Annotated in this window: 53 protein-coding genes, 3 pseudogenes and 1 other annotated feature (2 of these 57 running past the window's edge); of the genes and pseudogenes, 28 read left to right on the top strand and 28 right to left on the bottom strand. The window is 64.5% G+C overall.

Annotated features, from left to right (window positions below; all coding sequences use genetic code 11):
• From BMW75_RS23260 to BMW75_RS23230, 8 genes are all read right to left on the bottom strand, one after another.
• Positions 1–1152, bottom strand: partial view of an ATPase, T2SS/T4P/T4SS family gene (locus tag BMW75_RS23260; RefSeq protein WP_092582040.1) — the 5' portion only. It extends 642 nt beyond the left edge of the window; 1152 of the gene's 1794 nt are visible here — the first part of the coding sequence; it begins with the start codon at positions 1150–1152; its stop codon lies beyond the left edge, outside the window.
• A complete protein-coding gene (locus tag BMW75_RS23255) occupies positions 1149–1679 on the bottom strand; it encodes a hypothetical protein (RefSeq protein WP_139208583.1) in 531 nt (176 codons plus the stop codon). Before BMW75_RS23255 ends, BMW75_RS23260 begins: the two co-directional genes overlap by 4 nt.
• Entirely contained in the window at positions 1663–3024 is a 1362-nt protein-coding gene (locus tag BMW75_RS23250) for a hypothetical protein (RefSeq protein ID WP_092582038.1), read from the bottom strand. Before BMW75_RS23250 ends, BMW75_RS23255 begins: the two co-directional genes overlap by 17 nt.
• A 1-nt stretch (position 3025) precedes the next feature.
• The gene (locus BMW75_RS23245; protein ID WP_092582037.1) at positions 3026–4714 is read right to left on the bottom strand and encodes a type II secretion system protein GspD; all 1689 of its coding nucleotides are present in this window, start codon (positions 4712–4714) and stop codon (positions 3026–3028) included.
• A 24-nt stretch (positions 4715–4738) separates the two neighbouring features.
• The gene (locus tag BMW75_RS23240) at positions 4739–5476 is read right to left on the bottom strand and encodes a toxin co-regulated pilus biosynthesis Q family protein (protein WP_092582036.1); all 738 of its coding nucleotides are present in this window, start codon (positions 5474–5476) and stop codon (positions 4739–4741) included.
• A 15-nt stretch (positions 5477–5491) separates the two neighbouring features.
• Positions 5492–5818 carry a hypothetical protein gene (locus BMW75_RS23235; RefSeq protein WP_092582035.1) on the bottom strand — a complete coding sequence of 109 codons (327 nt, stop codon included), beginning with the start codon at positions 5816–5818 and terminating at the stop codon, positions 5492–5494.
• A complete protein-coding gene (locus BMW75_RS29260) occupies positions 5802–6077 on the bottom strand; it encodes a hypothetical protein (protein WP_139208582.1) in 276 nt (91 codons plus the stop codon). The genes BMW75_RS23235 and BMW75_RS29260 overlap by 17 nt, the downstream gene beginning before the upstream one ends.
• A 910-nt stretch (positions 6078–6987) precedes the next feature.
• On the bottom strand, positions 6988–7398 hold the full coding sequence (locus BMW75_RS23230) for a hypothetical protein (protein WP_092582034.1): 411 nt from the start codon (positions 7396–7398) through the stop codon (positions 6988–6990).
• A gap of 334 nt (positions 7399–7732) precedes the next feature.
• On the opposite strand from BMW75_RS23230, the pseudogene BMW75_RS23225 reads away from it, so the two are divergent.
• Both BMW75_RS23225 and BMW75_RS23220 read left to right on the top strand, forming a co-directional pair.
• Positions 7733–8520: pseudogene (locus BMW75_RS23225) on the top strand (IS3 family transposase); the annotation flags it as partial.
• Positions 8016–8131, top strand: a sequence feature (AL1L pseudoknot). (Overlaps the previous pseudogene by 116 nt.)
• 95 nt (positions 8521–8615) lie before the next feature.
• A pseudogene (locus BMW75_RS23220) lies at positions 8616–9280 on the top strand (transposase); the annotation flags it as partial.
• Positions 9281–9341: 61 nt separating this feature from the next.
• On the opposite strand, the gene BMW75_RS23215 reads toward BMW75_RS23220, so the two are convergent.
• Together BMW75_RS23215 and BMW75_RS23210 are read right to left on the bottom strand one after the other, a co-directional pair.
• Positions 9342–10487, bottom strand: coding sequence for an acyltransferase family protein (locus BMW75_RS23215; RefSeq protein WP_092582033.1), 1146 nt, complete (start codon positions 10485–10487; stop codon positions 9342–9344).
• A 305-nt stretch (positions 10488–10792) separates the two neighbouring features.
• Positions 10793–13318: an arylsulfatase gene (locus tag BMW75_RS23210; RefSeq protein ID WP_217646961.1), complete on the bottom strand. Its 2526-nt coding sequence runs from the start codon at positions 13316–13318 to the stop codon at positions 10793–10795.
• A gap of 271 nt (positions 13319–13589) precedes the next feature.
• Between BMW75_RS23210 and BMW75_RS23205 the strand changes: the two genes are divergently transcribed.
• Both BMW75_RS23205 and BMW75_RS23200 read left to right on the top strand, forming a co-directional pair.
• On the top strand, positions 13590–13982 hold the full coding sequence (locus BMW75_RS23205) for a phage holin family protein (protein ID WP_092582031.1): 393 nt from the start codon (positions 13590–13592) through the stop codon (positions 13980–13982).
• Positions 13957–14397, top strand: a complete 441-nt coding sequence (locus BMW75_RS23200; protein ID WP_092582030.1) for a hypothetical protein — start codon at positions 13957–13959, stop codon at positions 14395–14397. Before BMW75_RS23205 ends, BMW75_RS23200 begins: the two co-directional genes overlap by 26 nt.
• Before the next feature lie 24 nt (positions 14398–14421).
• Here the strand turns inward: BMW75_RS23200 and hdeA are convergent, their stop codons facing one another.
• From hdeA to BMW75_RS23185, 3 genes are all read right to left on the bottom strand, one after another.
• Positions 14422–14721: an acid-activated periplasmic chaperone HdeA gene (hdeA, locus tag BMW75_RS23195; protein WP_076519970.1), complete on the bottom strand. Its 300-nt coding sequence runs from the start codon at positions 14719–14721 to the stop codon at positions 14422–14424.
• A 296-nt stretch (positions 14722–15017) separates the two neighbouring features.
• Entirely contained in the window at positions 15018–15272 is a 255-nt protein-coding gene (locus BMW75_RS23190; RefSeq protein ID WP_092582029.1) for a hypothetical protein, read from the bottom strand.
• Between the two features lie 172 nt (positions 15273–15444).
• The gene (locus tag BMW75_RS23185) at positions 15445–15672 is read right to left on the bottom strand and encodes a CrpP-related protein (protein WP_076519972.1); all 228 of its coding nucleotides are present in this window, start codon (positions 15670–15672) and stop codon (positions 15445–15447) included.
• Positions 15673–15972: 300 nt separating this feature from the next.
• Between BMW75_RS23185 and BMW75_RS23180 the strand changes: the two genes are divergently transcribed.
• Together BMW75_RS23180 and BMW75_RS29550 are read left to right on the top strand one after the other, a co-directional pair.
• Positions 15973–16488 (top strand): DUF4142 domain-containing protein, encoded by a 516-nt coding sequence (locus BMW75_RS23180; protein WP_254792111.1) that lies wholly within the window; start codon positions 15973–15975, stop codon positions 16486–16488.
• A 33-nt stretch (positions 16489–16521) separates the two neighbouring features.
• Positions 16522–16668, top strand: coding sequence for a hypothetical protein (locus BMW75_RS29550; RefSeq protein WP_156902834.1), 147 nt, complete (start codon positions 16522–16524; stop codon positions 16666–16668).
• 62 nt (positions 16669–16730) lie between these two features.
• Here BMW75_RS29550 and BMW75_RS23175 read toward each other — a convergent pair whose 3' ends face one another.
• Positions 16731–16958 carry a hypothetical protein gene (locus BMW75_RS23175; protein WP_092582028.1) on the bottom strand — a complete coding sequence of 76 codons (228 nt, stop codon included), beginning with the start codon at positions 16956–16958 and terminating at the stop codon, positions 16731–16733.
• Positions 16959–17094: 136 nt separating this feature from the next.
• Positions 17095–17928 (bottom strand): UTP--glucose-1-phosphate uridylyltransferase GalU, encoded by an 834-nt coding sequence (gene galU, locus BMW75_RS23170; protein WP_092582027.1) that lies wholly within the window; start codon positions 17926–17928, stop codon positions 17095–17097.
• Between the two features lie 168 nt (positions 17929–18096).
• On the opposite strand from galU, the gene BMW75_RS23165 reads away from it, so the two are divergent.
• From BMW75_RS23165 to BMW75_RS23115, 11 genes are all read left to right on the top strand, one after another.
• Positions 18097–19647 carry a PAS domain-containing sensor histidine kinase gene (locus BMW75_RS23165; RefSeq protein WP_092582026.1) on the top strand — a complete coding sequence of 517 codons (1551 nt, stop codon included), beginning with the start codon at positions 18097–18099 and terminating at the stop codon, positions 19645–19647.
• A gap of 645 nt (positions 19648–20292) precedes the next feature.
• Positions 20293–21450, top strand: a complete 1158-nt coding sequence (locus tag BMW75_RS23160; protein WP_076519978.1) for an efflux RND transporter periplasmic adaptor subunit — start codon at positions 20293–20295, stop codon at positions 21448–21450.
• An 11-nt stretch (positions 21451–21461) separates the two neighbouring features.
• The gene (locus tag BMW75_RS23155; RefSeq protein ID WP_092582025.1) at positions 21462–24638 is read left to right on the top strand and encodes a multidrug efflux RND transporter permease subunit; all 3177 of its coding nucleotides are present in this window, start codon (positions 21462–21464) and stop codon (positions 24636–24638) included.
• Positions 24635–26176 carry an efflux transporter outer membrane subunit gene (locus tag BMW75_RS23150; protein ID WP_092582024.1) on the top strand — a complete coding sequence of 514 codons (1542 nt, stop codon included), beginning with the start codon at positions 24635–24637 and terminating at the stop codon, positions 26174–26176. Before BMW75_RS23155 ends, BMW75_RS23150 begins: the two co-directional genes overlap by 4 nt.
• Positions 26173–27657 carry an alpha/beta hydrolase gene (locus BMW75_RS23145; RefSeq protein WP_217646960.1) on the top strand — a complete coding sequence of 495 codons (1485 nt, stop codon included), beginning with the start codon at positions 26173–26175 and terminating at the stop codon, positions 27655–27657. The genes BMW75_RS23150 and BMW75_RS23145 overlap by 4 nt, the downstream gene beginning before the upstream one ends.
• Complete coding sequence (locus tag BMW75_RS23140) at positions 27654–28646, top strand: AI-2E family transporter (protein ID WP_092582023.1); 993 nt, start codon at positions 27654–27656, stop codon at positions 28644–28646. Before BMW75_RS23145 ends, BMW75_RS23140 begins: the two co-directional genes overlap by 4 nt.
• Before the next feature lie 96 nt (positions 28647–28742).
• Positions 28743–30164 carry a basic amino acid/polyamine antiporter gene (locus tag BMW75_RS23135; RefSeq protein WP_092582022.1) on the top strand — a complete coding sequence of 474 codons (1422 nt, stop codon included), beginning with the start codon at positions 28743–28745 and terminating at the stop codon, positions 30162–30164.
• 16 nt (positions 30165–30180) lie between these two features.
• Positions 30181–31422 carry an arginine deiminase gene (arcA, locus tag BMW75_RS23130; protein WP_076519983.1) on the top strand — a complete coding sequence of 414 codons (1242 nt, stop codon included), beginning with the start codon at positions 30181–30183 and terminating at the stop codon, positions 31420–31422.
• Between the two features lie 96 nt (positions 31423–31518).
• Positions 31519–32949: a basic amino acid/polyamine antiporter gene (locus tag BMW75_RS23125; RefSeq protein WP_254792107.1), complete on the top strand. Its 1431-nt coding sequence runs from the start codon at positions 31519–31521 to the stop codon at positions 32947–32949.
• A gap of 30 nt (positions 32950–32979) precedes the next feature.
• A complete protein-coding gene (locus BMW75_RS23120; protein ID WP_092582020.1) occupies positions 32980–34800 on the top strand; it encodes an SLC13 family permease in 1821 nt (606 codons plus the stop codon).
• 29 nt (positions 34801–34829) lie between these two features.
• The gene (locus tag BMW75_RS23115) at positions 34830–36224 is read left to right on the top strand and encodes a metal-dependent hydrolase family protein (protein ID WP_175493249.1); all 1395 of its coding nucleotides are present in this window, start codon (positions 34830–34832) and stop codon (positions 36222–36224) included.
• Positions 36225–36258: 34 nt separating this feature from the next.
• Here BMW75_RS23115 and BMW75_RS29545 read toward each other — a convergent pair whose 3' ends face one another.
• Positions 36259–36426 (bottom strand): hypothetical protein, encoded by a 168-nt coding sequence (locus tag BMW75_RS29545; protein WP_172805878.1) that lies wholly within the window; start codon positions 36424–36426, stop codon positions 36259–36261.
• Between the two features lie 199 nt (positions 36427–36625).
• On the opposite strand from BMW75_RS29545, the gene BMW75_RS23110 reads away from it, so the two are divergent.
• Both BMW75_RS23110 and BMW75_RS23105 read left to right on the top strand, forming a co-directional pair.
• Positions 36626–36820 carry a hypothetical protein gene (locus BMW75_RS23110; RefSeq protein ID WP_076519986.1) on the top strand — a complete coding sequence of 65 codons (195 nt, stop codon included), beginning with the start codon at positions 36626–36628 and terminating at the stop codon, positions 36818–36820.
• A gap of 125 nt (positions 36821–36945) precedes the next feature.
• Complete coding sequence (locus BMW75_RS23105; RefSeq protein WP_092582019.1) at positions 36946–37578, top strand: FMN-binding negative transcriptional regulator; 633 nt, start codon at positions 36946–36948, stop codon at positions 37576–37578.
• An 11-nt stretch (positions 37579–37589) separates the two neighbouring features.
• On the opposite strand, the gene BMW75_RS23100 is transcribed toward BMW75_RS23105, so the two are convergent.
• Positions 37590–38852 (bottom strand): MFS transporter, encoded by a 1263-nt coding sequence (locus BMW75_RS23100; protein WP_092582018.1) that lies wholly within the window; start codon positions 38850–38852, stop codon positions 37590–37592.
• A 76-nt stretch (positions 38853–38928) separates the two neighbouring features.
• On the opposite strand from BMW75_RS23100, the gene BMW75_RS23095 reads away from it, so the two are divergent.
• From BMW75_RS23095 to BMW75_RS23085, 3 genes are all read left to right on the top strand, one after another.
• Positions 38929–39657 carry an ArsR/SmtB family transcription factor gene (locus BMW75_RS23095; protein WP_092582017.1) on the top strand — a complete coding sequence of 243 codons (729 nt, stop codon included), beginning with the start codon at positions 38929–38931 and terminating at the stop codon, positions 39655–39657.
• A gap of 175 nt (positions 39658–39832) precedes the next feature.
• On the top strand, positions 39833–40489 hold the full coding sequence (locus BMW75_RS23090; protein WP_092582016.1) for an N-acetyltransferase: 657 nt from the start codon (positions 39833–39835) through the stop codon (positions 40487–40489).
• 231 nt (positions 40490–40720) lie between these two features.
• On the top strand, positions 40721–40996 hold the full coding sequence (locus BMW75_RS23085) for a hypothetical protein (RefSeq protein ID WP_076519991.1): 276 nt from the start codon (positions 40721–40723) through the stop codon (positions 40994–40996).
• Positions 40997–41079: 83 nt separating this feature from the next.
• On the opposite strand, the gene BMW75_RS23080 is transcribed toward BMW75_RS23085, so the two are convergent.
• From BMW75_RS23080 to BMW75_RS23070, 3 genes are all read right to left on the bottom strand, one after another.
• Complete coding sequence (locus BMW75_RS23080; protein WP_076519992.1) at positions 41080–41844, bottom strand: DUF1828 domain-containing protein; 765 nt, start codon at positions 41842–41844, stop codon at positions 41080–41082.
• Positions 41841–42377 carry a hypothetical protein gene (locus BMW75_RS23075; protein WP_254792110.1) on the bottom strand — a complete coding sequence of 179 codons (537 nt, stop codon included), beginning with the start codon at positions 42375–42377 and terminating at the stop codon, positions 41841–41843. Before BMW75_RS23075 ends, BMW75_RS23080 begins: the two co-directional genes overlap by 4 nt.
• A gap of 245 nt (positions 42378–42622) precedes the next feature.
• A complete protein-coding gene (locus tag BMW75_RS23070; protein ID WP_092582014.1) occupies positions 42623–43474 on the bottom strand; it encodes a KPN_02809 family neutral zinc metallopeptidase in 852 nt (283 codons plus the stop codon).
• 86 nt (positions 43475–43560) lie between these two features.
• On the opposite strand from BMW75_RS23070, the gene BMW75_RS23065 reads away from it, so the two are divergent.
• From BMW75_RS23065 to bamC, 4 genes are all read left to right on the top strand, one after another.
• Positions 43561–44187 carry an L-threonylcarbamoyladenylate synthase gene (locus BMW75_RS23065; protein WP_076519995.1) on the top strand — a complete coding sequence of 209 codons (627 nt, stop codon included), beginning with the start codon at positions 43561–43563 and terminating at the stop codon, positions 44185–44187.
• Between the two features lie 69 nt (positions 44188–44256).
• Positions 44257–44904, top strand: coding sequence for a site-2 protease family protein (locus BMW75_RS23060; protein WP_076519996.1), 648 nt, complete (start codon positions 44257–44259; stop codon positions 44902–44904).
• Positions 44905–44992: 88 nt separating this feature from the next.
• Positions 44993–45898 (top strand): 4-hydroxy-tetrahydrodipicolinate synthase, encoded by a 906-nt coding sequence (gene dapA / locus BMW75_RS23055; RefSeq protein WP_076519997.1) that lies wholly within the window; start codon positions 44993–44995, stop codon positions 45896–45898.
• A 16-nt stretch (positions 45899–45914) separates the two neighbouring features.
• Positions 45915–47039 carry an outer membrane protein assembly factor BamC gene (gene bamC / locus BMW75_RS23050; protein WP_092582013.1) on the top strand — a complete coding sequence of 375 codons (1125 nt, stop codon included), beginning with the start codon at positions 45915–45917 and terminating at the stop codon, positions 47037–47039.
• Between the two features lie 93 nt (positions 47040–47132).
• Here the strand turns inward: bamC and BMW75_RS23045 are convergent, their stop codons facing one another.
• The 5 genes from BMW75_RS23045 to BMW75_RS23025 all read right to left on the bottom strand — a co-directional run bounded on the left by BMW75_RS23045 (position 47133) and on the right by BMW75_RS23025 (position 52697).
• Complete coding sequence (locus BMW75_RS23045) at positions 47133–47351, bottom strand: endopeptidase (protein WP_076519999.1); 219 nt, start codon at positions 47349–47351, stop codon at positions 47133–47135.
• A 218-nt stretch (positions 47352–47569) separates the two neighbouring features.
• Entirely contained in the window at positions 47570–48763 is a 1194-nt protein-coding gene (locus BMW75_RS23040; RefSeq protein ID WP_092582012.1) for a ribosomal protein uL16 3-hydroxylase, read from the bottom strand.
• Positions 48760–51414, bottom strand: coding sequence for a DNA mismatch repair protein MutS (gene mutS, locus BMW75_RS23035; protein ID WP_254792106.1), 2655 nt, complete (start codon positions 51412–51414; stop codon positions 48760–48762). Before mutS ends, BMW75_RS23040 begins: the two co-directional genes overlap by 4 nt.
• A 151-nt stretch (positions 51415–51565) precedes the next feature.
• A complete protein-coding gene (locus BMW75_RS23030; protein WP_254792105.1) occupies positions 51566–52213 on the bottom strand; it encodes an immunity 52 family protein in 648 nt (215 codons plus the stop codon).
• 79 nt (positions 52214–52292) lie between these two features.
• Positions 52293–52697, bottom strand: coding sequence for a restriction endonuclease fold toxin 5 domain-containing protein (locus BMW75_RS23025; RefSeq protein ID WP_092582011.1), 405 nt, complete (start codon positions 52695–52697; stop codon positions 52293–52295).
• A 523-nt stretch (positions 52698–53220) separates the two neighbouring features.
• Here BMW75_RS23025 and BMW75_RS29255 point away from each other — a divergent pair.
• Positions 53221–53835 carry a hypothetical protein gene (locus tag BMW75_RS29255; protein WP_139208581.1) on the top strand — a complete coding sequence of 205 codons (615 nt, stop codon included), beginning with the start codon at positions 53221–53223 and terminating at the stop codon, positions 53833–53835.
• A 191-nt stretch (positions 53836–54026) separates the two neighbouring features.
• Here BMW75_RS29255 and BMW75_RS29995 read toward each other — a convergent pair.
• The 3 genes and pseudogenes from BMW75_RS29995 to BMW75_RS29990 all read right to left on the bottom strand — a co-directional run.
• A pseudogene (locus tag BMW75_RS29995) lies at positions 54027–54236 on the bottom strand (IS3 family transposase); the annotation flags it as partial.
• Between the two features lie 180 nt (positions 54237–54416).
• Positions 54417–54710: a contact-dependent growth inhibition system immunity protein gene (locus BMW75_RS23020; RefSeq protein ID WP_092582010.1), complete on the bottom strand. Its 294-nt coding sequence runs from the start codon at positions 54708–54710 to the stop codon at positions 54417–54419.
• Between the two features lie 11 nt (positions 54711–54721).
• On the bottom strand, positions 54722–54940 hold the full coding sequence (locus tag BMW75_RS29990) for an RNase A-like domain-containing protein (protein ID WP_371467530.1): 219 nt from the start codon (positions 54938–54940) through the stop codon (positions 54722–54724).
• Between the two features lie 419 nt (positions 54941–55359).
• On the opposite strand from BMW75_RS29990, the gene BMW75_RS23015 reads away from it, so the two are divergent.
• Positions 55360–55986, top strand: partial view of an aldose epimerase family protein gene (locus tag BMW75_RS23015; RefSeq protein ID WP_175493246.1) — the 5' portion only. 276 nt of this gene lie beyond the right edge of the window; only the first 627 of its 903 coding nucleotides appear in the window; it begins with the start codon at positions 55360–55362; its stop codon lies off the right edge, out of view.

Here is a 55986-nt window from a genome sequence, read left to right as displayed (position 1 = left end):
GCCCGTCAGCACGTCGCGGATCTCACCCAGAAAGATGTCGCTGGCCGCGGCCCGCTTGAGGGCCATAAGCTTCGATTTCATGGTGTCGCGGTCGGAGCCATCCAGAGACCGAGAAACGCTCGCCTGAAGCACGCCCTCCATGATGAGTTCGACCGGATCCTCGATAGACATAATTTTGCGCGTGCTCGGCAAACGCACTATAAGTTGGGCGATGCTCACAGTCTTTCCGGAGCCAGGTATGCCGCCCATAGCGATAGCGCCACCCATGCTGCACATCGCACGCTCGAACTGCGCGATTTGAGAGGGGAGGTGGCCAAGGTCGGTCATGTCAACCTTTTGCACCTTGGAGTCCACGTCGAGCAGACGCAGCGTGATGGAAGGGCCCTTGTCCGCGATGAACGAGCCCCAGCGAAGCATGTAGCTGCGATCGTCCACGACCTCATAAAGACGCCCTTGTTGTTCGTTGGCCATGTCAAGGAATAGGCCGTTCCCACCACTGACATCCAGCCAGGTGACGCTGGCCATGTCGACGAGCTGCTGCGTGGGCATAGCCAGGTGCTTCGGCGTGGTGTACTGACCGTCGATGCTGGCGCTGATGTGCGATGTCGCCGCCGTCGTGTCGATATTTAGATGCAGGTCGCTTACGTCGTTGCGGACCGCCCAGGACGCGATGTCGTGGAACCCTTGACGCACGGCAGACCTTTCGTTCTGACCGCGGATGCGAGAGCTTCGCTGAATCACGTCTTGGCCCTGCATCCGCTCTCTGACGAGGGTAAGCAGAATGACGGGTTCGATCGTATAGGTCTGAACCGGCCCTTTTGCCGCTTCGACGGCGCGCTGCTCAACGGCGCGGTAAATATCCGAGTCGATTTCTCGCGGCTTGACGAACACCACATATCGAGGTCCCTCGAGCTCGGCCACGCACGCGGTGACCGCCGATGTCGAGCCACACCAATCTACCTTGAGCGTCCTGAACGCGGGATTCATTTGGGCAATGTCCGCGAACGAATCGATGTGCTGGTGAGCGTCACTGATGGCCATCGCAGGCGTCGCCGCGTGCATGTCCAGGACCGGCATCTCCTCTTGCTCGCGCAGGCTGACATGAACCGTGCGCTTGAGCCGCCGCAGCAACTGAATGAGGCTTGAGATCATGGTGTTCCCCGATTTAGGCAGTAGGTGACCACATCCTGTGACTGGTCAACGAAGCTTGCGCAAGGCTGCGAAACGGCCTGCAGGCGGAGGCCGAGATCGGCCCCGGCCATTGGCTCGGCGCGGCCTGCGCGGTAATGCGCCCGGCGGCCGGCCTGGTCGACCGTCACGGTCAACTGTTTGCCCACGCCCATGATGGCGACAAGCCGGGGCGGGGCAACGACGGGTGCGGCTTCGGAGTTGTGGCCGACGTCCTGGGCGGCAGACGGGCTGGGAGCGGCAAGCTGAGTGCTTCCGCCATTTGCGGATTGCGATTTGCGCTTTTCCTCATCGAGGGCGCGCTGGGCGTCCAGCTGCAGCAGTTCTTGAACCGTTTGGGGAACAGGCTGGCTCAGGCTGGCGACGTCGACTCCGGCGCCGACCACCCCGTTTTGTGCCAATGCCGAGAGAGGGACTGCGAGCGCGACGGTTGCGCCGGCGGCGGCAAACACGAGCCAGCTTCGCCGCTTGCGTTCAGGGCGATTCAACATAGATGGTTCCTTTGAGCGTTGTGACGAAGGCGCTCGTCGTGAGCCCTGGTGTAGTGTCCGGCGTAAAGCGCATCTGCAACTGCGTGACTTCTGTGGTACGCGGAAGCGCCAAGCCGTACAGGGAGCGCAGTGGCGCATTGATGACGAGCGCTCGCGTAGCCGGAAGCTTGATTTCCTTGGGCCGGACCACGGGTTGCTCCAACCCGTTCGCCAGCTTGATGTTTGGCACCGTGATCGGCACCTGTCCCGGGGGGGAGAGCGTCAAGTCCTGCAACGCCGGGCGCAGCGCCTGCCAAGATGGCTCCCAAAGCTGCCGCATTGCCCTAGCGTCGGGCAGGTCCGCAAGCATCAAGGGCTGATCCGCCATTGCCCCTGGGATAGTCCATGAGGCGTTCGCGGTTTCGAGATCGAGGTGGTCGATCTTCCAGGTCGAAGGCAAGGCCGCGTGCAGGGTGCGATTGTCCGCAAGCCGCGTGCGTTGGTACTTCGCTACGCAGTTGCGTGCCTGCGGTCGGCAGTCGACCTCGATGAGCTTCCAGCGGCCGGGTGCGGTGGGCACGGCTTCCACTTGCTGCAGCAATGGCGCCAGCCCTGGCTCGCCAAGGGTTCGCGCGGTCTTTGCCCATGCGGAAACTGCCTTTTTCCACAACGTTGCTGGGTCAACTTCGGGCTGCGCGGCCAGCATCTCCTGTGCAATTTGTGCTTGCCGCTCCTCCCAGTAACTCATGCCGATGTCCCAGGCCTCGTAGACCAGGAATAGGCCCAGGATGGTCCACCAGAAGGGCGAGACCATCGCGAGACTGAAGCCGGCGCGGCGTAGGGACGACTGCTGGTTGGTGTGAGCGGCGAGCTGTTGCAGGGAGAACGGTCGTAACTGCGGGCGGTGGTCCCCGTGCACCTGCGCCTCGCCGTAGCGCGCCAGTGCCTCATCAAGGGCGCGTTCTGCCGCCTGGAGATCTGCGAACACCGCGTCTCCGCCCGCCTGGACCACACCGGCAACTATGACGGCAATCCATACTGATTTGTCGGGTAGATTGAGCGCGACTATGTGGGTGCCGTGACGGTGTAGCTGTGCAAACGCGGACGCCGCCGAGAATAGGCTGGCGCGCGTCTTTGCGCGACGCTCCTTGCCTTTGGCGATGAGAAGCCCCACGGAAGGGCTGCGAGCATCGCTGTGAACGAAGTGCGTGGCCTTCACCTTGCGTGCCAGGCGCAGCGCTTCCTTTTGCAGATCCTCACCGAGGATCGTCTGCCACCGAATGCCGAAGACAAGCTGATTCGAGGTGCCAGGGATGGCGACGAGCCGATAACTCAGCCGCCGCGGGGTCTTCTCACGTCGTGCCACGTCAGAATCCTTCTTCAGGAATGGCCGTTACCAGCACGACCGTGAGCATCTGCTTCTCTTGCGAGGCGTCAGACCCGCCAGCAAGCATCGGCGCCTTGTCATCCAGGCGCCGCCTGGTGGAGGTGTCTGCAGACTGCTGGTAGCCGCCGATCACCACCTGCTCACCCGGCCGGACCATCACTTGCTGCACCCGGCCCTGGCCGCCGATGTCGGTCTGCTGGACGAACGATTGATCATCGCGGGAGCCGACCGGCTCCTTTTTCATTTCAATGAGCCGGGTGTCGTCGTAGGCGATCGTCAAGAGCACCTGGCCGTCGTCCTGCGCATCGGGCACAACGGTGAGGAAAGTGCCGACAGTCTTGTTGTCTTGCGTGACGGTGACGGTAGGGGCCGAGTTGTCCGACGTACTCTGCGTCTGCTGCAGGTCCTTGATGTAGTCGAAGGAGCGGCGTGTGTCGTACTTGCCCGGGCGGCGGTTTTGCATCAAGAGCGGGATGCTCTTGTGGTCGATGATCGAGCCCAACTGCGAGAGCGCTGACAGTGCAAGGTTGGTACCTGCGAACGGGCCGCTTCCCACGGTGGCGCCAATGCTACCGGCGGCCTTGGCCGCGTCCAGCATCGGTGCGACACCGATTGCGGAGGCCGTGTTTTGGCGGCCCAGGCTGTTGAACAGGATGCTCCAATCGACGCTTCCCTGATTGATGCGGTCGCTCTGCACCGTGATTTCTTCAAAGACCAGGCGAACGCGGCGGGTCATCTGGCGATTCTCGGCGTCGAGGAATTCCCCAATCCGGTCCTGGGCTTCCTTGGTGTCCGTCACCACGATCGTGTTCGACGCGCCGTCCGCCGCCTTGATCACGCCGGCACGGCTGAGGAACTGGCTGACCTTGCTGACGACTGCGGCCAGCTCGCGCGCTTCGTCCTTCGCGCCGGCGGTAGTTCTGTCCGCCAGCATCGAATTGGTCGACTTGATGTCCCGCTGCAGGTTCTCTTCAGCCGCTTGGGTGGGCGTGCGTACGACGTAGCTTTTGGTTTCCGTTCGGTAGAAGCGGAGCGCGCCAATCTTGTCGTCGTAACGCCAGTAGACGCCCAAGCGGAGTGCGATGGCATCCAGGACGGACGCGAGTGGGGCTTGCCCGGCCGGAAGGGGCGCCATCTTTGTGCGGGCCACACCATTGGGCAGCGCCGGGCCCGCGATGCGATCTACGGCTGCGCCAGGGATGAGTGCGGGGACGAGCGTGTCAGCGGTGCTTGCACCCAGGTTGACTGGATTGACCGAGCCAAGGTCGCCGGCCAGGCGAGGCAAGAAGTATTCGGCGGGCAGCAGGGCGTCCGCCGTGACCTGCGTCAGGATGCCTGTGGCGATCTGGATCCGGTCGGCCAGCGTCTTGAGGTCTGCGGAATTGTTCTCAAACAGCAGCGTCGTATTGACGTTTGCCCGGAGTGCCGGCGGTAGAGTCACCTCGCGTGCCAGTGGCTGCGGTCGCCCTGCGATCCACGGCAGTTCAACGACCTGGCCCTTCGCACGGTCGATGTCGCCGGCTTTGAGCTTGAAGTGGTCCAACGCGATGGTGCCGTCGGCTTGGCGCAGCGCTGCGCGGGATTCGACGCGGTCGGTGGCCTGCAGGGCCGAGCAGCCGGCGAGCACAGCCAGCACGACCGCCGTCAGTACGGTGCGGTAAGCATTCATTGGTTTTCCTGGTCAGCGCCACGGCTAGGATTGCGGGGCGGGGGAGCGATTGCAGCTGCGTGTGAACGGCACCATGCGCAGAACGCGGTTGCCGTAGAAGCAGGGGCGGATAGGCGATTCGCTCATCGCGACCGCCTGGGACAGCGCCTGGGTGGCCTCTTGGAAGGAGGCTTCCTCGAACTCAGCCGGAGCCTGAATCGGTATGTCGAAATTCAGTTCCCACTGATCAGGCCCGAAAGTCCAGTTGGCATCGGCTGCCCAGCGCACGAGCGCTTGCCGGACTGTCCCGTCTTGTGGACTGACCCGCCAAATTTGCTTAGGCGGTTCCACGACTTGCGGTTCTGCTACGGGCTCGGTCGGAGCAACTTCAACCGTGACCACGGCGCCAGCGGTCGGAGCGACTTGCGGACTTGCGCTCACATCGGTGGGAGGCGCGGTGGCTTCACTTGCCGCTCCCGGCGTCGGCGCCGACGCAGAGGTGATGGCGCCAGGCGTGGCTTCAGCAGCAGCGGCCGGAAGCGGCGCGCTGGCTGCGGGCGCAGTGCTTTCGACCCTGGGCGGCGCTTCGGGCACGGGAATCGGGGGAATGTCTGCCGAAGCCAGGGCGGTCGGCGATTTACCCGGTAGAACGGTGCGCGGATCCGCATGGTTGATGAGGATGCGTCCGGAGTCCGGAGGAGTTGGGGGGGAGGGCGGTACGAATCCGCAGGCCGAAAGAAGGCAGGCCGCCGAGACGACGGCCGCCAAAGGGGATGCTTGCATGGGGGATCCTAAGAGTTACTTGAAGGTCCGGGGCATCACGCCCTGCCGCTCAAGTTCGTGGTGGACGGCGCGCAGCTCTGCCGGAGGACTTTGTCGTCTGGTGAGCAGCAGCAATTCCAGGAGGATGGGCAACAGCGAGCCATCGGACTGCTCGGTCGGCGCGCTGTCGAGGAGCGTCAGGCGCAGTTGCGCGACGTGCTCTGCGACCTGGTCGTCGATTTCAAGTCGATCACGGAGGTACGCCGACAGTGTCATTCCCCGATCTGCCGCTGCCTGTTCATATCGTCGTCGGGCGGAATCCGACAATCGGAACGAAATGGGGCGTTCAAGCAGGGAGCGCATGAAAGCGCGCCTCCTCCACAACGATGTGGCCGATGGCCTCGGCGTATGCCTGCCTGAAGGCATGTCTCCGGATCTTGCGCTCGAGGGCCGAGTCCCGTTTGCCTTCGCAATGCGCCATGAATTGTTGATCGCGATACTGGGCGGGGGCTACACCAGGAGCGGCTTCGAACCAGGTGCGAGCGGCATGTCGGGCAGCGCGTGCTGTGGATGGGTACTCAAAAATTGCGGCCGACGTGAAGGTGGCAGAGTGGGCTTCCATACAAGTGTCCTGTGTACGGTGACGAGCGCAGGCTCGCCTGCCTTTGTATGGGCGGCCGCCATGCGCCTTGTTTGGGGGAGAACGCCCCGATGCTTGGGTAGTAGCGAGCGCTCGGGAGGGAAGTGCCATGCGCGATTGCGGGCACGCTGGTGAGGCTAGGCGCCAAGCCGCGGTTGAACGGGACTGCACTGCACTTTCGTGTGCGGTGCCCTCGCGCCGTCTCGGCGGAGAAGCGCCTTGATCGAGAGGATCTTTCAACCGACCACCGCAAACGCCCGCGAATTGGTGCGCCACCGACGAAGTTTCTTTAAACTCTTTCGGCTGTAAGTTATTAAAAAATAAAGAGAATCGACGCTTGGGCTATGGGATTGTGATTCCGGTTGTCGTGGGTTCGAGTCCCATCAGCCACCCCAAAGAATACGAATAGAATCAGGCGCTTAGGTTAACTCCGAAGCGCCTTTTTCTTTGCATCGATGGTGGCAAGAACGCCAATTGGTGGCATCAGGCGCTTTTGATCATAACGACCCCGCGCCGGTCGTACGTACACCCCGCGCGTACTGGCTGGGTTGGCATGAGTCTCTGGGTTCTCGCCCCTAGCCGTCGAGCGTATGCCCTGTACACCCGGTCAGCGTGCGGCGAATTCCTTGTTCGGCATGCCGTGCGGCGCGGTGAGTGCGATGGCGCCGCCGGTCACGTCGCTGAAGTACTTGATGTTGGCCATGACCTATCTCCTTGTTCATTCGTCAGCTCGCTCATAGAACGGGCTGACAGATAGAACTTCCGGTCTGCATCGCCCCTGACGGTTCCAGGACGCAATACAGACACGCGGCCAAAGAAAAGGGCCGACGGTTGGTCGGCCCTGCTTCCTTCGTGACTCGCGCTGCCTGGTGGAGCGCGAGCCGAGTGTTATCTAGCTGCTAAGAGGCATGCCTAGCAGTTGAGAGCGTCCCATCAAGATAGTTTTGTGCTTAAGGCAATCAAGAGCATCTTCAAGCTTCGTCAGCGCAATCCCGTAGGTAGGGGAGGCGCCAAGCCCAGCCTGGATGCAGCGCAGGCGGTCAACCACAATGGCCAGCAGCGCTTCATTCGTTACACCGTTCTCCCCCACCTCGCGAACCTGACCATTCTGGAACAGAATGGTCGTCTGCTCGGCGGTCGAATCCTTCCCATCTTCGACCGCGCAAGCCGGGTTGGTATCCGGGTTAAAGCCACTGATTACATAAAGATGGTTAAGGCCGGCAGCGCAAGGCTCGTCGGCTGCGACGATCGTCAGCTTGTCTTTTGCCTTATTGGCGATGTGGTCGTTGATAAGCCGGGTCATCGATTGCTCCAATGCAATAGTAGGTTGTATGGCTTTACTCAATCGTCAGCTCGCTCTAAGAGCGTGGATTACTTTACCAATTTATGACAGGCCTGCAACTCGTAATAGCGTTTAGATCAAGATTCATGAAAATGTAGGGCCACAGTGGCGTGACATTCAGATGAATCTCGGGCAACGCATTGCCTGACGACACCTCGTAATTCCCTGGAATTCGAGGAATTAGTCATCAGCTACAGGCCCTGCGTTGCCCTGGCTGCCGTAGCAGGCAGCGCTTAACGCAGTGTGAACCGCCCCGGGTGTCGCGGAGGCTCCAAGTCTGGAGACAATTTGAGCCATGAGCAAGAACAACGCGAACAAGTTTTCCCCGGAAGTGCGCGAGCGCGCAGTGCGCCTGGTGCAGGATCATCGCAACGAGTATCCATCGCTGTGGGTGGCGTCGAGTCGATCGCGCCCAAGATTGGTTGCTCGGCGCAGACGCTGCTGACCTGGGTCAAGCGCCATGAAGTCGACAGCGGGCAGCGCGAAGGCGTCACGACCAGCGAGCGCGAACGGATCAAGGTGCTGGAGCGGGAGAACCGCGAACTTCGCCGAGCCAACGACATCCTGCGCACGGCCAGCGCTTTTTTGCGCAGGCGGAGCTCGACCGCAAGCTGAAGTCGTAAACACCTACATCGACCGACACCGGGAGGTCTACGGGGTCGAGCCGATCTGCAAGGTGTTGCAGGTTGCCCCGTCGGCCTATCGGCGCCACGCCGCGCGGCTGCGCGAATCGTCGCGGCGCAGCGACCGTGCTCTGCGTGACGAACATCTGACGCCGCCTGTTCACCGGATCTGGCAGGAGAACCGTCTCGTGTACGGTGCGGACAAGGTCTGGCGGCAACTGAACCGCGAAGGCGTGACGGTGGCCCGTTGCACTGTCGAGCGTTTGATGCGTGCCCAGGACCTGCAAGGCGTGCGGCGTACGTGGCCTTCGTCATAGATGTTCACGCCCGGCGCATCGTCGGCTGGCGCAGCAAGTCCATGACGACAGACTTCGTGCTCGATGCGTTGGAGCAGGCGTTATACGCCCGCCATCCCGGCAAGGGCGGTTCTCTGACCCATCACTCCGATAGGGAATCGCAAGGCGGATTGAACCGGTCGTCGCAATACCCTTAACCGAAGAGGTGTTGCATGAGTTGAACTACAGCACGCTTTATCGGTTGACAGGGCGAGACGCGATGCACTCGCCAGGTGCGCCGTCGCTTGGACATGAAACTGAGCATCGATTTTGGGAGCAAATCGCCACCGGCATCACGAGCGAGAGAGCCGGAGAGTTGGTTGGCGTATACCCAGCGGTGGGCGCGCGTTGGTTCCACTATCGTGGCGGCATGCCACTTTTCATGTCGAAGCCCACACTCTGTAGGTATTTGTCATTTGCAGAGCGAGAAGAGATAGCATTGCTTTCGATCCACGGCGTTGGTGTGCGCGAGATCGCCCGCCGCATCGGACGCAGCCCATCAACCGTTTCGCGCGACTCGTTGTGGGCGCCTAGAGTATCGAGCCTGCGGTCGCGCAGTGGAAGGCAACGTGTACGACGCCGATGGCCGTGTGATCGGCGGGCGTAGGCAGGCCCCCGTTCAAGGGGCGCAATAAGCCACGTCGAGGTGACCGAAAATGGGTAAACGGTTGGTCACCGGAACAGATTGCCAATCGGTTGCCGATCGACTTCCCGAATGACAAGTCGATGCGCATCTCTCACGACGCCAATTACACAGCTCTCTACATTCAAGGACGTGGCGCGTTGCGAGTTCCCAGACCCAGGGCTCAAGCCAGGGCATGGGCGCACGTCAACGAGGACGTAATGATCTCCACCCAACTCAGCAGAACCGCCGACGAGGTCGTTTTAATTTAACCAAACAGCCTCCGCGATAGCCGGGGCGGTTTAGTCTTCGACATGGTGTCCACTACCGGGGACAACTGCTGCGCTCAATATTGGATGGCCGGGGGCTTAAGGTGAGCGAGCCTGCTGCGAGCTTTCTCTTTGCCCACTCTTGAAAAGGCAATTCGATATAGCGGTATGACAAGTCGGCGCACAGCGCTACCAAGCAGGCAACGGACAGCAGCGCAATGGCTTGATTGGTCGGCGTGTTAGCTAGCCCAAGTGTCCTCTGCATCGTCTCGCGCACGAAGAGGATTATCGGAAGATGGCATAGGTATATGGAATAGGATCTCTCGCCAATCCAGATCAGCGGAGAAAAAGCGCGGGATTGCGAGAAGGGTCTTTCGCCAAGAGATCCGAGCAGGCAGAGCAATGCTCCAAGTGCAATTGTCGGAATGACTAGTGGCTCATGGAGTTTGACCGGAGCAATGACGCATATAAGAATCCCTATGGCCACCAGGATTAGAGATACCATGGTATTTATTGGCAGCTTTGGTAGTTCGCCGGGGTGCCGACTCAGCACGCAATAAGTCACCGCGCCGAGAGAGAATGCCTGAATTCTGAATGCCCATGGGTACGAGAAGCTGGGAGCGGGCAGGAAAGACATTAACACCGCTGCGATAATCAACAGCCCGATTGCCCTTCGCTTTCCTGCAAAGAAGATCAGCGCAGTCAGGATGGCATATAGTTGCCATTCCAGCGAAAGGGACCAAGTCACACCGTTGAAGTCAGCGCTTCCGCATACATCCCGACCCGCCTTGACGCACTCTACCCACCACAGGTTGGATAGCCCCAATATGGACATAGCTCCGCCGGCGGCTACTTTTATTGGATCCGCTCCGCTATAGGAAACGGTATACGCAGCGACAGCGACTGATATGGCGACCCAAAAGATGACAGCGGGCAGAAGCCGGGCAACTCTTCGAATCCAGAACTCTTTGAACGCATCGCGTCGCGAACTACTGGCATTCAGGTCCCGCAGAAAAGTTTGGCAGATCAAGAAGCCGGAGATGGCAAAGAATATGTCCACGCCAGGCCAAAACGCAGCATGCTCGAATAGTCTAGCGTGGATGTCTGGGGTAGGGATGCGAGCACGCGTATGCTGGACGAGCACCAACAAAATAGCGAATGCTCGAAGACACTGAATGTCATTGTTCTTGGCGGATGCCATGGCGTGCGGTCGTTTACGGGGTCGAGGAATTTTAACAGTCCCTCTAAGGCTGGGAGACAGGCGATTCTCCCGGCATCAGCCACGGCACGAAGGCAATGGGGATTGTTTTCTTGGGGGGCTTCTCAAGAGCACCGTCAGGCCGATTGGTATCGATTTGGAGCGGATCAGCCAGATCGAGCGCGAATTGTGCCTGCAACTGTGCGAGGACGAACGCAGCCAGCGGCTGTCGCACCCCGTACTGCGTCGCCCAGTGACGGTGGTCCTTTTCGTTGCCTATCACCCCATATCACCATCCGTCTCACCGACTAGTCCGAGGCCTTCTTCATGGCATCTTCAAGCCTGGCCTTGTCGGCGTCGCTCAGAACTGGCCGGTTGACGATCAGGTTCAAGCTGTCGATGGATCCCGTGAACGGGAAAGGCACCGCATACGCCGCGTCATCCACGGGCGTGCCAGTGTCGGAGCCGATATCCATGTTCTCGTCCCAGGCCAGGATGAGCGGGACCGTGTACTCCATCTTCTGCTTCGCCACGACCGCGCCGTCGACCTTCAATTCACCCATGCCGCCTTTGCCGATGCCGCTGAAGTCGTTGAAGGCGAGCGTCGCCGCGCCGAGTCCGTCATAGTTGAAGTCGAAAACAAGCGTATGTTTGCCGGGCGCCAGCGCGTCGGGCGCCTCCCAGGCTACTTTCTGGAGACCGAACAGGTTCCAGACGAAGGTGGGCTTGCCTTTGCGGAGAAACAAGCCGTAGCCGGTGAAGCGGCCGCCCTGCGTGATGATCATGCCTTCGCCGCCGCCCTCGGGCACCGTCACCTCGGCGGTGATGGTGTAGGAGGCGTTCAGGATGGAGGGGGCGACGCCATTCGAGATGCCGGTCATCCTGCCGGGAAATGTGAAATCCGAGCGCCCGGCGGTGCTGGACGGACGTGGCGTGACCAGACGACTTACCACCGAGGCGTCGAGCGGCATCACGTTGTACTTCTTGGCTTCCCGCCACCAAATCGCTTCCAGCTCCTTGACCTTCTCGGGATGGCGCGCGGCCACGTCGTGGTTCTGGGTCCAGTCGGTATTGATGTTGTAAAGCGCCCAATCCGCCTTGGCCGGGTTGACGTCCTGCGGACCTGCCGTTACCCATGACGGACGGGTGACCTTGTCCACCAGCATCCAGCCCTCGTGGTAGATGGCGTAATTGCCAAACATCTCGAAGTATTGAGTCAGGTGCCGACCAGGGACCTTGGCGTTGGCCGCGTCGAAGGTGTACATCAGGCTTGAACCTTCCATTGGGCTTTGCGCGATGCCGTCCACCACCGAGGGTTCGCGAATGGACGCGGCCTCCAGTATCGTCGGGGCGATGTCGATGACATGGGCGAACTGGTTGCGTATGCCGCCCTTGTCCGTGATGACCTTGGGCCAGGCGATCGCCATGCCTTGCCGGGTGCCGCCAAAATAGGACGATATCTGCTTGGTCCACTTGAACGGGGTGTCGAAAGCCCAGGACCACGGAACGGCCATGTGGTTATAGGTGTGTTCCGAGCCCCAGATGTCGTAGAAATGCTTCAGTTGCGCGCTGACAGGCACTTCGACGCCGTTGAACATCGCCACTTCGTTCGGCGTTCCCAGTAGCGTGCCTTCGGCCGACGAACCATTGTCGCCAGAAATGTAGATGATGAGCGTGTTGTCCAATTCGCCGGCGTCTTCGACGGCCTGGATGACCCGCCCGATCTCGGCGTCGGTGTAGGCGAGGTATGCGGCGTAGACATTGGCCTGCCGGATGAACATCTTCTTTTCGTCATCGGTCAACTGCTCCCAGTTCTTCAATAGGTCCGACGGCCAAGGGGTAAGCTCCGCTGTCTGCGGGATGACACCGAGCTTTTTCTGATTGGCGAAGATGGTGTCCCGCAGCTTGTTCCAGCCGTCGTCGAAGAGGTGCATGTCTTCGATCTTCTTGATCCATTCCGGCGTTGGATGGTGCGGCGCGTGGGTGCCGCCCGGCGCGTAGTAGACCAGCCACGGCTGATCGGGCGCCAGCGCGTTCAGTTGGGACATGTAGTCGATGGCTTCGTCAGCCATGGCGGTGATCAGGTTGTAGCCCTTCCGGGTTTCGAATGGGTATATCTGCGTCGTGTTGCGGAACAGGTTGCCCGGCGTCCACTGGCTCGTGTCGCCGCCCATGAAGCCGTAGAAGTAGTCGAAGCCCATGCCCGTGGGCCACTGATCGAAGGGCCCCGCCATGCTGACTTGGTAGCCCGGCGTGTTGTGGTTCTTTCCAAACCAGGACGTGTTGTACCCGTTGCCCTTGAGGATCGTGCCGACGGTGGCTTTGTCCTTGGTGATGACGCTGTCATAACCGGGGTATCCGGTCGCCTGTTCCGATATCACGCCAAAGCCGGACGAATGGTGGTTGCGCCCGGTTATCAGCGCGGCCCGGGTGGGCGAACAGAGGGCGGTGGAATGCATGTTGGTGTAGCGCAAGCCCATCGCGGCGATCTTGTCGAGCGCTGGCGTCGGGATGACGCCGCCAAAGGTGGCCGGCGCGCCGAAGCCCACGTCGTCGGTGATGATCAAAAGCACGTTCGGGGCCCCGTTGGGCGGAGCGATGCGAGGCTGCCAGAACGGGGTCGACTGCATCGCGTTGCGTTCTATCTTGCCGCCAAAGGGGACTTCGGGCGCAGGTAGCTGGAGTCCGTCGATCGCTCGCGTGGCAGCGGGAGAGCCGAGCGGCGCGTTGGACTGCTGAGCGGCGGCAATTCCCGCTGTGGCAAGAACAGTCATCAACGCCGTAGCGATCTGGCGCCATGGACACTGCATGAGCTTTCCACGATTGATAGTCATGACAGGCTCTCCAGTCTGCGGCAAAGGCGATGGGGCGTGCGATCACGAGGCGATCCGCCCGAACGTCCCGAACATCGGCACTCCATTTCTACCGGGTGTGCCGTCCCGTGTCGTTACAGCGCAACTGCGTCGAACCACCCTAACATTCGAATCGTGGTGCAAATTGACAAAAGTCATGAAAAAGGCCGGTATCGACCATCATCCCGTAGCCGTCTTGAAAGACGGGTATGGCAATTGCTGACCTCACGCGTCATCGCCCCAAGGAGACGCCATGATTTCGGAACGATTGCGCAGATTGCGCCGCATCGCGGCGTTTGCCGCGGAACGCTCGGGGGATTATGTGGAGCTGGTCGGCATCGAGTTGTCGCTGTACCGTGCCGCGCTGGTCGCAACCGTGATCAGCAGCATTGCGCTTGTGTTCTGCGCGCTGGGCACCTTGGGATTCGTGTCGGTGGCCGCCATCGTGAGCTTCTGGGATACCGAGCATCGCAAGCTGGCCGCCTGGCTGGTGGCGGGCGCGTGGCTGCTCATCACGTTGATTTCGCTGGCCATTTCGACCCGCAGCGCGCCCAAGGGGTCGCCATTTGCGGAGCTGAGCCACCAGGTGCGCCTGGATACCGCCGCCGCCCGGAGCCATTATGTCCAAGACCACCACGCTGGCTGACAAAGAGGCCCTGCTGGCCAAGATGGAGGGCGACCGCCAGGCGCTCGCCATTGCCTTGCCGCGCGGCGTGCCGGCGGGGAGGTCGGGCGGACCGGGCGGGGCGTGGGTGAGGACGGCCGCATTGGCCGCGGGCGGGGCGCTGGGATGGCCGCGCTTCCTGCGCCAGCCGCTCAGAGCCATGGCGGCCATTGCGATGCGCGACCGGGTTGCCGAATTGATGCGCCGCCTGCAGGTGCGGCGAGTGAGCGACCCTTTGCCCGACCCCGACCTCGCGCACCTGGCCACGATGGTCGCGCAGGTCCGCGCCGCGGCCGCGCAGTCCGCGGACTTGGCGGAGCTTGAGCGGTTGCGGGCGCAGCTTGACGAGCAGGTGCATCGGCTGCGCACCTTGCGGGGTGGCGGGACGAACCCCTGAGGCGAGCCCCAGGGGCAGGGGCGATTACTTCTTCAGGCCGGCCAGGGCGTCGCGCAGCATGAGCTTCGGATTTTCATTGCACTGCTTGACCAGTAGCGGCGTGCGGGAGCTGATGCCCTCCACGTCCAGTACGGCCTCTTCCGGCTTGCCTTTGTGGTTAAGCGCTTCTGCATAGCTCACTACAACGGGGCGAAAGGACTCTTGCACGCCCAGGAAATCCTGGCATTGCCACATGGCGAGAGGCTTTTTCGCGTCCGCTGCCTGGCCCGTGACCGAGAAGGTCAACGATCCAAGCAGACCAATCATCACTAGGTGCTTCTTCATGTTCGAGCTCCTGGGTTGGCTTGCAGACGAAATGGCTTATTGAGAAATGGCTTATTGAGAAATGGCTTATTGAGAAATGGCTTATTGATAAATCGTGAGCTTGAACTCACTTTTTTACGGTACTGAATAGGAACGGGCGCCGTCAACGCAGCCGGCGAATAAATGCGAAGAATGGCGCATGAGTACCGGTCCGGTTGAATGGCCTCCGGGGTGTAGGGGCGATTCGACCGCGGCAATGACCGGAAAAAGAAGAGAGCGCCCGCAGGCGCTCCCGGTTGTTCGCAGTTCGGGTGCCGTCAAGTCAGGCAGAACTGAGGCGCGCCGCTCGCATCGACCCGCCGGATCCCCTTGAGAATCCATTTCGCGTGCCGTTCGGCGTCATGCTGCGCGGAAAACAGCTTGCCGCTCGGGATCGGCCACACAGATTGCCCTTCGGTCTGGTCGCCGTCGCGCCGGGTCTTGACGTCCAGGCGGTATTGGCCGCTCGGCAACTCAATGACATCGCAGTGGACTTTGAATCCATCTACGCAAATACCTGATTCAGTATTCATCGTGCGCTCCAAAGCATGGGGGTCACAGGAATCGCCCTGCGGGCAGCATTTTCCGGAAACCGCGGGGCCGTGGTGCAACAAAGTGCAAAAGTTTTCGACCAGTGCTGGCACGCCCAAAGTGGGAGGCCAGAACGAGGAGGCCCTGGCCGGGTACTCTCGCGGCAGGCAGTGGCTACCTGCGCGCGCTCATGAAGGGGGACGAGGGGGCGCGGCTCACGACGGCGCGGGATTTGACTCCGGCCTTCCAGCCCGCTTTCCACATTTCCACACGGCTGCGCCATTCCGTGACGGATTCGCCGGTTTGCGCAGGCATGGCTGCGGTGCGAAGGTAGGGGCAATCCAAAAGGGTCAACCCCTGGCGCGCGGCGTCTGCTCCCAGCTTCTGGATATCCACTTGCATGGCAACTCTCCCAAAAGATGCGAGCGCTTAGTTTGCCCAGCGCACTTCGCGTATGCAACGAAGTGCGTGTAACGCTGCGTTTCTTTGTTACATCGACGTAAAACTTGCGGTAACGAGCCACGACAGCGGCTAGCCACCCAGAAGCGGCACGCGTGCCAGGAGCGGGCATGACGCTTGCTGCATGGTAGGCGCTCGCCGGGCGGCACCAAGCCGTCATTCGGCGAGACGAGTTTCTTACTGGAGGACTGCATGAAGAACAATCTTTTGAAGCTGGGGCTTGGCGCCGCGATGGTCTTGAGCATGGGGTCGGTTGCGCTGGCGCAGACGCCGGCAACCTCTGGCGGCCAGGTGCCCGCCGCGACCAACAAGCTGGACAGCGAAGCCCGCGGCTTTCTGACCGATGCCGCGGAGTCCGGTCATATGGAGATCGCCGGCAGCAAGATGGCGCTGGAGAAGTCAAAAAATGCCGAGGTAAAGCAATTTGCGCAGAAGATGATCGATGATCACACCAAGGTCGGCCAGCAGCTTGAAGCCCTGGCCAAGAGCAAGGGCTATGAGCCGCCCAAGGATCCTTCCCTGATGCAGACGGCCAAGCTCAAGGCCTTGGGACTGCGCGATGAAGGGTTCGACAAGGCGTATGCCGACGAGATCGGGGTGGACGCGCACGAGTCCGCGGTGAAGCTGTTCGAAAAGGCCTCCAAGGAGGTGAAGGATCCTGAGGTCAAGCAGTTCGCGATCGAAACGCTTCCCAGCCTGCAGCAGCATCTTCAGGCCGCCAAGGCCCTGCAGCAAAGCGTGTCCGCGAAGACGAAATAATCATTCCCCGGCGCCGCGCGCCAGGAGGACACCATGAAACCGGCCGATGATTCCCAACCCCCCGTGCGGCCGGCGCGCCGCGGCGCCAGGACGGGCCGCGGGCCCTGGCTGATGCTGGCGATCTGGATCGCCGTCGTGGCCGTCCTGTTCCTGGTGGGCCTGATGCTGCGCAACATGTAGCCGAAGCCGCGGCCCAAGGCGGAGAAGCGGGTGGGCCTCGGCCGGCTGTCTATTCGCAGAGCCTATTGGCAGAGCCGCGACGCCACGGTCGCGACGATGGTGCCGTCAGGCAACTGGTAGTGACCATCGCCGCGCCAAAGCACCCGCTGGCCATCGGGCAGGCAGCAATAGGAATTTGTCGTGTCGTCGCCTTCGGATTGCGAGCGGCAATAGCGGTCGATCCGGTAAGTCGTGCCATCGTCGGCAGCGGCCACCACTTCCATGACGCGCTTGTAGGCATGGTTGGGCATGTTCGCCTCCTGTGTTGATCGCGCAAGGGTATTGGGACATGGCGATCCTGCACGGTCAATACGCATCGCAGCATGTCGCGGGCGCACGGGACGTGCGCGCGCGAGGGGGCTTGCGACGATGAAGGGCTAAGCCACGTCAGGCCAGATTGTGATACTTGCGCCCGATCTCCATGGTGGCGCGGTAAAAGCCTTCCTTGCTGCCGCAGTCGTAGCGCACGCCCTCGTACTCGAAGCCGTAGACCTTGCGCGACGCGAGCAGGGCGGCGATGCCGTCGGTCAACTGGATTTCGCCGCCCACGCCGGCCTGCGTGCTTTCGAGCAGACCGAATATCTCGGGCTCCAGGATGTACCGTCCGACCACGGCCAGGTCCGTTGGCGCGTCTTCGGGCTTGGGCTTTTCCACGATGCCCGTCAAGCTCAGGACGCCGTGCGCCTTGCGGGCGCCGGACACGATGCCGTATTGGTTGGTATGGGCCTTGGGAACCTGCTGGACGGCCAGGACGCTGCCCTCGAATTCGCGGGCGACCTTCATCATCTCGCCGATGACGGGGGCGTCGGCGTCGATCAGGTCGTCCGCCAGCAGGACGGCGAAGGGCTCGTTGCCGACGATGGTCGCCGCGCACAGCACGGCGTGGCCCAGGCCCAGCGCGGCCGGCTGGCGCGTGTAGACGCATTTGATGCTGTCCGGGATCACGTTGCGCACGGTTTCCAGCAGCGCGTTCTTATTTTTGGCTTCCAGGTCGTATTCCAGTTCCGGCACGCGGTCGAAATGGTCTTCGATGGCGCGCTTGTTGCGCCCCGTGACAAAGATCAGCTCGGTGATGCCGGCCGCGACGGCTTCCTCGACGGCATACTGGATCAAGGGCCGGTCGACGATGGGCAGCATTTCCTTGGGCATGGCCTTGGTGGCCGGAAGAAAGCGGGTGCCCAGGCCCGCAACGGGGAATACAGCTTTTCGTATAGGTTGCATTGCTAATGCCCTCTGTACCCGGGCGGCGCCAGGGATGGGCCGCCTATGGACGGGTTTCCAGCAAATTCCGTGCCCGGCTCAACATTGGTAAAGTCCCTCCTTTGACCCCGGCACGCCGTTTGCTGACGACAACCTGGGCTTGATCCAATATGCAGGTGGGGACATTGCATGACTTCTTTACCGGATTTTCCGTCCGAGGACCGCTATCGCCTGCTGGTGGGGGCGGTGCGGGACTACGCCATCTATCTACTGGACGCCGAAGGCCGCGTCAGTAGCTGGAATCCCGGCGCCGAGCGCTTCAAGGGGTACACCGCGGACGAGATCATCGGGCAGCATTTTTCCGTTTTCTACACGGAGAGCGACCGGATCGCGCAGGTGCCCCGGCATGCGCTGGAGACCGCCCGGCTTGAAGGGCGTTTCGAGGCGGAAGGCTGGCGCGTGCGCAAGGACGGCAGCACCTTCTGGTGCAGCGTGGTGATCGACCCCGTCCACGATGATCGCGGCGCGCTTGTCGGCTATGCCAAGATCACCCGCGACATCACCGAGCAGAAAGAGCGCCACGAGCAGCTCCAGGAAGCCCGCGACTCGATGCACCACGCCCGGCGCATGGAAGCGATCGGCCGCCTGACAGGCGGCGTGGCCCATGATTTCAATAATTTCCTGACGGCGATCCGGTTCTCCGCCGAGTTCGTGAAACGCTATCCCGACCTGCCGGCATCGCTGATGCGCTACGTCGGCATCATCATCGACACGACGGAAAAGGCGGCCCAGCTCACCCGGCAACTGCTGGCCTATGCCAAGAAGCAGCCGCTGCAGCCGCACGCGTTCGACGTGCGGGACAGCCTGGCGTCGCTGCGCCCACTGTTCGAGACGTCGGTGGGCTCGTCCGTGGCGATCAGCTACGAGTTCGGGCCGGGCAATTGCACGATTTTCGCCGACCCGGCCCAGCTCGAGTCGGCCCTGCTCAATCTGGTCATCAACGCGCGGGATGCGATGCCTTCCGGCGGCCAGATCCGGATATCGGCCCAGGTCGTGCGCGACCCGGCGCTGCAGGAAGGCAGGAAGAACCTCGCGGGGCCGTATGTGGCGCTGTCGGTGCAGGACTCGGGCGCCGGCATCGAGCCGGGCGTGCTGGCGCACGTATTCGAGCCCTTTTTCACGACCAAGGGCCAGCATGAGAATTCGGGTCTGGGACTGAGCCAGGTGCAGGGCTTTGTGCAGCAATCCGGGGGCGACGTCACGGTGGACAGCGTGCGGGGGCAGGGCGCGACGTTCACGCTGTTCCTGCCGGCCGCCAGACCGGCCGCCGAGGCGCCCGACACGTCGGCCTCAGACTCCACGGCAAATGCTCCGGTGCGCCGCGAGGTGCTGCTCGTCGAAGACAACCGCATGGTGGGCGAAGTGGTCTCGGCGTGGCTGGAGGAGCTTGGGCAGGAACTGACCTGGACAGTCGACGCCGAACAGGCCCTGCGCGAGCTGGAAAAGCGCGACGGCGGCTTCGACCTGGCCATCCTGGACCTGGTGCTGCCCGGCATGAATGGCATGGATCTGGCGCGCCGGATACGGGAACGCTGGCCCGCCATCCGCATCGTGCTGGCCAGCGGCTACAGCGACGCAATGGCGGGACCGCGCGCATTGGGCTTTCCGGTGATGCAGAAGCCGTATTCGGTGGAGGCCCTGATGCAGGTGCTGACCGAGGACGCGCACACGCTTCCCTGAGCGCCGCCTGCGCGCGCTGGCCGCGATGCTGGGCTGACGCGCGCGGCGTGCAGGCTCACCGGCATGTCCCGCGACGCGCGCCACCTTGCCGCCGGCGCGCCATCGTCCTTTCAGACAATTGTTGCATCGATGCGTCGCTGCCACCTTGGCCGTCGCATTTGCCGGCAAAAACGTTTGAACGATAAAAACTTGCGTTAAGCGCCGTCCCTACTTAAGCTGTGTTTGCGCGCGGACCCAGCATGATCCGTGCCCGCGCCCGCAGGCGGACCGCTGCCTTGCCCGCTTACGACCACGTAGCACTTTTTCTGCCAGTTTCCCTTGTCAACGACATAAAGGATGCCTGTGCGAAAGTCGATGGTCTCGATGGTCTCGATGGTTCTATGCAGCGCCCGGCGGCCAATGCCGGGCCAGAACCGGCGTCGCCCTGCCAGGCAGGCGCTCCCCCGAACGGATTTCTCCCGGTCGGCGTCTCCTCCCGTCCTCGACTCAATGTCCCCCCGGCGCTTCGTCGCGCCGGGATACCCAAACATCAACGCCAGTCCGGCGCGCCAGTCGCGCCTTTGATCAGTGCTAGTTGGGCCCTTTCCGCCGGCGCGGGGCAAAGGGCAGCGCGAGACCTCGAGTCCGACCGCCTGGGAGTAGTGGATGACGCAAAGTAGCTGCAATGTCCGTCGTGTCCTGTTGCATGCCGTGGGCGCCTGGACGCTGGCTTTGGCGGGGTGTGGGGATCGGAACGACGCGTCGGCCGTCACGATTCCGCCGATGAAAGTCGTGGTGGTCACCGTCGGGCGCCAGCCCGTGGACTTGAATGTGGACCTGCCCGGGCGGATCGAGCCCATCCGCACCGCCGAAGTCCGGGCGCGCGTGGACGGCATCGTCGAAAAGCTGCTCTACACCGAGGGTAGCGACGTCCAGGCCGGCGACCCCTTGTTCCAGATCGATCCCGCCGACTACCAGGCGCAGCTTGCGCAGGCCAATGCCATGCTGCAGCGCGCGCAGGCGGTGCAGACCAACGCCCGCTCGGTCACGGAGCGGTTCCGCCCGCTGGTCAAGCGCCAGGCGGTCAGCGCGCAGGAGTACGAAGCCGCGCTGGCGGCGCTGGGCCAGGCCCAGGCCAATGTGGCGGACGCGCAAGCGGCCGTCACGCTGGCGCAGTTGCGGCTGGACCGGTGCACGGTCAGGGCGCCCATCGCGGGGCGCGTCGGACGCGCGCTGGTCACCGAAGGCGCGCTGGTGAGCGCATCGGCGGCCACTCTGCTCGCGCAGGTCAACCAGTTGTCGCCGATCAGCGCCACCTTCACCAAGTCCAACACCGCCATCATGGACCTGACGGACTACGCCCGGTCCGGCGCGCTGGCCACCGCGCAGGGCAATACCTTCCAGGTGCGCCTGACGCTCGCCAATGGCCGCGAGTTTGGCGAAACCGGGGTGGTGGACTTTGCGGACCTGAGCGTGGACCGGACCACCGGCGCGCAGACCATACGCGCCCGTTTCGACAATGCCAACCGGGAACTGCTGCCCGGGCAGTTCGTCACGGGCCAGATCCTTGTCGGCGTGCGCCAGGACGGCATCCTGATCCCGGCGCGGGCGGCGCGGCTGAGCGGTGACACGGCCACCGTCTTCGTCGTCGGCCCCGACGGCACGGCCCAGCCCCGGCAGATCGAGGTCGGCGAGCAGATCGCGGGCAGTTGGCTGGTGCGCCGCGGCCTGGAGCCGGGAGAGCGGATCGTGGTGGACGGCTGGCACAGGATCAGGCCCGGCCAGCAGGTCGAGGCCGTCGAGCAGCAAAACGCAAAACCCTAGCGGAGTCGGCGATGGGCTCATTCTTCGTGGCGCGGCCGGTGTTTGCCTGGGTGGTGGGGCTGTTCGTCCTGCTGTTCGGCGTGATCTCGCTGGTGCTGTTGCCGGTCGAGCAGTATCCGAACATTGCGCCGCCGTCGATCACGATCCAGTCGACCTTCCGGGGGGCGGACACGACCACCATCGACCGCACGGTCACGTCGATCATCGAAGAGGAAATGAACGGGGTCGACAACTTCCTCTATATGGCGTCGGTCAGCCGCGCCAACGGGACCTCGCAGATCACGGTGACGCTCAAGCCCGGCACCGACCTGGACGTGGCGCGCAGCCAGGTGCAGGACCGGTTGAGCCGGGTCGAGCCGCGCTTGCCGCAGGAAGTTCGCCAACTGGGCGTGGCGGTCACCAAGGCGTCATCCGGCTTTCTGATGCTGCTGGCGCTGCAGTCGGAGACCGGCGACGTCAGCGCGGTCCAGATGGGCAACTTTGCCTCGAACAACATCCTCAATGAACTGCGCCGCATCCCTGGCGTGGGCGACGTGCAGCTTTTCGGCTCGTCGTACGCCATGCGGATCTGGCTGGACGAGCGCAGGCTGGCCAGCTTCCAGATGTCGGCCAGCGACGCGATGCGCGCGGTGCAGGAACAGAACGCGCAGACCATCGGCGGGTCGCTGGGCGACCTGCCGCTGGCCCTGGGGGCGGATTTCAACGCCCAGATCGTCGCGCAGAGCCGGTTCTCGACCCCCGAGCAGTTCCGGCAGGTGATCCTGCGCGTCAACAACGACGGCTCGCTCGTGCGGCTGGGCGACGTGGCGCGGGTGGAATTGGGCAAGGAAAGCTACAACTTCCGGCTCAGCGTCAACGGCAAGGAGGCCGCGGGCATCGCCATCCAGCTTGCCAACGACGCCAACGCGCTGGACGTCGCGCGCCAGGTGCGCCAGCGCATGACGGAACTGGAGACCGTGTTCCCGGCCGGGGTCGGCTGGACGGTGCCGTTTGACACGACCCCCTTCATCACGACGTCCATCAGCTCCGTGCTGGTCACCATGGTCGAGGCGCTGCTGCTGGTGACGGCGATGGTGTTCCTGTTCCTGCAGAGCTGGCGCAGCACGCTGATCCCGACCCTGATCGTGCCGATCGCGCTGGTGGGCACCTGCGCCGGCCTGTTTCTTTTCGGCGCGTCCATCAACCTGCTGTCGCTCTTTGGCATGGTGGTGGCGATCGGGGTGCTGAACGACGACGCCATCGTCGTGTCGGAAAACGTCGCCCGCATCATGCAGGACGAAAAACTGTCGGCGCCCGAGGCGACGCGCAAGGCGGTCGGGCAGGTGTGGGGGCCGATCATCGCCAGCACGCTGGTCCTGGTGGCGGTGTTCGTGCCGATGGCGATGTTTCCGGGTTCCAGCGGCGCCATCTACCGCCAGTTCTCCATCACGCTGTCGGTGGCCATTGTCGTGTCCACCGTGCTGGCGTTGTCGCTGGGCGCCGCACTGTGCGCCACGCTGCTCAAGCTCAAGGACGACGCGCCGCCCAAGGGACGCGTGTCCAAGGCGAAGCAATGGGTATTCGACAAATTCAATGCGGGCTTTGACGCGATGACGCGCCAGTACGTGCGGGCGGTCGAGTACATGCTGCTGCGGCCGCTGCGCTGGATGCTTATCTTTTTGGGCGTCTGCGGGCTGACGGTCTTTCTGTTCTCGCGCCTGCCGGGCGGCTACCTGCCGCTGGAGGACCAGGGGTATTTCTTCGTGTCGTACACCGGCGCGCCCGGCACCACGGCCGACCAGACGGAAGTGGCGGTGCAGCAGGCCGAAAGCATGCTGCGCGAGCAACGCGCCGTGCGCAACGTGGCGTCGGTGGTGGGCTTTAACTTCTTCGGGCAGGGGCAGACGGCCGCGCTGTCGTTCGTGGACCTGTATCCGTGGAGCGAGCGCACCGATCGCAGCGAGGCGGTCGACGCGCTGGTGGGGCGCAGCAACCTGGCCTTCCGGTCGATTCCGCAGGCCATGATTTTTGCGCTGAACCCGCCGCCCATTCCGTCGATGGGCAATGCGTCGGGGTTCTCGATGAAGGTGCAGGACCGCACGGCGCAGGGCGGCGCGGGCCTGGCCGCCACCGGTGCTGCGATGATCGCGGCCGCCGCGGCCAGCCCCGTGCTGACCGGCGTGCGGCTGGACGGCATGCCGCCGGGGCCGCGCCTGTACGTGGAGATCGACCGCGTGCACGCCCGCGCGCTGGGCCTGCAGGTGGCGCAGGTCAACCAGGCGCTGACCCTCGCTTTTGGCTCCAACTATGTCAACGATTTCCTGCTCGACGGCTCGGTGCAGCGCGTCTTCATCCAGGCCGAGGCGGACCAGCGGATGCAGCCGCAGGACATCTCGGCGCTGCAGCTTCCCAACAACCGGGGCGAAATGGTGCCGTTTTCGGCGTTCTCGCGCATGCGCTGGATCGACGGCCCGCAACAGCTCGAACGCTACAACGGTTTTCCCTCCATCACCATTTCGGGCGAAGCCGCCGCCGGCCGCTCCAGCGGCGTGGCGCTGGCCGAGATGGAGGCCATTGCCGAGCGCGTGCTGCCGCAGGGCATCACCTACGAATGGACCGGGACGGCGTTCGAAGAGCAGCAGGCGGGCAACCAGGTGGCGCTGCTGCTGGGGCTGTCGCTGGTGGTGGTGTTCCTGCTGCTGTCGGCGCTGTACGAGAGCTGGTCCGTGCCCGTGTCCGTGCTGCTCATCCTGCCCTTCGGGATCCTGGGCGCGGCCGCGTTCACGCTGGGGCGCGGCATGTCGGCGGACATCTATTTCAATATCGGGCTGGTCACCATCATCGGCCTGGCCGCCAAGAACGGCATCCTGATCGTGGAGTTCGCCCTCAAGGAAGAACTGGAGGGCCGCGACCGGAAGGAGGCGGTGGTCGACGCCGCCCGCCAGCGCCTGCGTCCCATCATCATGACCAGCGTCACGTTCGTGCTGGGCATGCTGCCGCTGGTGCTGGCCACCGGCGCGGGCGCGGCCAGCCGGCAGGCGGTGGGCACCAGCGTGATGGGCAGCATGCTGACCGCGACGTTGTTCGGCGGGTTCTTCACGCCGCTGTTCTACATGGTCGCCAGGCGCTGGTCGGGACGCCGCGCGGACGCGCCCAAGGTCCCGCCGGCGGGGCCGGCCAAGACCGGAGAACAGGGAGAGAACCCATGAAGCCGGCCCGCATCGCCGCGGCGGCCGTGCTGGGCCTGGGGCTGTCGGCCTGCAACATGGCGCCGGAGCATCGCCGGCCGGAGGTCGCGACGCTGCCCACGTTCCCGGGCGAGGTGCCGGCGGACGCCGTGGCCGCCCAGGACGTGACCTGGCAGCAGTTCTTCGGCGATGACCAGCTCAAGCGCCTGATCGCCCGGTCCCTGGAGCTGAACCAGGACCTGGCCGCCGCCACGGCGCGGATCGAGCAGGCGCGCGCCTTCTACCGCATCGAGCGCGCCAACCAGTTGCCGCAGCTCGACGCGGGGGCGGCGGCCTCGCGCAACCAGGCGCCGCTCACCATCCTGGATCCGGCGCTGGCGGGCAGCCGGCAGACGGTGCAGTTCAATCAGTTCAGCGCGCAGGTGATGGTCTCGTCGTTTGAACTGGACTTCTGGGGGCGGGTGCGCAACCTGACCGCGTCGGCGCTGCAGCAGTACCTGGCAACCGTGGAGGGCAGGCGCGCGTTCCGCCTGACGCTGATCGCGAACGTGGCTTCCACGTATTACGACGCCCTGGCGGGCGAAGAGGGCATCGCGCTGGCCCAGCGCACCGTCGAGACGCGCAGCTACGCGCTGGGCGTCGCGAAGGACAGGCTGGACGCCGGCGTCACCTCGCGCGTCGACTTCGAACAATCCGCCATTCTGCTCACCCAGGCGCAGACCCAGCTTGCGGAGTGGCAGCGCGCCACCGCGGCGCACTGGAACCGCCTGTGGGTGCTGGTCGGCGAAAACCTGCAGCACGAGATGACGGCCAGCCGGCCTATCGAGGCGGCGGGGCAGTTCGACGCCCTGGATCCGGGCCTGCCGTCGACCCTGCTGATCGTCCGGCCCGACATCCGCCAGGCCGAGAACCGGCTGCGCAGCGCCAACGCGAACATCGGCGCCGCGCGCGCGGCACTGTTCCCGCGCATCGCGCTGACCGGTTCGTTCGGCTATGCGTCCACCGAGCTGTCCGACCTGTTCAGCTCGCCCAGCCAGATATGGAACATCGGCGCGGGGATCGGATGGCCGATCTTCGACTACGGACAGCGGCGGGCGGCCGTGGACCTGGCGACGGCCCAACGCGACGAGCTGGTCGCCACCTACCGCAAGACCGTGCAGACCGCGTTCAGCGAAGTGGCGACGGCGCTGGAAAACCGCAAGCGGTTCCAGGAGCAGGTGGTCGCGCAGGAGACGGCGATCCAGGCCCAGCGCCGGCTGGCCGAGACCGCCGAGTTGCGCTACATGAACGGGATCTCGATCTACCTGGAGGTCGTTGACGCCCGCCGTGGACTGTTCACGGCCGAGCAGCAGATGCTGTCGCTGCGGGCCTCACAGCTTCAGAACGGGGTGTCGCTGTATGTGGCGCTGGGGGGCGGCGACGACGAGCCGGAGGTGTTCATGGCGGCCGGCGCTCCGGCGGCCGGCGCTGCTGCGGGCGAGGCTGCGGCGGGCGGCATGCCCACGGCGGTCCCCCCCGCGCCCGCCACCCCACCGCCTGGCGCCGGAGCCCAGCCATGAACGCCGGCCAGCCTTCCGGTCCCCGCCCGTTGTGGCGGCGGCTCAGAAAGGCGGCGCTCATCGCCGTGGCCGTGGCATTGCTGGTGGTCGTCACGCTCATGGGCGTGCGCCTTTATGACCTGCAGCAGGGCCCGCCGCTGGCGGCCTGGCACACCTACGTGCCGCAGGAGCTGGACGCCGAACGGCTGGACCAGAGCACCTGGGCCGACTACCTGGCCCACGAGGACAAGCTGTTCGCGCTGGTCAGGCAGAACGTCGGCGACAAGCTGCTGCCCGAGGACAAGGTGGACAGCAACCGCTATTTTTCGGGCGCGAAGGTGTATCCCGAGCATTTCGCCCATGACTGGAACCGGTCGTTCGTCCTGCTGCCTGCCGGCGAGCCCCTGGGCGTGGCCGTCCTGCTGCATGGGCTGACCGATTCGCCCTACAGCCTTCGCCACATCGCCGCCCATTACCAGTCCGTCGGCTACGTGGCGATCGCGATCCGGATGCCGGGCCACGGCACGGTGCCTGGCGGGCTGACGGACGCGCATTGGGAAGACTGGGCGGCGGCCACGCGGCTGGCCGTGCGCGAGGCGCGCCACCGCGTCCCCGCACCGCGCCCGCTGCACCTGGTGGGGTTTTCGAATGGCGGGGCGCTGGCGTTGATGCACACGCTGGATGCGCTAGATAACCCCGACATCGCCAAGCCCGATCGCCTGGTGCTGATCTCGCCGATGGTGGGCATCACGTCGTTTGCGCGCTTCGCGGGGGTGGCCGGGCTGCCCGCCGTGCTGCCGGCGTTCGCCAAGGCCGCCTGGCTCAGCATCGTTCCCGAATTCAACCCCTTCAAGTACAACTCCTTTCCGGTCCACGCGGCCCGCCAATCCTTCGAGCTGACGCAGACCCTGCAGGACCGGCTGGTCGCGCAGCAGCGATCCGGCGGCCTGGAGCGCCTGCCGCCCATCATCACGTTCCATTCGGTGCTGGATTTCACGGTCAGCACGCGCGCGCTCATCAACGCCCTGTATGCCCGCCTGCCCGCCAATGGCAGCGACCTGGTGCTCTTCGACCTGAACCGCGCGACCAAGCTCGGCCCCTTGTTCCGGCGCGGCGTGGCGTGGTCGCTGGCCGGCACGCTGCCCGGCGAACAGCGCAATTACCGCCTGACCTTCGTGACCAACGCCAGTCCCACGTCCAGCGCGATGATCGAACGCGTGATCGAGCCGAACGCCACGCAGGTCGTGGAGCGCGCCATCGGCATGGACTACCCGCGCGAGGTCTATTCGCTGTCGCACGTGGCGCTGCCTTTTCCGACCGACGATGCGCTGTACGGCACCCACCCGGGGAACATCGAGGAATTCGGCATCAGCCTGGGCGCCATGTCCATGCGCGGCGAGGTCGGCGCCTTCGTGATCGGCATGGATACGCTGACCCGGCTGACGTCCAATCCGTTCTATGCCTATCTGGTCGGGCGCGTTGATGGGGTGATTCCAAGATGACGTCTTTTGCACTGTCAGGCATTTTCGCGATCCTGCTGCTGGGCCTGCTTTACCTGGCCAGTCCGGTCTTCGTTCCGCTGACGTTCGCGCTGTTCCTCATTTGCCTGGTCGCGCCGCTGCGGCAGTACCTGGGGCGCAAAATGCCCGCGCCGCTGGCCGCCATCCTGGTGCTGATCGTGGCGCTGGTCGTGTCGATGGTGTTCCTGTCGCTGGCGGCCTGGGGCTTCAGCCTGGTCGCGCAATGGGTCATGGCCAATGCCGCCCGCTTCCAGAACCTGTTCACGCTGGAGACCGAGACGCTGCATCCGCACGGCGCCATGGCGATCCAGATGTTCCAGGACAGCTTCAACGTGTCGTGGCTGGTGCGCGCGATCCAGGAAGTGGCGCTGCGGATCAACAGCATGCTGGGCATGATCTTCCTGGCGTTCGTCTTCATTGCGCTGGGCCTGTTTGAACTGGACGAGGCGCCGGGCCGGCTGACGCGCCTGATGGGCGAAGCCCGCGCGCGGCGCTGGATCTCGGTCGCCCGCGAGGTCGCCAGCAAGCTGCGCTGGTACATGGTGATCCGCACGGTGGCCAGCGTGCTCACCGGCGTGACGGTCTGGCTGTTCGCCATCTATGCCGGCCTGGAGCTGGCGACCGCCTGGGGCGGGCTCGCGTTCCTGCTGAACTACATCCCGTTCCTGGGGCCGTTGGTGGCGACGGTGTTTCCCGCGTTCTTTGCCTTCGTCCAGTATGGATCGCTGCAGACGAGCATTGCCGTGCTGGTGGTGCTGAACTGCATTCAGATCGTCTACGGCTGCTATCTGGAACCCCGGCTTGCCGGCAGCGCGTTTTCGCTGTCGCCGCTGATGGTGATGGTTGCGGTGTTTTTCTGGGGGCTGGTGTGGGGCATTCCCGGCACCTTCATCGGCGTTCCGCTGCTCATCGTCATGACGACGGTGTATGGCGCGACCGCAAATTTCAAACGGGGGGCGGCCAACACCTGATCGCGCGGTACCTGCGTCACAGCCTTCCGTCCCGGGGCAGAAAAAAGGGACGTCGGCCAATCTGCTCACGTCTTTGCTCATTACTGGAGGTGCATGATGGAAAGCAGTACTCCCAAGAAGCTAGGATTGCTCGCCTTGACGGGCATGGTGGTGGGGTCGATGATCGGCGCCGGGATCTTCTCGCTGCCCAGGACCTTTGGCGGCGCGACGGGTGTGGTCGGCGCCGTGATCGCATGGATCATCGCGGGCGCGGGGATGTATACGCTGGCGCGGGTGTTCCAGTCGCTGGCCGAGCGCAAGCCCGACCTGGACGCCGGTGTGTTCGCCTACGCCAAGGCGGGGTTCGGCGACTATCTCGGCTTTCTCTCGGCGTTTGGCTACTGGATCGGCAGCTGCATCGGCAACGTGTCGTACTGGGTGCTGATCAAGTCCACGCTGGGCGCCTTTTTCCCGGTGTTCGGGGATGGCAACACGGTGATCGCGATCGCGGTCGCCTCCGTCGGCATCTGGCTGTTCCACTTCATGATCCTGCGCGGCGTGCAGCAGGCGGCATTCATCAACGCCGTGGTGACGGTAGCCAAGATCATCCCGATCGTGGTGTTCATCATCGTTCTGTTCGTGGCGTTCAAGGTCGATCTCTTCCGCATCAACTTCTGGGGCGAGATGAGCGGCTACAGCCTGTTCGAGCAGGTGCGGCGAACGATGCTGGTGACAGTATTCGTGTTCCTGGGCATCGAAGGGGCGAGCGTCTACTCCCGGTTCGCATCCAAGCGGTCGGACGTGGGCGTGGCCACGCTGATCGGCTTTGTCACCGCGCTACTGCTGATGGTGCTGGTCACGCTGCTGCCGTATGCGGCCATGCAGCAGAGCGACATCGCCGCGCTGCGCCAGCCGTCGATGGCCGGGGTGCTGGAGTCCGTGGTGGGGCCGTGGGGCGCGGTGTTCGTGAGCGTGGGCCTCCTTATCTCGGTGCTGGGCGCGTACCTCGCCTGGTCGCTGATCTGCGCCGAAGTGATGCACGCCGCCGCCAAGAACGAAGACATGCCGCGCGCGTTCGCCCGCGAGAACAAGAACGGCGTGCCCGTCGTGGCGCTGTGGGTGACCAACATCATCGTGCAGCTCTTCGTCATCAGCACGTACTGGTCGCGCGACGCCTTCGCGCTGATGCTGAGCCTGACCAGCGCCATGTCCCTGGTGCCTTACCTGCTGGTCGCGGGATTCGGCTACCTGCTCGCCAAGCGGGGCGAAACCTATATCGACGGCAAGGACCGCAAGCGCGACCTGATCGTGGCCGGCATCGCAGCCATCTACACCATCTTCATGATTCTTGCCGGCGGATTGAAGTTCCTGCTGCTGTCGGCACTGTTGTACGCGCCCGGATCGGTCCTGTACTTCTGGGCCCGGCGCGAGCAGGGCAGGTCATTCTTCACCGGTTGGGAGTTGACCGTTTTCATCGTGGCATCCATCGGAGCCGCGGCCGCCATCGTTGGCCTGGTCTCCGGCTGGATCACCATTTAACGTCTGGGAGCTAGTCATGGCTGATACCGAAGAATTTGGAGTCCATTCAGAAGTCGGGCAACTGCGCACGGTGATGGTCTGCGCGCCGGGACGTGCCCATGAAAGACTGACGCCGTCCAATTGCGACGCGCTGCTGTTTGATGACGTCATGTGGGTCGACAACGCGAAGCGCGACCATTTCGACTTCATGACCAAGATGCGGGACCGGGGCGTGGACGTCCTGGAAATGCACAATCTGCTGGCGGAAACCGTCGCGGTCCCCGAGGCGAAGAAATGGATCCTGGACAACCAGGTGGTCGCCAACCAGGTGGGTCTGGGGCTGCTCGACGAGATCCGCAGCTACCTGGACGGCCTGCCGCCGCGCAAGCTGGCCGAGACGCTGATCGGCGGCTTGTCGACCGAGGAGTTTCCGGAGTCGATCGGCGGCGAGCAGCTTGCGCTGATCAAGGAGGCGGCGGGCGTCACGGAATACCTGCTGCCGCCGCTGCCCAACACGCTGTACACGCGCGACACGACCTGCTGGATCTACGGCGGCGTGACCCTCAATCCGCTGTACTGGCCCGCGCGGCACGAAGAGACGATCCTGACCTCGTCGATCTACAAGTTCCATCCGCGCTTTGCCGGCAAGGTCAACGTCTGGTGGGGAGACCCCACGGCCGACCATGGGCTGGCCACGCTGGAAGGCGGGGACGTCATGCCCATCGGCAACCGCACGGTGATGATCGGCATGAGCGAGCGGACCTCGCGCCAGGCCATCAGCCAGCTCGCCGCCACCCTGTTCGAGAAAGAAGCGGCGGACCGGGTGATCGTGGCCGCCATGCCCAAGCTGCGCGCCGCCATGCACCTGGACACGGTGCTGACCTTCGCGGACCGCGATTGCGTGCTGATGTACCCGGACATCGTCGACAGCGTCCAGGCGTTCTCGTACCGGCCGGGCAGCAAGCCCGGCACGCTGGAGCTGCACAAGGACAAGGGCTCGCTGGTGGACGTGATCGGCGGCGCGCTCGGCGTCAAGAAAATGCGCGTCGTCCAGACGGGCGGCAACGCCTATGTCCGCGAGCGCACGCAGTGGGACAGCGGCGCCAACCTGGTCTGCATCTCGCCGGGGGTGGTGCTGGCCTATGACCGCAACGTGTACACCAATACGCTGCTGCGCAAGGCGGGCATCGAAGTCGTCACTTTCGTCGGCGCCGAACTGGGCCGGGGTCGCGGGGGCGGGCACTGCATGACGTGCCCCATCTCGCGCGATCCCGCCTGACGCAGGCGGGCGCGCGACAGGCCGCGCGGCCGCGGCCCTACCCAGGGCGGCGGCCGCGCGCACGCGCAAAAACCGGATCGCTTTCGGGAGAACAACGTGAGCGGGGAAACTGCCAAACTTTCTCGCATGGCGCTGGCCGCCATGGTGGTCGGCTCGATGGTGGGGGCGGGGATTTTTTCGCTGCCCAGCATCTTTGCCCGCAATACCGGTCCGGTAGGCGGCCTGGTGGCCTGGGCGATTGCAGGCACCGGCATGCTGACGCTGGCGATGGTCTTCCAGTTCCTGGCGCGACGCCGGCCGGACCTGGACGCCGGCATCTTTGCCTATGCCAAGGCCGGCTTCGGGCTGTATATCGGGTTCCTGGCGGCGCTGGGCTACTGGACGGCGGCCTGCCTGGGCAACGTCAGCTACTTTGTCATCTTCAAGGCGACGCTGGGCGCGGTGCTGCCGGTTTTCGGCGACGGCGACACGATCCCCGCCGTGCTGGTGTCCTCGGTGCTGCTGTGGTCCACGCATTTCCTGATCCTGCGCGGCATCCGGCAGGCTGCGGGCATGAACACCGTGGTCACCATCGCCAAGATCGTGCCGATCGCGATCTTCATCGTGTTCGCGGCCATGGCCGTCGACCTGGACGTCCTGCGCGCCAACATCGCCGAGGGCCTGGATGGGGAAGGCAAGGGCAGCCTGTTCGAACAGGTGCGCAACACCATGCTGGTCACGGTGTTCGTGTTTCTGGGCGTGGAAGGCGCCAGCGTGTATTCGCGCTACGCCAAGCGCCGGGAGGACGTGGCGGTCGCCACCATCGTCGGCTTCCTGCTGGTGCTTGCGCTGCTGGTGCTGGTCACCATGCTGTCGTATGGCGTCTTGCCGCGCGCGGAAATCGCATCGCTGCGCAATCCATCGATGGCCGGCGTGCTGAGGGCGGCGGTCGGTCCCTGGAGCAGCCTGCTGGTCAGCGTGGGGCTGATGGTGTCGGTGGCGGGGGCTTACCTGGCCTGGATCCTGCTGGCGGCCGAAGTCCTGCGCGCCGCGGCCGGCGCGGGCATCATGCCGTCGTTCCTGGGCCGCGAGAACCGCCACGGCGTTCCCGCCGCCGCGCTGTGGCTCAGCAACGGCATCGTGCAGCTCTTTCTGATCGTCACGCTCTTCACCGAGGACACCTTCGTGCTCCTGAAGAACATGGCCAGTTCCATGAGCCTGATCCCGTATTTCTTCGTGGCGGCGTTCGGGCTGATGCTGGCGCTGCGCGGCGACACCTATGACGGCTGGACCCGGCGCCGCAAGGTGGAACTGGCGTTGGCGGTGGTGGCCACGGTCTATGCGGCCGGACTGGTGTACTCGGGGGGCTTCCGGTATTTCATTCTTTCCTGCGTCATCTACGCGCCGGGCACGATCCTCTTCCTGATTTCGCGGCGCGAGCAGCGCGGGAACATTTTTGCCCCTTACGAATGGCCGATCCTGCTGCTCGTGCTGGTCTCGTGCGGCATCGGGGTGTGGGCGATCAGCACGGGCAACACCGCGTTCTAGGCTGACGCGAGGACAGGGGAACACACGGCGATGAGCGGCGAACTGGCGATAGTCCTCGGCATCCTGGGCGCGGCGGTCGTGCTGTTCGTCATCGGGCGGCCGCGGTCCGATGCCGTCGCGCTGCTGGTCATGGTCTTGCTTCCCTTCAGCGGCACGGTGACCTATCGCGAGGCGCTGGCCGGGTTTTCCAATCCCAACATCATCCTGATCGCGTGCCTGTTCGTCGTCGGGGAAGGGTTGGTGCGCACGGGCGTCGCGCAGGCGGTGGGCGACCTGCTGCTGCGGCATGGCGGCAAGAGCGAAGGCTGGCTGGTCCTGCTGGTGATGGGCGCGGTCGGATCGATGGGCGCGGTCATGAGTTCCACCGCCGTGGTCGCGATTTTCATCCCCATCGTGCTGCGGATCGCGCGCAAATCGGGCATGGCCAGCCGGCGCATCCTGATGCCGATGGGCACGGCGGCCGCCATCAGCGGCATGTTGACGCTGGTGGCCACCACGCCCAACCTCGTCCTGAACAGCGCGCTGGGCTATGCGGGCTATGAGGGCTTCGGGTTCTTCGATTTCACGCCGATCGGGGTGGTGGTGCTGGCGGGCGGCCTGGCCTACATGCTGTTTGCCCGGCGGCTGATCGACGCGGGGCAGGGCCCGCGCGCCGCGAACCGGCCCAGCCTGGGCGATTGGGCGACGAAGTATTCCCTGCAGAACCGGGCCTATCGCCTCCTGGTGGAAGAGCACTCCGACCTCGTCGGGCGGCGCCTTGGCGTCTGCGCGGACGAGCTGGGCAAGGCGGCCCGCGTCATCGCCATCGAACGGAGTTCGCGCTTTGCGCGGTCGGTGATGCGCGCCACGGCGGATGACGTGGTGGAACCCGGCGACGTCCTGCTGCTGGACATGGACGCCGAGGGGTTCGACATCGACGGCTTCTGCGGCCGCCATGTGCTCAAGCGGCTGGCGATGTCCGGCGTGTATTTCACGGACCAGGCGCGCGACGTGGGGATGGTGGAGGTCATCGTCCCGTCCGAATCGCGGCTGGTCGGCGCCCGCGCCCGCGATTCCGTCGTCCTGGCGCGGCACGGGCTGTTCATCGTGGGCCTGTGGCGCGGCGCAAAGGCCCTGAGCGACGTGCAGGATACCAAGATGCGGGTGGGCGATACACTGCTGGTGGTCGGGCCGTGGGCCGGCATTTTTTCCCTGCAGGCCGAGGAACACGACCTGGTGAGCCTGGCGATGCCGGTCGAAGCCGATTCGCTGGTGCCCGTGCCCAATCGCGCCCTGCATGCGCTGCTGTCGCTGGCCACGGTCATTTTCCTGATGTTGACGGACTGGGTGCCCAACGTGATGGCGGGCCTGATCGGCGGCCTCATGATGGGACTTTTCGGCTGCGTGACGCTGGACGTGGCGTACCGCTCGATTAATTGGCGGGCGCTGATCCTGATCGTGGGGATGCTGCCGTTCGCGCTGGCGCTCAAGCGCAGCGGCGGCGTGGATCTGGCCGCGCAGTTCCTGCTGCACTATTCGGGGGACTGGGGCATCTACGGGCAGCTCGCCCTGGTGTTCGTGGCGACGGTCACGCTGGGCATGGTCGTCTCCGGCACGGCCACGGCCGTGCTGATGGGGCCCGTCGCCATCAGCATCGCCGAAAGCCTGCATGCGTCGCCCTATGCCTTCGCGATGACCGTGGCCATCGCGTCGTCCGCGGCGTTCATGTCGCCGGTGTCGACGCCGTCCAATGCGCTGGTCAGCGTGGCGGGCGGCTTCGGCTTTGCCGACTACCTGAAGGTCGGAACGCCGTTGACCGTGTTTTCGTTGGTGGTCAGCGTGACGCTGATCCCGATCCTGTTCCCGTCCTGAGGGCGGAATCCCTACCAAGAGGCGCGCTTATGGCTGTCAGGACTGGCATTGCAATCGCCGCGGCATCGCTGCTGTTTGGCGTTCCGGCCGTGTTTTCCCACGAAATGCCGGCCGCGCCGGACCCCGCGCAAACGCCTGCCAGCGCGCAACCCGCGCCGGATGCCCGCATCCTGTTCCAGAACGTGCGCATCTTCGATGGCGTGTCCGCCGAGCTGAGTCCGGCGAGCCACGTGCTGGTCAAGGGGAACGTGATCGAGAAAGTGTCGCGGGACGCGCTTTCCGCGCCGGGCGCGCGCGTCGTCGACGGCGGCGGCCGCACGTTGATGCCGGGGCTTATAGACATGCACTGGCACAGCATGTTCGTGGGCGTGCCGCTGGCGGTGGCGCTGACTCAGGATGCCGCTTACCTGAACATCGTCGCGGGCGTGGAGGCGCGCAAGGCGCTGATGCGCGGCTTTACCACCGTGCGCGACCTGGGCGGGTCGGCCTTCAGCCTGAAGCAGGCGGTGGACCAGGGCGTGATTCCCGGCCCGCGCATCTATCCCTCCGGGGCGATGATCACCGTGACCAGCGGGCATGGTGATTTCCGGTCCATGGCTGACCTGCCGCGCAAGCTGGGCGCGCCGGGGGCGCGCCATGATCTTGCCGGCGACAGCACCATCGCCGACAGTCCCGACGAAGTGCGCCTGCGCACGCGCGAGCAGCTCATGCAGGGCGCTACGCAGATCAAGCTGACGGGCGGTGGGGGCGTGTCGTCGCCGCACAGCCCGCTGGACGTGGTGACCTTCACCGAGGCCGAGCTGAAGGCGGCGGTGGACGCCGCCACGGACTGGGGCACCTACGTAGCCGTGCACGCCTACACGCCGACGGCGATCCAGCGGGCAGTCAAGGCGGGCGTGCTGAGCATCGAGCACGGCAGCCTGATGGACGATGACACGGCGCAGGCGATGGCCAAGGCGGGCGTTTGGCTGAGCACGCAGCCGTTTCCCGATGAACTGGCCAACGCGTTTCCGCAGGGCTCGGATCAGTGGCTGAAGGCGCAGGAGGTCTTTGCCGGCACCGACCGCACCTACCAGCTCGCGATCAAGCACAAGCTGAAGACGGCGTTCGGCACCGACATCCTGTTTTCAAGCCGGCTAGCCGAGCAGCAGGGAATGATTCTGGCGAGCCTGACGCGGTGGTACACGCCCGCGCAGGCGCTGATCATGGCGACGGGCACGAATGCGCAACTGTTGAAGTTGTCGGGCAAGCGCAATCCCTATCGCGGCGACCTGGGCGTGGTGCGGGAAGGGGCGCTGGCCGACCTGATCCTGGTCGATGGCGATCCGCTGCAGGACATCAAGCTGATCGGGGATCCGGACAGGAACTTCCTGGTGATCATGAAGGACGGCGTGATCTACAAGGACACCGTGCCCGTCCGGTGAGATCGCCGCCGGGCTACCGGGATGGACGGCAGCGTCACGGACGCGCCCGTCCGGTCGCAGGGGTCTGCTTCTTGGCGCGCGGTTTGGCCGCGGGCTTCTGGTCTTGGGGCGGCGTGTCGAACTCTTGTTTATTGCGCTCGCCGCGAGGGGTGTTTTCGGGGTGGGGTTTGGGAAATGCCCAGGGCTTCGTTTTCTGATCCATTGCATGTACTCCTTGCACAGGCGGAACAGTAGCATTAGCCGTGGCCCTGGGTAAGTGAGGGTTGACGTCAATATTCATTACATCGTGATATGCGGGCGGAAATTTCCGGCGCGCGTCATCCTAGCGCGCCATGCAAAATCGTTGTCCTGGCGGATCGGACGGGACTACGATCGGTGTGTGCACATAGAAGGAGACATCTATGGACACCGCCAACGAATGGTATGCCGCCGTCAAGGAATGGCAGCGCGCGCGCGACGAGCTCACCGCGGCGATCGCCGCGATCAAGTGGCCCAATCCCACACCGGGCTGCCTGGAAAACTACGACCGCGCCTACGCGCACGAGACCCAGGCCCGCGACCGGATGAACGACGCCTACGAGCGCTCGCGACGATAGCGGCCCCGCAGCGAGCGCGGCGCGCAAACCGCCCTGGTTCCATGAATCGCGGATTCGGTGGCTCTTTCAGTGGTGCCACGATGGCGGTATGTTGTCGCTTTTCCCCGACCTGTCGCGCCGCCATCATGTATCTGCCCGCCGCCTTTCGCGAAGATTCCCTGGATGTCCAGCACGAGTTCATCCGCGCCCATCCGCTGGGGGTGCTCATCACCAGCGGTGACGGGGGGCTGATGGCCAACCACATCCCCTGTCTGCTTTATCCGGAAGGACCGCGGGGCGTCCTGCGCCTGCACGTGGCGCGCGCCAATCCGCAGCTGGCCGAGCTGGCCGCCGGCGGCGAATGCCTGGTGGCGTTCCATGGCGCGCAGGCCTACATCACGCCCTCCTGGTACGCCACCAAGGCGGAAACGCACAAGGTCGTGCCGACCTGGAATTTCGTGGCCGTCCACGTGTGGGGCACGCCGGTGATCCAGGACGACCCGGCCTGGCTGCGCGCCCAGCTCGATGCCTTGACGGCACAACAGGAAAAGGCCCGCGTCCAGCCCTGGACCGTGGACGAGGCGCCCGCCGACTTCATCGCCGCGCAGATGCGCGCCATTGTCGGCGTCGAGATCCCCATCTCGCGCATCGAAGGCAAATGGAAGGTCAGCCAGAACCGTTCGGCGGCCGATCGCCATGGCGTGGCCGAGGGCCTGGTCAGCGAACGCGGCGATGCGGTCATGGCCGGCCTGGTGGCGCGGCGCGGCGGGGGCGGCTGACCCTGGCCGGGTCAACCCGCGCCTGGCGCGGCGTGTGCCCGTTCCCCGCGCGCGCCGCGTCCGGCCGCAAAACAGACGATGGCGGCCGCCTGCAGCACCGCTGCCGCCGCCAGGAACCCGAAGAGCGCCAGTCCCGACGCCTGCAACACGGTTCGCAGCGCCCCGAACGCCGCCGGCGCGAAGGCGTAGGCGCCCTGCGACAGCGCGACGATGAGCGGCACCACGCGCGCCGCGTCCTCGCGGGCGAATTCCGTCTGGGCAATCAGCGGCGGCAGGGACGTGGCGTTGCCGATGCCCGACCCGAACAGCACCACGCCGGCCCACACCGCCCAGGCATGGTCCGCGGCCAGCATCAGCACCAGCGATCCGCCTATCTGCACGGCATAGGCCGCGCAGGCCACTTTGCGGCGGTCCGCCGCCGGCGGCATCAGCCAGCCCACGGCGGCGCGTCCCGCGATGGCGCTTGCGGTCGCGAGCCCCATTGCCAGTCCCGCCGTCTGTGCGCCCAGCAGCGGCGCCAGCATCGACAGCAGATGCGCGATCAGCCCGATCTGGGCAAACAGGCCCAGCGCCATGCCGGCAGCTAGCGTCAGGAAGGCCCGGTCGCGCCACAGGTTGCCGACGCGCGCGGGCGCCGCTGCGGCGGCAGGCTTTGCCTTGTCGGGCGAGTCGCCGTCGGGCTCCTGCCCAAGCTGCTGCGGCGTCACCGAGAAGACGCTGCGCGACAGGACGGCGATGACGGCGACCATCGCCAGGCCGACCCAGAGCGCGGCCTGCGCGAAGCCGGCCTGCGCGATCAGGAACACCCACAGCGGCGAAAACACGATGCCGCCCACGCTGGCGCCGTTATAGGCCATGCCCAGGGCGGCAGGGCGCCGGCGCACGAACCACGGCGCGATCAGCGCATTGACGGCTGCGGCGCCCAGCGTGACCCAGCCCATGCCGCTGAGCGCCGCGGCGGCGAACAGTTGCCATGGGGCCTGCGCCACGGCCCAGCCCGCCACGCCCAGCGCCAGCAGCACCGCGCCGCCCGCGGTCGTGCGCGCCACGCCGACGCGGCGGTGCAGGCGCGGCAGGTTGGCCACGACCACCGTGCCCGCCAGGAAGTGCAGCGTGACGGCCCCCGACACCAGGGCGACGCTCCAGCCGGTGCGTTGGACCACGGCGTGCAGGAACACGGGCGGTCCGTAAAAGCCCACGCCCCAGCCGAAGATGGCGAGCACGAAGGTGGCGTAGAGGACTTTCCAGCCGAAGAAGGGGGCAGAGGAGGGCATGAGCAGCGGGGGGCAAGTTTTGATGAGTCGAAGTATGCTTACGCCTGACACACAACACTTTGGTCCACCCCGAATCATGGAATCCGGATTCGCCGACATCAACCTGTCCGCCGTGGCGGGCGCCATCGCCGACCCGGCGCGCGCGCGCATGCTGTGCGTGCTGCTGGACGGGCGTGCGCGCACCGCCACGGAGCTGGCCGCGGCCGCCGACATCGGCGCGTCCACGGCCAGCAGCCATTTCCAGCGCCTGCGCGAGCAGGGCCTGGTCGAGATGGCGGTGCAGGGCAAGCACCGGTACTTCCGGCTGGCGAGCGCCGAGGTCGGCCGCGCGCTGGAGGCCCTGCTGGTGGTGGCGGGCGCCGATCGCGCGCCGTTCAAGCCCTCCACGCCATCCCTGTTGCGCGACGCCCGCACCTGCTACGACCACATGGCGGGCACGCTGGCCGTGCGCATCCATGACGCCATGCTCGCCCGCTGCTGGCTTTTGCCCGACGGCCGCGACTATGCGCTCACTCCGCTGGGCGAAGCCTCGCTGGCGCAGGTGGGCGTGGACGTCGCGCAGGCGCGCCTGCGGCGCCGGCGCTTTGCGTGCGCGTGTCTGGACTGGAGCGAGCGGCGCTCGCATCTGGGCGGCGCCCTCGGGGCGGCGCTGCTCGACGCGCTGCTGGCGCGCGGCTGGGTCAGCAAGGACCTGGACTCGCGCGCGTTGCGCGTCACGTCCAAGGGCGAGCGGCAGTTCCCGGCTTTTTTCGGCCCTGCGGACGCACAGCCCGCGGCGCGGAGGGACACGCATGCGGCAGCCTGACCGTTTCCCCGCCGCCATGTGCCCGAACATGCCGCCGATCGCCGCCGATATGCCGCCGATATGCCGCCCCAGCGGGCGGCGCACCCGCCCACAACCCTTTGAGCCGCGGATGCGGCTTTTTTTACGTCTTCCCGTCCCTCGCGGACAGCTTTACTACCCTGTACAGGAGGTGGCCTTGCCTACGCTGGCCTTGCACGCTTTCCGTCACGTCTCGCAGATCGTGACGGAACTGCGCATCGACGTTAACCATTGCCCGCAGGAAGTGGACAAGGAACTCGATGCCATCCACAACCGCATGAATCGTCCCATGGACCGCCTGCATGGACTGCCGGAGGTCAAGACCGACATCCCTGGCATTGTGCTTCGCTATCGCGAGGCTGACGGCGAGTATTACGTGTATGTGGTGGACGCGCGGCGGGGCCGGCTGGCGGGCTACACCGTTTTCAACCGCCTGATCGAAGTGGGCCGGCGCGCCGATCCCTATGTGCGCGCCCCGCATTCCAAGTACGCCGCCCCGTACCAGGGCATGGGCCTGGCCACCGCGGTGTACCGGTGGGCGCTGGACGCGGGCCTGTGCATCCTGAGCGGGGCTCGCCAGTCGATCGGCGCGCACCGCCTGTGGATGGGGCTGGCGCGCGACTACGCGCTGGGCTTCGTGGACCTGCGCCGCAAGCAGTTGACCTACCTGGGGCGCGAGGTAAGTCCCGGCGTGCGGGAGGATCTGCACACCCGCATGATCCTGCTGGGCAAGGGCTGGACGCTGGACGCTTACATGCGCGCGACAGGGATGATTGCGTCCCAGGATGCGCTTTCGCAACACACCCTAGGGTAATCCCCGGATTTCCGGGCCGGGCGTCGCGTGACGCGAGCCCGGTGCTGGCTCGAAAGCCGCGCCAACACTGAATATCGCGCCGCCGCCCAGCGGCGCTTCTCAATATATGAGAAACGGGGACGCTACTAATTGGGCGCAATAGTGTTTCCAGTTTCTGCTGGAGTTACAAAACTTATCCGGATTGTCATGAAATCGCGGAGTATGCTCGACGGTAGATAGAGGACTACCGAAGTGCATCAAAACAACTTGATCTACAAGGGATACCGCCTTACGGCCAAGGTTTCCCGGGGCGACGGCACTATCGAGCTTCAGGCCCAAGCCAGCGGCCCCGTCTTTACCGCCTCGGTGATGGTCGTCCAGGCAGGCGCCATCCTCGAAGGCGGCGACGAATACCCGGTTCCGCAATTCGCCGAGGGCGGTTTCGTCTACAGCCCGCGCGAGGCCGTCCATGCAGCCATCCTGCACGGACGGGAGATCGTGGACGGCCTGACGAACGTGCCGTCCTGACGGACGCGCCGCCTGGCGCTTTTTGCCTTTAGCCTATTCGCCTATTCGCCTGTTCGCCTGTTCGCCTATTGGCCTGTTCGCCGTTACGCGGAAAAGACTTCCCGCCAGTCGCGGGTCTTGGCCAGCGTCTGCACGGTGGCGGACTGTTCCAGAATCGTCACGGCCTTCTTGAATTCCTCGGCCGACGCGCCGTCTTCCAGTATCACCATGCGCGAGTTGCGCGCATCGGCCATCTTCACGTCGGACATCTTGCCGTGGGTCTGGTAGACCTGCGTCCAATCCATTTTCTTGCCGGCCTTCAGGGCGATGGGCTCGATGTACGTCAGCGCCGTGCTGCCCGCGGCGCGCACCGCGTACGCGAAATCGGCGGTGTGGCCGCTGCTGCCCTTGGCGCGCGCGCCCTTGACCATGCGGTTGACGCCCACCCCTTCCGCCAGCGCGCGGCCCACCTGGGCGCGAAAGCGCAACTGGCTGAAGCGGGGCATCCATTTCGCGCACTGGAACGACAGGGCCATCGCCAGCTTCACGGCGTCCCACAGGGCTTCCTGCAGTTGTTCGTTGGGCCCCGACGCGACGATGGCGCCGGACCGGTCGAATTGCGCCAGGGTGACGCCCGGCGTCTCGTTCAGGATATCGATGCGCTTGGCCGCCACCTCGATGCCGAAGCTGGACGCGTGCATCGCCGTCTCACCGGCGTCGGTCAGGTAGAACGAGGACTCGTCGGGATGCGCGATGAAGAACGCGGCATGTTGGCCATCCAGGCCCAGCGTCATGGGAGACACGGCGCGGATGGCGTGTTCGCCCGCCGGCAGGACAGTCCAGCCGGAGGCTTCCAGGAAATTGCTCATAGGATCAGTTCGATTTGGCGGCCTTTGAGGGGATGCGCAAAGCCGCCGGCCAGCGTCAGGTTCGCTCGCGGCAGGAAATACTGCATCAGGGCGCCGATGGTGTCCAGGGCGGGCACGACGGGTTCGGCATAGCCTTCGCCTTCTTCGACCCAGATGTGTTCATGGCTGCGGTCGGCGAGCGGCTTGCGGTAATGCGGCCGGTCCGAGCCCACCAGGCTGGTGTGGAAGGAGTCGTCGGTGTCCACGCCGTATACGCGGTGCGGACCCACGAACAGGCTGGCACAGAACGCTTCCGTCAGGAAAATGGTGGCTTGGCCATGCACCGCCGTGCGCGCGCCCCGGTAGATGGTGCGGAAGATCACATCCTCGCGCACGTCGCCCTTGACCTTGCAGGGGCTGCTGAATTCCATCCATTGGACGTTGCCCGCGCCGGGCTTCGGCGTCCAGAGGATCGGCTTGGCGGTTTCCTTGGGTTCGGCAAGGATCTCTTGCACCTCATCAACGGTGATCAGCGGTTCGAACTTGTTGGCCATGGAAACAGAGTTAGGGTCTTGGGACTGCGCGGTGACGTCTTGCGCCATGCATGCGCTGCGCCCCGCCGCGCCGCGGGACAGACACGCGCGCGCAGCATTGCGAGGGGGCGTAATCTTACAAGATGAAGACCGGGCGGGTCGGCTTGCTGTATGGATATACAGTCAATGTCGCGGTCCGGGAAAACACATGCTGGGGCGGATGCCAGACTTCATGCAGGACTTCATGCAGCACTTCACCCCGGACCTCACAGAGACGACGCGCCGAAGGTGTCGCATTGCTTCAGGCTGCCGCTTTCCAGGCCGCGCTTGAACCAGCGCACGCGCTGCGCGGACGTGCCGTGGGTGAAGGCGTCCGGCACCACGTAACCCTGGGTCTGCTTCTGCAGGCGGTCGTCGCCGATGGCGGTCGCGGCCGCCAGGGCTTCTTCCACATCGCCGCCTTCAAGGATATTGCGCGCCGCATCGGCGCGCTGCGCCCACAGGCCGGCAAAGCAGTCCGCCTGCAGCTCCATGCGCACGGACAGCGCATTGGCCTGCGCCGGATTGCGGCGGCGCAGATTGTCCACCTGATCCGAAATGCCCAGCAGGTGCTGCACGTGGTGTCCCACTTCATGGGCGATCACGTAAGCCTGCGCGAAATCGCCCGGCGCCTTGAAACGGCTCTGCAGTTCGTCAAAGAACGACAGGTCGATGTATACCTTGCTGTCGCCAGGGCAGTAGAAGGGGCCCATGGCGGACTGGCCGGTGCCGCAGGCCGTGGGCGTGGCGCCGCGGAACAGCACCAGCTTGGGCTCGACATACTGGCGGTTCAGTTCATTCTGGAAAATGGCCGTCCAGACGTCTTCGGTTTCGCCCAGAACCTTGGACACGAAGACGGCTTGCGGATCATTGGCCGGGGGGCGCGAGGCGGGCGCTTCCTGCTGCGTGGGCGGGCCTTCGGCCATCTGCAGGACCACGCTGGGGTCCACGCCGAAATACATGGCGACCAGGGCAAGTACTATCGTGCCTATGCCGATGGTGCCGCGTCCGCCGATTCGGGGGCCACTGGAACGGCGGTCTTCCACATTTTCGCTCTGGCGCGATCGATCGAGGCGCATACTGGTTCTCCGGGCGGTTCGGCGTTACCGCCATTTTGCATCGCCGCGCTATTTTGAGCGGCCTTCAAGGATGTTAGGATAAACCCATGGCTTTGTACTTCTCCGTCCACCCTGCAAATCCCCAGCCGCGGCTGCTCAAGCAAGCCGCCCAATGGCTCAACGACGGGGGCCTGGTGGCCGTGCCCACCGACTCCAGTTACGCCGTCGTGGCGCGGCTGGACGACAAGGCCGCCGCCGACGGGCTGCGCCGCCTGCGCGGGCTGGACGAACGCCACCATCTCACCTTGCTGTGCCGCGACCTGGCTGAAATCGGCCATTTCGCGCGCGTCGACAACAAGCAATACCGCCTGCTGAAAGCCGCGACGCCCGGCCCCTGGACGTTCATCCTGGAAGCCACCAAGGAAGTGCCGCGGCGCGTTTCGCATCCGTCTCGCAAGACCATCGGCATCCGCGTGCCGGACCACGCCGTCCTGCTGGGCCTGCTGGAGCAGGCGGGGTCGCCCCTGCTGTCCACCACGCTGATCCCCAAGGACGAAACCGACGCGCTCAACGACGCCGAGGAAATCCGCGCGCGCTACGACCACGACCTGGCCGCCATCATCGACGCGGGCGCCTGCCCGCAATCGCCCACCACCGTCATCGACCTGACCGGCGACGACCCGGTCGTGGTGCGCGTGGGTCGCGGCGATCCCGCCACCCTGGGTCTAGTCTGATCCCGTCCATCGCCTCGCCATGCGAGACACGCCGCGCCGGCGTGCGGCTCATCTACAATCCGGTTCGCCATGAATGACATCATCCAAACCATTGCGGTCTACGCGATACCGGTCATCTTCGCCATCACCCTGCACGAGGCCGCGCACGGCTACGTGGCGCGCATGCTGGGCGATCCGACCGCCTACGAGGCCGGACGGGTCAGCCTGAACCCGGCGCGCCATATCGACCCCGTCGGCACCTTGCTGGTGCCGGTCGCCATCCTGCTGGCGTCCAAGCTCATGGGCAGCCCCGGCCTGCTCTTCGGCTGGGCCAAGCCGGTTCCGGTGGACTTCGGCCGCCTGCGCCGCCCGAAGAAGGACATGGCCTGGGTCGCGCTGGCCGGCCCGGCCGCCAACCTGTTCATGGCCATCCTGTGGGCGCTGTCCCTGCGGCTGTTCATGGAAAGCGGCCTGCACGAAAGCTTCTGGTTCGAGATGGCCGTGGCGGGCGTGAACGTCAACCTTGTGTTGATGGCGCTGAACTTGCTGCCCATCCTGCCGCTGGACGGGGGACGCGTTTTGTTCAGCCTGTTGCCCAACCGGCTGGCCTGGCAATACTCCAAAATCGAGCCCTACGGACTGGTAATCGTCATCGTCCTGCTCGTCACCGATGTGCTCTGGTTATTGATGCAGCCGGTGCTCGGGTTGGGAACGACAATCGTTCAGTGGTTTCTGTAAGATTCCAGCCAATATCCGTTAAACTCAGCTGTTTCACTGAATTTGGCCCCGGGGCAATCCCGCTGCGGGGTTTTGGAGCCCTTCATCTATGGCATCCCCTGCTACCGCCGCAGGCGTTAATTTCCAGGGCAGCATGGTGGCCCTGGTCACCCCAATGCAACCCGATGGCAGCCTGGACTACGCTGCCTACCGGTCGCTGATCGACTGGCACGTCCAGGAAGGTACCGATGCGCTGGTGGTGGTGGGCACCACCGGGGAGTCGCCCACGGTCTCCATGGAAGAACACGCGGAACTGATCCGCGTTGCCGTCGAACATGCCGCCGGCCGCATTCCGGTCATTGCTGGCGTGGGCGCCAACTCCACCGACGAAGCCATCCACCTGACCCGCCACGCCAAGGCCGTGGGCGCGCAGGCCGGGCTGTCCGTCGTCCCGTACTACAACAAGCCTTCGCAGGAAGGCCTGTACCGCCACTTCCGCACCATCGCGGAAGCCGTCGACCTGCCCACCATTCTGTACAACGTGCCGGGCCGCACCGTTGCCGACATGAGCAACGAAACCGTCCTGCGCCTGGCGCAGGTGCCGGGCATCATCGGCATCAAGGACGCCACCGGCGACATCGCCCGCGGCGGCCTGCTGCTGCGCGAGGCGCCCGCCAGCTTCCAGGTCTTCAGCGGGGACGATCCCACCGCCGCGGCCCTGATCCTGCTGGGCGCGCGCGGCAACATTTCGGTCACGGCCAACGTGGCCCCCAGGCTCATGCGCGATCTCTGTGCCGCCGCCCTGGCTGGCAACGTGCCCAAGGTTCGTGAACTTAATGCGTTCCTGGCGCGTCTGAACAAGGCTTTGTTCGTTGAAGCCAACCCCATCCCCGTCAAGTGGGCGTTGGCCGAAATGGGCCGCAGCGCGCTCGGCTACCGGCTGCCGCTGGTTGAACTGGGCTCGCAGCATCACGCAACGGTGCGCGCTGCGCTCCAGGAAACGGGACTGCTCTAATATCGTGAGGAAACGTATGAACAAACGTCATGCCGGTTTGTCGGCATTGATGTCTCTGGTGTTGCTGGCCGGATGCTCCGAGGTCAACCAATTCCTGGGCAATGAAGAATCGGTCGATTACAAGAGCGCAGTCAATCAACGCGGAGAGCCCCTTAGCATCCCGCCCGACCTGACCCAGGCCAACAGCGATCCGCGCTATCGAGCGCCCGCTTCCGGGTCGACCACCTTCTCCGAGTTCCAGCAGCAGGGCGTGGCCCAGGCCAGCGCTCCTAAGACGAGCAACGTGCTGCCCAACCGCCAGGACATGCGCGTCGAGCGCGACGGCGACCTGCGCTGGCTGGTCGTGGAACGTCCGCCCGAGCAGGTGTTCCCCCGTCTGGTCGACTTCTGGACCGAAAACGGATTCACCGTCGCCACCAACAATCCCGGCGCCGGCCTGATCGAAACGGACTGGGCCGAAAACCGCGCCAAGATCCCCGAAAGCTGGCTGCGCCAAGCGCTGGGCGCCGTCCTGGAAACCGCCTGGGATAGCGGCGAGCGCGAGAAATTCCGCACCCGCGTCGAACGCGTCAACGGCCACACCGAAATCTACGTCAGCCATCGCCAGATGCTCGAAAAGCGCGTGGGCTACGACGGCGCGCAGGTGCAGTGGCAGAACGGCAAGGAAGATCCCGGCCTGAACGCCGCCATGCTGGCGCGCATGATGGTTTACCTGGGAACCGACGTCGACAACGCGCGCAAGCTGGTGCAGCAGGCCGAAGCCTCGCCGCAAAAGCCCGCCGTGCAGCAGGTTGTCCGTGCCCAGGGCGCAACGCTCATCATCAGCGAATCCTTCGACCGTGCGTGGCGCCGCGTCGGCGTGGCGCTGGATGGCGGCGGCTTTGCCGTCGAAGACCGCGACCGTTCGGCCGGCGACTACTTCGTCCGCTATGTCGACACCGACACCGGCGAAAAGATGGAACAACCGGGCTTCTTCAGCCGCATGTTCTCCGGCGACAAGCAGGCCCAGGCGCCGCAGTACCGCATCCACCTCGCGGGCAGCGGCGACCAGACCACGGTCACGGTGCTGGACGCGAATGGCGCGCCCGACAACACCGCCACGGCGCAGCGTCTGCTGAGCGTCCTGAAGGACAAGATGTAATCACCCGCGCCGCAAGACGCAAAAAAACCCTGGCATTTTCGGATGCCAGGGTTTTTTTTTGCGTCTTCAGTGCGGGGGTTCGTGCCTGAATGATTACGACGCCGGGGTGGTCGAGCCGCCCGGGGTGGTGGAACCGGAACCCGGCGTGGTGCCCGGGGTCGGGGCGGGCGCCGCCGGCGGCGTGCTGCTCGGGGCGGGCGTGGTCGTGGCGGGAGCGGGGCTGGTCGCCGGCGCCGCGGCATCTTCCTTCTTGTTGCAAGCGCTGAGCGAAACGGCCAGCACCGAGGCAATAATCAAGGTTTTGCTCATCATTATTTGGACTCCTGTAGATGACGACTCTTGAAACCCCGTTAGGGGAAACCAGAAGTCAGGCTACAGGAAGGCTCGGCCGCATCGCGTATGAAAGTTAAATAGGTCGCATCCCAAAGGCAACAAACCTTTCAGCTTCGTGTTATGTCTTTCCTGATGTGACCCGGATTACAGACCTGATTTCTTTCTGTGCGACACGGATACGCTGGCGTTTCCAGTTACTACGCAGCGCGGTAATGGATCCATCCCGAATCCAGCCAGTCCGCCAGGCAGGAACGCGCTTCGTCAGACAGGCGAGCGCAGGCGGGGTGGCCGCAGTCCAGGGTACGCATATCCGCCAACATCCGCAACGCCGCGTCCGCGGGCGCCATGGCGGTTTCTCCGTTGATAAAGAGCTGTTTGCCGCGATACAGCATGCGGCTGCGGCGATCCAGCACCAGACGGCCGGTGGCGGGCCAATCCTCTTCCAGGTCCACGTCCACGTCCTCGGGCGCGTCGAACACGCTGAGGTTGCTGGGCTCGGTCAGCCAGCAGCCCAGGAAGCGAGAGGCCAGGGCATCGTCAAAGCGCAGCTTTTCCACGGTTTCCAGGGTGGCGGCGACCAGCGCGTCGGGCAGCGCCGCGGGCGTGTCCACCGCCGGCTGGGCCGGGTCGCGATAGACGGCCGACAGCTTCGGGCCGGGCAGGGGCGGTTCGCCATACGGGCCGCCCAAAAGGCCCACGCGGGCCATGACCTGGTCGGCGGCCGCTTCCAGCAGGCCGCGCGCCAGGGTCGCCTGGGTGGGCGCGCGAAAACCGATGGATATCGTCATGCAGCCGTCGCCCATGGCGACGCCGTCGTGGGCGGCCTGCGGCGGAAGATACAGCATGTCGCCCGGCGCCAGCACCGCCTTTTCCTCGGGCTGGAAGTTGCTCAGGATCTTGAGCGGCAGGTCCGGCTCGAGCGACAGGTCCTTCTGACGCCCGTAACGCCATTCGCGCTCGCCGGCAGCCTGCAGCAGGAACACGTCATAGCTGTCGAAATGCGGGCCCACGCCGCCGCCGTGGCTCGCGATGCTGATCATCACGTCGTCCAGGCGGGCATCCGGAATGAAGCGGAACAGGGCCATCAGCTCGGCGGCCGCGTCGCTGTGCAGGTCCACGCTCTGCACCAGCAGCGTCCAGTCGCCCTCGTTGTCCTTGGGCAGGCGCGCGAAGGGGCCGTTTTCCATCTGCCATTCGCCGTTCTCGCGCCAGATGAGCCGCGATTCCACGTCGTCGCGCCGCGCCAGCTTCTTGACCGCCGCGATGGTGACCGGCGGCTTGAAGGCGGGGATGGCCTGGCGGATCAGCAGCGGCTTCTTCTGCCAATAGCGGCGCATGAAGTCGTTGGGGCTCTGGTTGCCCAGGAGCGGCAGGGGGTGATCGAGGTTCATTGGAGGTGCTTCTTCAAGCGGTAAAGGGCATCCAGCGCTTCGCGCGGGGTGAGGCTGTCGGGGTCGATGGCGGAGAGTTCTTCGCGCAGGGCGTCCAGCGCCTCGATGGCGTCGGAGCGCTCGGCCTGCGCATAGGCCTGGGCGTCCGCCTCGGCGGCGGCCGAGAACAGGCCGAGCTGCGGGGTGGGCGCGCCCTGGGCTTCCAGGCGTTCGAGCTCGCGCGTCGCCTGGCGGATGACCGCCGCGGGCACGCCCGCGCGCTGGGCCACCTGGATCCCGTAGCTGCGGCTGGCGGGGCCTTCGCGCACTTCGTGCAGGAAGACGATGCCGCCGGCCGATTCGGCGGCGGCCAGGTGGACATTGGCCGCCGTGGGCTGCTCGGCCGGCAGGCGCGTCAATTCAAAGTAGTGCGTGGCAAAGAGCGTCAGCGCGCGGTTGTGCGCCAGCAGGCGGCAGGCGATGGCCCAGGCGAGCGCCAGGCCGTCGTAGGTGGACGTGCCACGGCCGATCTCGTCCATGAGCACCAGGCTGTTGGGCGTGCTGGCAGACAGGATGGCGGCAGCCTCCGTCATTTCCATCATGAAGGTCGAGCGTCCCCCCGCCAGGTCGTCGGCGGCGCCGATCCGGGTGAAGATGCGGTCGATCTTGCCGATCCGGGCGCGCGAGGCGGGCACAAAGCTGCCGATGCGCGCCAGCAGCACGATCAGCGCCACCTGCCGCATATACGTCGATTTACCGCCCATGTTCGGGCCGGTGATCAGCAGCATGCGCCGCGCCGGGTCCAGGCGGCAGCCATTGGGCGTGAAGCGTTCGATGGCGCGCTCGACCACCGGATGGCGACCGGCCTCGATGTCGATGTCGGCCTGCTCGGACAGCTCGGGCGCGATCCAGTCATGGCGCTGCGCGTGCTCGGCCAGGGCGGCCAGCGTGTCCAGTTCGGCCAGCGCGGCGGCGCAGTCCGACAGCGGCCGCACGTGCTCGGCCAGGACATCGAGCAATTGCTCGAACAGCCATTTTTCCCGCGCCAGGGACCGATCCTGCGCGGACAACACCTTGTCCTCCCAGGTCTTGAGCTCGGGCGTGATGTAGCGTTCGGCGTTCTTGAGCGTCTGGCGGCGCCGGTAGTCCTCGGGCACCTTGGCGGTCTGGCCCTTGGTGACCTCGATGTAGAAGCCATGCACGCGGTTGAACTCCACGCGCAGGTTGCTGATGCCCGTGCGCTCGCGCTCGCGCGCTTCCAGTTGCACCAGGAAGTCGCCGCCGTCGGCCGCCAGCGCGCGCAGCTCGTCCAGTTCCGCGTCGAATCCCGTGGCCAGCACGCCGCCGTCGCGGATGGCCACGGCGGGCTCGGGCGCGATGGCGCGCATCAGCAGCGCGGCCAGCGCGGGATCCACGGACAGGTGGGCGACCAACTCGCCGATGCGCGGCGAGGCCGACATGGGTTCAACCAGGTCCGCCAGCGCCGGCAACGCCTGCAGCGCGTCGCGCAGGCTGGCCAGTTCGCGCGGGCGCACCGACCGCAGCGCCAGCCGCGCGGCGATGCGCTCAATGTCGGGAAACGCGTTCAGCGCGGCGCGCAGGGACTCGAGCAGCCCGGCGGACCCGAACGTCTGCTCGACGTCCATCCGGCCCGCCAGCAGCGCCGAAATGGCCTGCTGACGCGCCAGCGCCTGCTCGTTTTCACGCAAGGGGTGATGCAGCCAGCGGCGCAGCAGGCGGCTGCCCATCGGCGTGCGGCAGCCGTCCAGCAGCGAGAACAGCGTGGGCGAGTCTTCGCCCGACAGCGTCTGCGTGAGTTCCAGGTTGCGGCGCGTGACCGGGTCCAGCAGCACGAACTGGCCGGGCCGCTCGGCCGACAGGCTTTGCACGTGCGCCAGCGCCTGCGACTGCGTGCGCGCGGCATAGCGCAGCAGGGCGCCAGCCGCGCAGATGCCGGCCGGCATGTCCTCGATATCGAAGCCCGCCAGCGTGTCCGTCTTGAAATGCGCCAGTAGGTGCGCCCGCGCGCCGTCGCTCTCGAAGTGCCAATCCGGCACGCGGGAGCGGGCGCCCTCGAACGGGAAATCGAACTCGGCGCTGTCGGCGCACACGATCTCGGCCGGCGCAATGCGGTGCAATTCCGATTCCAGCTGCGCGGGCGCGCATTCGGTCACGCGGAACTCGCCGCTGGCGAGATTCAGCCACGCCAGGCCCGCGCGCGGCGCGCGGGCGCTGCCGCCTACGAAGGCCGCCGCCAGTGCGCGGTCGGCCTTGGCGGGCAAGAGGGCGTCATCGGTCAACGTGCCGGGCGTCACGATGCGCACGATACGGCGCTCGACCGGCCCCTTGGAGGCGGCCGGATCGCCGATCTGTTCGCAGATGGCGATGGACTCCCCCATGGCCACGAGACGCGCCAGGTATTGCTCCATGGCATGCACGGGCAGGCCGGCCATGGGGATCGGCACCCCGTTGGACGAACCCCGCTTGGTCAACGTCAGATTGAGCAGACGCGCGCCGCGCTCCGCGTCTTCGTAGAACATTTCATAGAAGTCGCCCATGCGATAGAACAGCAGCAACGGCCCGGCCTCGGCTTTGAGGCGCAGGTATTGCTGCATCATGGGGGTGTGGCCCGCGTGGGCGTCGGCGGCGGTGTTTTGTGTTGCTGAATTCATGCCCGTGATTGTATCGGGGCGGGCGAAAGGTCGCCTTGCGGCAAAGATGCGTCTGCCGACCCGAGCGCTGTACGCCACTTTCCTGCATTGTGAAAATCAGGCGCGATGGATCGACGCGTTCCGGTCGACTGACGTATCGTTCAGACCCTCCCTATAGGTCTGCGTAACGTGGCAACAAATCTTCGTTCACCAGGCGCATCTCGATATGGTTCGCCAACTCAACGTGGCGGGGGTTATCCAGTGAAAAGACTTCATCGGAGACGCTGACGATGATGGTCCCGGTCTGCTTCTTCCCGGCAGCCGGGACTGGGATCAGGGCCTCGGCTTCCGGAACTTGATCGGCGGTGATGACTTGGGGCAGATAGAGCATCCAGCCTACGCCAGGCTTGTCGTCGAATACTTGCTTCTCGTAGTAGTACCTCGGACAGACAGAAACATACTGGGCGTCAAACAAGTGGGCCATCGTCATCACGATATCCTTTACCGGATCTGCACCGCCGAAACGGTCATCGCGGCGTTTGTGATAGGAGATGGTGAGGCTGCATGATCTGTTCTGATTGTTGCCTTGCAGCTCAAGCGCCACGCTGTCGCGTTGCTCGTCGGCCCCATTCCAGATCGAAATGGCAGTAAACGACTTGTCAAGTCTATATTCCTGATTCAATACTGCGAGCAATGCGGTCGATGCTTCGGCACCTTCGAAGGCAGGATATAACTTGGCCTCGTCAATAGACTCACCTTGCGAGAACCATTGAGTCAACCCGTCGGACTTCTGCGCCAGTAGTTTCGTAATGGTCTGCATTCGACGCAGCATCTCCGGAAAATCGCCAGACCGATGCGTAGGGTCTTTAAATTGGCATGTAATGAGCATGTCCGTCTCGTTAGGGAATAACCACAGATTCGGCGCCGAGGCTATTTAGGAGTGGTCGCAGAAACGCCTGCGGACGAGGAGTCTGGAAGTACCATCTCAATCTCGCGGGAGGGTTGCTACGAACCGCAGCGGTCTGACGGCTGGCTTGTAGCCGCATATCCTTGAAGCCGCCGAACCAGCCCGCTTGTTCTCCGTCGCCGTCGATGAAACTGTCATAATTTCCTTGTGTCTCCTGCAACAGGCACGTTGCCGAGATGAAGCCGTCGAAATCGATATTGAACGGGCCCCGCATCGCAGTGCCTTGCCAATTCCACACATCACTCCATTTGCAATATTCGGTGTCGTAGGCGAAGCCCGTGATTCTGGCCTGGTACTCGTAGGCTCTCCAATTTGGGTGGAACCGCCGGAAAGGCACCTATTTCTAGCATGACCCGTTAAAAAATAGCGACGAGGAAACCCGCGGGACGCGAGGCGGAACTGACCATCGAGTTTAAACATTGCCGGGTTATCGTCGCCACGCCACGACTGGGCGTGGCGCAGGACTTGTGAGTGACGAAGCTATTTGTTGATGAATGTGCCGAAGTTGAGGGCGTCGATCAGTTCTACATTGAGGCGTACAAGTGCTTCGAGCATGGCCCTGCTCCGTGATTGGGGTTGGGGTGGTGGATGGTCCCGGATGCGATGGAGCATACCGGCGGCCCATCGCTTGGGCGGTCGCACAGCCGTCAAGGAAGGGCTCCATCGCGCGGTTTAGGATTAACCCGGAGGCTGTTCTCGGGGCGTTCTTCGAAGGCGCCCCTTCTTGATGGACTGGCTCAAAGGCACTTCAGTGTCGAGGGTGAGAATTTCCCTCAGAAGCGCAGGATTGCTCTTTTCGGATGAGTTACTTACATCCCTATTGCGAATACGCTATTTGTTCAAAAATATAGGGGTGTGGCATGGCAAAAATCGAGCGAACCATGAATGCACTGCGACATACTCTGGGTATTACTGCCGTGTGTTTTGTCGCGGTTGGATCGTCGCTGGCGTTCTCAATGCCAGATTCGCAATGTTCGACAATAAAGCTGATCGCCTCGGAAAAGTCGAATCGTTGGGAGAGCATGCGGGGCGAGGAGGTTTCCAGTTCCAACCGGCCGGGAGCACCATTCCAACGCCAGCGTTGGAGAATGACTGGAAATGTCGAACCCTTCGAGAAGTGCTACATCTCGGACAAGACCTACAGGGGAGGCGCTCCAATCAGGTCTGTGTCTTGCATATTCAAGATTCCCACTGTTCCTGATAAGTCGGTCATGACGGATGAACTGCGCGAAAAGCTACTGACCACGACGACCCAATTTGCGAAGGCGTTTGCTCAATGTCTTGGTTCGAAGCCGAGGGAGTCCGCTGGCGTCAACGATTCCGGAACCAGTCATTCGATGGGTTGGGAATGGGAGCTTTCGCCTCCAGGGGTACGTCAGCCCGTAAAAGTGATGCTGGGAGCGTGGATTCCGAAAGTTGGCGTAGTGGTGGACGGCGTCCGCACCTACGCCTCGCTCCTGGCGTCATTTGACTGAACCGAAAAGGTAACTCTCCGAGAAGCACGGCGCAACATATCGCGTTAGCCCAACTCCATTGCCATTCATCGACGCCATGCTGTTTCCGTAAGCGCCGCATGCACCGCTGGCCGAAACCCGCTTTTCAGCGCACTCGGAAGAGGCCGGGGTTATCGTCGCCACGCCCAGCTGGGATTTGTCTTGCTGTGGAAGCAGTACACCCGATGAACGCGCCTTTTATTCCAGCAGCGGCCGTCGAGCCGCAGCCGGGTAAAGCACTTCCAGAATCCCCTCCGCCTATGGCGAGTGGCAATGGCATTGAGGGCATCAATGACTTGTGCGTCTCGTTCAGGTGCTGGCGTTGACCTCTTGTAGTACGCCGCCCGCGAAAGGCCGGCCATCTGACAAGCGCGCGTGATAGAACGCTTGGCTTGCACTAGTTGCTCCACCACCTCGCGCTTGGGTGACGGCGTCAGGATTTTCGGTTTAGGACGTCCTTGATCGCCGCACTCTCCAGCGCCAAGTCAGCAAACATGCGCTTGAGCTTGGCGCTTACATAAGGCAGGGTTCCCGCACACCCTGCACGACGCTTGATAATTGTCTCAAGCGATGCGGGGGCAGTTCAGAATTCGCTTTAGCTCGTCAAAAAAGGAGGCAGTTGTGTATCCCCACAAAGCAGGATCAAACGATCCCCATCGTTCCGCGAAGGCGACATCGGCGCCAACTTTGTTGTCCGCGATGAACTTGTCCATCTCTAAGCACGCTTGTTGAATTCGTGCTTTAGCAGCAACGCGCTTATAGCAAAGAGCTATTTCCTCGATGGTCTCGCCGAAGATATCAAAATCCTCTATGAAATAGGCACCAATGAACTGCTCAAGCTCAGGATATTGGTCCATATCGGATTCCATCAGGCCCCCAGGCACGCTGTGAGCAGGTAGTACGGCATACCGTTGTATCGTTCCTTCTTCAACAGGACGATCAACTTTCTTCCTTTGACCAACTCGGACGCTCCACGAATCAAAACTACACCCACATCATCCGCTGTGGTGGCCGTTAATCGCAGCACATCATTTTTCGGGGCTGTCTTTGCCCAAATAAGTATGTCCTCAGCACGGCTGCGCATCACTCCATTTATCGCTTATTGCCGCTAACTGCACTGGCGTGAGCACAATGCTAATGCTTGAGTCTTCGTCCATCACTTCGCCCTGACTAAAAGGTAGAGCGACGACTGTTACAAAACGCCGCGACGCTGTCGATCAGCCTTGTCTGAAGTAACCAGGGAAAGGCTCGCATGCAATGTGCATGAGCGAGTGGATGTATCGCCCCTCGCTACCGCGGCCCGCCCAGACGCGGCAAGGTCCGTCGACCATTGCTCGTCGGGCGTGGTAGCCACCCATGGCAATGCGTGGATTCGCGGCCTCAAGCCAATCGCCCGGACGTCCGACAGGCAGGTCTTCGAGGCCTCGTGCTCCTGAACTTGCCGCTGCGCGGCGCGGACGGCACAATCCCACCGCGCGGCCCTTGTTCATGCCGCGGGAGCAGCCCGTGCCGGATTTTCCTTTTGCCGACCCGCTTGACGCCAGCGAGCGCGTTTCCATCGCCAGTGGCGATCACCACGCCGAGTTCGCGCCGGGCGGGGGCGGGCGGCTGACGCGGTTGTCCACTGGCGGGCATGACTGGATCGTCCCGCTGACGGCCACCGAATGGCCTGCCGGAAAATGGCCGCGCGCCGGCTCATATCCGCTGGCGCCGTATTCCAACCGCATCCGCGATGGCGTGTTCACGTTCAATGGCGCACGGTATGCGCTGCAGTCCGTGCCCAACCGACCGCAAGCCATTCATGGCGCGGGGCTGTTCCAAGCCTGGCAAGTCCGCAACCTGGCGGCGGATAGTGTCGATCTGGTGCTGGACCAACCCGCGGGCGTGCTGGGCTGGCCCTGGCCGTTCGAATGCGAGCAGCGCTGGCGCCTGGACAGCCGCGGACTCAGCCTGAAGCTGGCCATTACCAACCGGGGCGATACGCCCATGCCGTGCGGGTTGGGCATTCATCCTTATTTCACGGCCCAGCGCGTGACCCTGCATGCGCGCCGCCTCTGGCCGTCGGACGCCGACGGCTTGCCGACCGGCAGCCAGGCGGCGAATGTGCGCGCGTTGCGCCAGTCCGCCGAGGGC

Origin of the sequence: Achromobacter sp. NFACC18-2, assembly GCF_900108985.1 — a bacterium.
Classification (GTDB): domain Bacteria; phylum Pseudomonadota; class Gammaproteobacteria; order Burkholderiales; family Burkholderiaceae_B; genus Achromobacter.
Note: the sequence above shows the minus strand (reverse complement) of the source record. Positions and strands in the feature narration are given on the sequence as shown.

Bases quoted from the DNA above. Each gene is read 5' to 3' on its own strand.
- arcA (WP_076519983.1), top strand. From the start codon at position 30,181: ATGGCTGATACCGAAGAATTTGGAGTCCATTCAGAAGTCGGGCAACTG.
- BMW75_RS23185 (WP_076519972.1), bottom strand. From the start codon at position 15,672: ATGCAAGTGGATATCCAGAAGCTGGGAGCAGACGCCGCGCGCCAGGGG.
- BMW75_RS23240 (WP_092582036.1), bottom strand. From the start codon at position 5,476: ATGCAAGCATCCCCTTTGGCGGCCGTCGTCTCGGCGGCCTGCCTTCTT.
- BMW75_RS23100 (WP_092582018.1), bottom strand. From the start codon at position 38,852: ATGCCCTCCTCTGCCCCCTTCTTCGGCTGGAAAGTCCTCTACGCCACC.
- BMW75_RS23030 (WP_254792105.1), bottom strand. From the start codon at position 52,213: ATGCAGACCATTACGAAACTACTGGCGCAGAAGTCCGACGGGTTGACT.
- BMW75_RS23205 (WP_092582031.1), top strand. From the start codon at position 13,590: ATGATTTCGGAACGATTGCGCAGATTGCGCCGCATCGCGGCGTTTGCC.
- BMW75_RS23105 (WP_092582019.1), top strand. From the start codon at position 36,946: ATGTATCTGCCCGCCGCCTTTCGCGAAGATTCCCTGGATGTCCAGCAC.
- BMW75_RS23075 (WP_254792110.1), bottom strand. From the start codon at position 42,377: ATGGCCAACAAGTTCGAACCGCTGATCACCGTTGATGAGGTGCAAGAG.
- BMW75_RS23145 (WP_217646960.1), top strand. From the start codon at position 26,173: ATGAACGCCGGCCAGCCTTCCGGTCCCCGCCCGTTGTGGCGGCGGCTC.
- BMW75_RS23065 (WP_076519995.1), top strand. From the start codon at position 43,561: ATGGCTTTGTACTTCTCCGTCCACCCTGCAAATCCCCAGCCGCGGCTG.
- BMW75_RS29255 (WP_139208581.1), top strand. From the start codon at position 53,221: ATGGCAAAAATCGAGCGAACCATGAATGCACTGCGACATACTCTGGGT.
- BMW75_RS23215 (WP_092582033.1), bottom strand. From the start codon at position 10,487: ATGGCATCCGCCAAGAACAATGACATTCAGTGTCTTCGAGCATTCGCT.
- BMW75_RS23045 (WP_076519999.1), bottom strand. From the start codon at position 47,351: ATGATGAGCAAAACCTTGATTATTGCCTCGGTGCTGGCCGTTTCGCTC.
- BMW75_RS23135 (WP_092582022.1), top strand. From the start codon at position 28,743: ATGGAAAGCAGTACTCCCAAGAAGCTAGGATTGCTCGCCTTGACGGGC.
- BMW75_RS23230 (WP_092582034.1), bottom strand. From the start codon at position 7,398: ATGACCCGGCTTATCAACGACCACATCGCCAATAAGGCAAAAGACAAG.
- hdeA (WP_076519970.1), bottom strand. From the start codon at position 14,721: ATGAAGAAGCACCTAGTGATGATTGGTCTGCTTGGATCGTTGACCTTC.
- BMW75_RS23245 (WP_092582037.1), bottom strand. From the start codon at position 4,714: ATGAATGCTTACCGCACCGTACTGACGGCGGTCGTGCTGGCTGTGCTC.
- BMW75_RS23115 (WP_175493249.1), top strand. From the start codon at position 34,830: ATGGCTGTCAGGACTGGCATTGCAATCGCCGCGGCATCGCTGCTGTTT.
- BMW75_RS23150 (WP_092582024.1), top strand. From the start codon at position 24,635: ATGAAGCCGGCCCGCATCGCCGCGGCGGCCGTGCTGGGCCTGGGGCTG.
- BMW75_RS23040 (WP_092582012.1), bottom strand. From the start codon at position 48,763: ATGAACCTCGATCACCCCCTGCCGCTCCTGGGCAACCAGAGCCCCAAC.
- BMW75_RS23235 (WP_092582035.1), bottom strand. From the start codon at position 5,818: ATGCGCTCCCTGCTTGAACGCCCCATTTCGTTCCGATTGTCGGATTCC.
- mutS (WP_254792106.1), bottom strand. From the start codon at position 51,414: ATGAATTCAGCAACACAAAACACCGCCGCCGACGCCCACGCGGGCCAC.
- BMW75_RS23080 (WP_076519992.1), bottom strand. From the start codon at position 41,844: ATGAGCAATTTCCTGGAAGCCTCCGGCTGGACTGTCCTGCCGGCGGGC.
- BMW75_RS23165 (WP_092582026.1), top strand. From the start codon at position 18,097: ATGACTTCTTTACCGGATTTTCCGTCCGAGGACCGCTATCGCCTGCTG.
- BMW75_RS23110 (WP_076519986.1), top strand. From the start codon at position 36,626: ATGGACACCGCCAACGAATGGTATGCCGCCGTCAAGGAATGGCAGCGC.
- BMW75_RS23255 (WP_139208583.1), bottom strand. From the start codon at position 1,679: ATGTTGAATCGCCCTGAACGCAAGCGGCGAAGCTGGCTCGTGTTTGCC.
- BMW75_RS23210 (WP_217646961.1), bottom strand. From the start codon at position 13,318: ATGACTATCAATCGTGGAAAGCTCATGCAGTGTCCATGGCGCCAGATC.
- galU (WP_092582027.1), bottom strand. From the start codon at position 17,928: ATGCAACCTATACGAAAAGCTGTATTCCCCGTTGCGGGCCTGGGCACC.
- BMW75_RS23160 (WP_076519978.1), top strand. From the start codon at position 20,293: ATGACGCAAAGTAGCTGCAATGTCCGTCGTGTCCTGTTGCATGCCGTG.
- BMW75_RS23020 (WP_092582010.1), bottom strand. From the start codon at position 54,710: ATGGACCAATATCCTGAGCTTGAGCAGTTCATTGGTGCCTATTTCATA.
- BMW75_RS23175 (WP_092582028.1), bottom strand. From the start codon at position 16,958: ATGCCCAACCATGCCTACAAGCGCGTCATGGAAGTGGTGGCCGCTGCC.
- dapA (WP_076519997.1), top strand. From the start codon at position 44,993: ATGGCATCCCCTGCTACCGCCGCAGGCGTTAATTTCCAGGGCAGCATG.
- BMW75_RS23095 (WP_092582017.1), top strand. From the start codon at position 38,929: ATGGAATCCGGATTCGCCGACATCAACCTGTCCGCCGTGGCGGGCGCC.
- BMW75_RS23140 (WP_092582023.1), top strand. From the start codon at position 27,654: ATGACGTCTTTTGCACTGTCAGGCATTTTCGCGATCCTGCTGCTGGGC.
- BMW75_RS23120 (WP_092582020.1), top strand. From the start codon at position 32,980: ATGAGCGGCGAACTGGCGATAGTCCTCGGCATCCTGGGCGCGGCGGTC.
- BMW75_RS29550 (WP_156902834.1), top strand. From the start codon at position 16,522: ATGAAACCGGCCGATGATTCCCAACCCCCCGTGCGGCCGGCGCGCCGC.
- BMW75_RS23190 (WP_092582029.1), bottom strand. From the start codon at position 15,272: ATGAATACTGAATCAGGTATTTGCGTAGATGGATTCAAAGTCCACTGC.
- BMW75_RS29545 (WP_172805878.1), bottom strand. From the start codon at position 36,426: ATGGATCAGAAAACGAAGCCCTGGGCATTTCCCAAACCCCACCCCGAA.
- bamC (WP_092582013.1), top strand. From the start codon at position 45,915: ATGAACAAACGTCATGCCGGTTTGTCGGCATTGATGTCTCTGGTGTTG.
- BMW75_RS23155 (WP_092582025.1), top strand. From the start codon at position 21,462: ATGGGCTCATTCTTCGTGGCGCGGCCGGTGTTTGCCTGGGTGGTGGGG.
- BMW75_RS23070 (WP_092582014.1), bottom strand. From the start codon at position 43,474: ATGCGCCTCGATCGATCGCGCCAGAGCGAAAATGTGGAAGACCGCCGT.
- BMW75_RS29260 (WP_139208582.1), bottom strand. From the start codon at position 6,077: ATGGAAGCCCACTCTGCCACCTTCACGTCGGCCGCAATTTTTGAGTAC.
- BMW75_RS23200 (WP_092582030.1), top strand. From the start codon at position 13,957: ATGTCCAAGACCACCACGCTGGCTGACAAAGAGGCCCTGCTGGCCAAG.
- BMW75_RS23060 (WP_076519996.1), top strand. From the start codon at position 44,257: ATGAATGACATCATCCAAACCATTGCGGTCTACGCGATACCGGTCATC.
- BMW75_RS23180 (WP_254792111.1), top strand. From the start codon at position 15,973: ATGGGGTCGGTTGCGCTGGCGCAGACGCCGGCAACCTCTGGCGGCCAG.